Origin of the sequence: Cryobacterium lactosi (assembly GCF_004403945.1) — a bacterium.
GTDB lineage: Bacteria > Actinomycetota > Actinomycetes > Actinomycetales > Microbacteriaceae > Cryobacterium > Cryobacterium lactosi.
The window spans coordinates 115,344-171,628 of sequence record NZ_SOHM01000015.1; the positions used below are offsets into that span (position 1 = coordinate 115,344).

The window sequence follows — 56,285 nt, forward strand, 5'->3', positions numbered from 1 at the left end:
GCGCCGCTGAACGCGACTTCGGCGTCTACCTGCACGTGCCGTTCTGCAAGGTCCGCTGCGGGTACTGCGACTTCAACACCTACACCGCCACCGAACTCCGCGGTGTGAAGCAGAGCGACTACGCCAGCCAGGCGGTTCTCGAGGTCGAGTCTGCCGCGCGCATCCTCGCCGAGTCCGGCGTTCCGGCGCGCCCGGCCGCCACGGTCTTCTTCGGCGGCGGCACCCCCACTCTGCTGCCCGCCGACCACCTGGTGCGCATGCTGCACTCGGTGCGCGACACCTTCGGCATCGTGCCAGGAGCCGAGATCACCACAGAGGCCAACCCCGACTCCGTGGATGCGGCGTACCTGCGCCAGCTGGCCGAGGCCGGTTTCACCCGGGTGTCCTTCGGCATGCAGTCCGCGGTTCCCCGCGTCCTGGCCACTCTCGAGCGCACCCATGATCCCGAGCGCGTGCCGCTCGTGGTGCAGTGGGCACGGGAGGCAGGCCTGGACGTGAGCCTCGACCTCATCTACGGCACACCGGGGGAGACCATCGAGGACTGGCAGGCCAGCCTCGAGCAGGCCATCGGGCAGAAGCCCGACCACATCAGCGCCTACTCGCTCATCGTCGAGGACGGCACCAAACTCGCTCGGCAGATCCGCCGCGGCGAGCTCGTACAGCCCGACGAAGACCTGCAGGCCGACTTCTACGAGCTGGCCGACAGACGGCTGGAAGAGGCAGGCTACAGCTGGTACGAGGTGAGCAACTGGTCCACGGACGAGGCGCACCGCTCCCGCCACAATCTCTCCTACTGGCGCAGCACCGACTGGTGGGGCGTCGGCCCCGGGGCGCACAGCCACGTCGGCGGTGTCCGCTGGTGGAACGTCAAGCATCCGGCCGCGTACGCCGACCGGATCCTGGCCGGCCATTCGCCGGCCGCCGGACGCGAGACCCTGGACGACGCCACCCGCGAAACCGAACGAGTGCTGCTGCTGACCAGGATCCGGGAAGGTATCCCGGTCGCGACGCTCTCAGCACTCGGCCGCCGCGAGGTCGCCGGCCTGATCAACGATCGGTTGATCGACGGCCGGGCCGCCATCGGCGGGAACATCGAGCTCACCCTGACGGGCCGTCTGCTCGCCGATGCCGTGGTGCGCCGGCTCCTCACGGACTGAACCTCCGCGAACTGTGAGCTAAGCCCCGAAACGCGCGCGTTTTTGGGGCTTAACTCACAGTTCGCGTGGTCGTCGCGCTAGTTGAGGAACTTGATGGTCAGCGGGTAGGTGTACCACTCGCCCTTGTTGGCCGCGACGGCGGCGATGATGCTGAACACGATGTTGAGGATGCCGGCGGCGGCGATGATGAGCACCCCGATGCCGATGACGGTGAGGATCCCGCCGACAAGGTAGGCGATGGCCAGCGTGATCTGGAAGTTCAGGGCAGTCGCGGAGTGCGCGCGGATGAACGGACCCCGGTCCTTGAGCACGATGTAGCCGATCAGGGCGGGCAGGAAACTGAAGATGATGCCGCCGATGTGGATCAGGGTGGCCCAGAGCTTCTCGTCGGCCGGGCTCAGCTGGCTCGGTGCCTGGTATGGGGTGGCGGGGGGAGGCGTTGCCTCTGACATTGGATCTCCTTTAGGGACTCCGGTGGAAAGGCCGGGTGCGCACGGGTGTCGCTGTCTCCAGAATAGCGCCGCTCGGCGTTCACCGAGCGGGCAAACTAGCTGATCAGGCGGAGAGAGAACGGATAGCGGTAGCCGCGGCCCTCCCGAGCGCTCAAGAAGGCGACCACCGAGAAGATCGAGCCGAGCAGCCAGAGCACCCAGCCCAGGGATGACAGCACCGACAGCAGGCCGAAGGTGAGCAGGCCCAGGATGGTCGCGGCAAGGTTGATGGCCACGTAGCCGATCAAGAGCGTGATCTGGAAGTTCAGCGCTTCCTTGCCCTCAGTGTTGGTGAACGGCCCTCGGTCCTTGAAGACCAGCCAGATGATCAGGGCCGGAGGAAAGAAGAGGATGCCGCCCAGGTGGGCCAGAGAGGCCCACTGCCGGTCCTGCTCCGGGGTGAGCGGCGCCCCGGCTGCCGGCGGCTGTGCTGGTCCCTGTCCCGTGGGATAGCTCATGACAATGCCCTTCGGTGAACGGTGCGTGGTGGTCGTTGGTTCAACGCTACTGCCCGAAATCGTCCGGGAGCAATGGGTATCGCCGCCACCCGCGATATGATTAGCAGTCAAACAATGAGAGTGCCAGCGCAGAACAGGCACACCGGGTACGAGGGAGGCGAATGATCATGGTGTCAGATCGCAGCCTTGAGGTGCTTCGGGTCATCGTCCAGGACTACGTCGCGTCCCGCGAACCCGTCGGGTCGAAGTCGATCGTCGACAGGCACGCCTTCGGTGTGTCGGCCGCCACCATCCGCAACGACATGGCGCTCCTCGAAGAAGAGGAATTGATCGTCGCCCCGCACACCTCGTCCGGGCGAATCCCCACCGACAAGGGCTACAGGTTGTTCGTGGATCACCTCGCCGACCTCCGCCCGCTCACCGGCGCCCAACGGCAGGCCATCGAGGTGTTCCTCGGCCAGTCAGCCGATCTCGACGAGGTCCTCGCCCGTAGTGTGCGACTGCTGTCCCAGCTCACCCACCAGGTCGCCCTCGTGCAGTACCCGTCGCTGTCCCGCGCCACCGTGCGCCACATCGAACTGGTGCCGCTGAGCGACACCCGAGTGCTGTCGGTCCTGATCACCGACTCCGGGCGGGTCGAACAGCGCGTCGTCGAGCTGCCCAGGCTGCTGGACGAAGCCGCCCTGGCCGAACTCCGCTCCCGGCTCAACGCCGTTGTGGGCGGCCTGAGCATGAGCGAGGCCGCCGCCGCCCTGACCGGGCCCACCGGTCTGGGCGGGCCGGAGGTGCAGGACCTGATCGACCTGATCACCTCCACCCTGCGCGACCAGGTCGGCGCCAACCGGCAGGACCGTCTGGTCATGGCGGGAGCCGCGAACCTGGTGCGCACCGAGGACGACTTCACCGGCAGCATCTATCCGGTGCTCGAGGCTATCGAGGAGCAGGTGGTGCTGCTGCGCCTGTTCGGCGAGATGGCCACGGACCAGCACGGCGTGTCAGTGAGCATCGGCCGCGAGAACGCACCATTCGGGCTCGGCGAGACGTCGGTCCTGACCAGCGGATACACCTCCCGCGGTGACGCGGCCCGGCTGGGCGTCCTTGGCCCGACACGGATGGACTACTCCAACAACATGGCGGCCGTGCGCGCCGTCGCGAGGTACCTCTCGCGCCTGCTCGGCGAGAACTGACCCCACCTAACCTTCCTGCACGACTTCCCACCCCAAGACCGCACAACCGCAAGGAGAGCCAGCTTTGGCTGACCATTACGAAGCACTCGGCGTCGCCCGCGATGCCAGCACAGACGACATCAAGAAGGCCTACCGCAAGCTCGCCCGCCAGCTGCACCCCGACGTCAACCCCGGCGCCGAGGCGTCCGAACGGTTCAAGACCGTCACGCACGCCTACGACGTGCTGAGTGACCCCAAGCAGCGCCAGAACTACGACCGCGGAGGCGACGGGCGCTCCGGCCAGGGCGGCGGCGGCTTCGACGCCGGCAACTTCGGCGATATCTTCGAGACCTTCTTCGGCGGGGGCGGTGGCGGCAGCCGCGGGCCCCGGTCCCGGCGCGAGCGCGGCCAGGATGCCCTCATCCGGGTCGAACTCGACCTCGACGAGGTCATCTTCGGCACCCACCGCGACATCGAGGTGGACACGGCGATCGTCTGTGCCACCTGTTCGGGCACCTGCTGCCAGCCAGGCACCTCGCCGGTCACCTGCGACATCTGCCACGGCACCGGCAGCATCCAGCGTGCCGTGCGCTCGCTGCTCGGCAACGTCATGACCTCCAGCCCCTGCGGCTCGTGCCGCGGCTACGGCACCATCATCGCCACCCCCTGCGTGACCTGCCAGGGCCAGGGCCGAGTGCGCGCCCGCCGCACCGTGCCGGTGGACATCCCCGCCGGCGTCGACACCGGCCTGCGCCTGCAGATGCCCGGCAGCGGCGAAGCCGGCCCGGCCGGTGGCCCGAACGGTGACCTGTACCTCGAGATGAAGGTGCGCCACCACGACGTCTTCAGCCGCGACGGCGACGACCTTCTCTGCACCCTCGAGGTGCCGATGACCGACGCCATCCTCGGTGCGACCGCCACAGTGAAGGCTCTCGACGGTGACATCGAGGTGGAGCTGCGCCCCGGAGTGCAGGCCGGCGAGATCCTCACGGTCAAGGACCGCGGTGTCACCAGACTGCGCGGCAACGGCCGCGGCGACCTGCGGGTCGGCGTGCAGGTGCTCACCCCCACCAAGCTCGACCACAAGGAGCGGGAACTGATCGAGGCCTTCGCCGCCAGACACAAGGTTCCGGCCCCCGCCCTCAGCCAGTTCCAGCAGGGCCTGTTCGCGAAACTCCGCGACAGGTTCCTCGGCTAGGAACGCAGTCCAGATGGCGCATTTCTTCCTGTCCGACACCCTCGGCACGTCCGCCGACGGCGGCCGCGCCGCCGACCCCGTACCCGGGGCCACGGTGAGTCTCACCGGGGCCGAGGCCAAGCACGCCGTCACGGTCAGCCGGGTGCGGCCCGGCGAGACACTGCTGCTGGGCGACGGCGCCGGCCTGATACTGGGCGTCACAGTCCTGACGGCGGCGCCGGCGGAACTCACGGCCAGGGTGGACACGGTCTCCCGGACGCCGGCGGCCACACCACGGATCCTGCTCGTGCAGGCACTGGCCAAGGGCGACCGCGACGAACTCGCCGTACAGGCCGCGACCGAGCTCGGCATCGACGGGGTCATCCCGTGGGCCGCCGCCCGGTCGGTCGCCCGCTGGGAAGGTGTCAAGATCGCCAAGGGGCAGGCGCGGTGGTCCGCCATCGTGCGCGAAGCCAGCAAGCAGTCCATCAGGGGATGGTTGCCCCAGGTGCTGCCGCTGACCAGCACCAAGCAGCTGGCCGTGCTGGCCACGACCAGCCGGATGCTCCTGCTCGAGCCGACAGCCGAACTCAGGCTGACCGCCGTCGCCGTACCCACCGACGACAGGGACATCGTGCTCGTCGTGGGGCCGGAGGGCGGCATCGCCCCCAGCGAACTGGACATCCTCGAACAGGCCGGCGCCAGCCGGGTGCGCCTGGGTGACACCGTGCTGCGCACGTCGACGGCCGGCCCGGCCGCGGTCGCCATCCTGAACGCAACCCTCGGCCGCTGGTAGGAGCGCTTAAGATAGGACTATGGCTTCCTCCGGTGCAGAACCCACGATCTTCAGCCGTATAGTGGCGCGCGAAATTCCGGCGACCATTGTCGCGGAGACCGATCACATCATCGCGTTCAACGACATCGCCCCGCAGGCGCCCGTGCACGTCGTGGTGACCACCAAATCCCAGCAGTACCGCAACGTCGGCGAACTGGCGGCGGGGGACCCGGCGCTGCTTGCCGAGCTGATCGCCGTGGCCGGCCGGGTGGCCGACGAGCACTGCGGCAGCGAGTTCCGGCTGATCTTCAACACCGGAGCCTCCGCGGGCCAGACCGTCTTCCACGTGCACGCGCACGTCCTCGGCGGCGTCCTTGAGGAGGGCACGCTTGCTGCCCTCTGACGCCGAGACGTCCGGCAGCGATGCCGTGGGCGTGGTGCGGAAACTCCTCGTCGACGGCGTCGCCATGGTGCGCCTGCTCGGGCCTCAGGACCGGTTCCTCGGCACGATCGAGAAGGAATACCCCAGCGTCTCCGTGCACGTGCGCGGCAACGAGGTCACCCTCACCGGACCGGCCGCCTCGGTTGACGCGGTGGTCCGGCTGATCGAGGAGCTCGAGGCACTGCTCCGTACCGGCGCCGACCTCGGTGACACCGAGGTGAGCACCTCGGCGAAGATGCTCGGGGCCGACTCGAGCTCCAGCCCCTCGACCGTGCTCGGGCAGGCCATCCTGACCTCCCGTGGCCTCACCGTGCGGCCCAAGACCCTCGGCCAGAGTGACTACGTCAACGCGATCGACGAGAACGCCATCGTTTTCGGCATCGGACCGGCCGGAACCGGCAAGACCTACCTCGCCATGGCCAAGGCCGTGCAGGCCCTGCAGCGTAAGGAAGTCGACCGGATCATCCTCACCCGGCCGGCCGTCGAAGCGGGGGAGCGGCTGGGCTTCCTGCCCGGCAGCCTGACCGACAAGATCGACCCGTACCTGAGGCCGCTGTACGACGCGCTGTTCGAGATGATGGATCCCGAGCTGGTGCCCAAGCTCCTCGCGGCCGGCACCATCGAGGTCGCCCCGCTCGCCTACATGCGCGGCCGCACCCTGAACTCCGCGTTCATCGTGCTGGACGAGGCGCAGAACACCACGCCGGAGCAGATGAAGATGTTCCTCACCCGCCTCGGCTTCGGCTCCCAGATGGTGGTCACCGGCGACATCACCCAGGTGGACCTGCCCGCGGGCGCCAGCGGTCTCCGGCTGGTCACCACGGTTCTCGACGGCATCGACGACATCGCCTTCGTGCGGTTGACCAGCGCCGACGTCGTTCGCCACAGCCTCGTCGGCCGCATCGTCGACGCCTACACCGAATACGACGCGCAGAAGCAGGCCAAACGCTACGAAAGCGAACAGGCCCGCGACTTCGCCTCCCGCGCTCCGCACCAGGGGAATCCGCGCGATCGCACCCCGAAACGGAGATCCAGTTGAGCATCGAAATCAACAACGAGTCGGCCATCCCGGTCGACGAAGCCGCCATCCAGCGCCTCGCCGCCTTCGCCCTCGACACCATGCACGTGCACGCCGACGCCGAGCTGGCCATCGTCCTTGTCGACGAGGGCGCCATGGAAGCGCTGCACGTGCAGTGGATGGACGAACCCGGTCCCACCGACGTCCTGAGTTTCCCCATGGACGAGCTGCGCCCGGGAACCGAAGACGCCCAGACCCCGGCCGGGCTGCTCGGCGACATCGTGCTGTGCCCGCAGGTGGCGCAGGGCCAGGCCGAGACCGCCGGCCACAGCACCCTCGACGAACTTCTCCTGCTCACCGCGCACGGCGTTCTGCACCTGCTCGGCTTCGACCACGCCGAGCCCGACGAGGAGAAGGAGATGTTCGCCATCCAGCGCGACATCCTGATCGGCTTCGCCATGCAGGAACGACGCCGGCCCCGATGATCGTCGGGTGGTTCCTGACCGCCGCCATCCTGCTCGTCGCCTTCGGCGGGCTGATGGCCGCCGTCGACGCGGCGATAGTGTCCCAATCCCGGGCGGACATCGCCGAGCTCGCGGTCACCGCACGATCCAAACGGTCGTTGCGGGCGATCGCCGCCGATACGGGCGCGCACCTGAACGCCGTCAACTTCGTGCGCATCATCGCGGAAACCACGGCCGCGGTGCTGGTGACCCTGGTCTTCGCCACGACCATCGAACAGCTCTGGCTGGCCCTGCTGCTCTCGGCCCTGCTGATGACAGCGGTGTCCTTCGTTCTCGTCGGGGCCAGCCCGCGCAGCGTCGGCCGGGCGCATCCGAAGACCCTGCTGACCCTCACGGCGGTTCTGGTGCATTTCCTCCGTGTGCTGCTCGGCCCCGTCGCCAATGCGCTCGTGGCGCTCGGCAACCGGGTGACCCCCGGGCGCACCCGGCTGGCCACGTTCACCTCTGAGGATCAGCTGCTGAGCATGGTCGACGAGGCCACCGAACTCGACGTGATCGAGGAGGACGACCGCGAGTTGATCCACTCCATCTTCGAGTTCAGTGAGACCGTCGTGCGCGAGGTGATGATCCCGCGTACCGACATGGTCACCATCGACGCCGACGCCACCGTGGGTGCGGCGATGGGACTGTTCCTGAGCAAGGGGTTCTCCAGGGTCCCCGTCGTCGACGGTGAAGTCGACGACGTGACCGGGATCCTGTACCTGCGAGACGTCGCGAGGCTGGTCTACGAACGCCCCCGCAACCTGGAGGCGCTGCGTGTGGGCGAACTCGCCAAGCCCGCCCAGTTCGTGCCCGAATCCAAGAAGGCCGACGCGTTGCTACGCCAGATGCAACTCGAATCCAACCACCTCGCCATCCTTGTGGACGAGTACGGCGGTATCGCCGGACTGGTCACGCTCGAGGACCTCATCGAGGAACTCGTCGGCGATATCTCCGACGAGTACGACCGCGACGTCGTCGAGATCGAGGATCTCGGGTCGGGCCGCTTCCGGGTCAGTGCCCGGCTGCCCGTCGACGAGCTCGGCGAACTCTTCGACCTCGACCTCGACGATGACGAGGTCGACTCGGTCGGCGGCCTGCTGGCCAAGGCGCTCGGCAGGTTGCCGGTCGCCGGGTCCGAGGCCAGGACCAGCGGGCTGATCCTCACCGCGGAACGCACAGAGGGTCGACGAAAACGAATCAGCACAGTGCTGGTTGAACCAGACAAGGCGTTGAGAGACGCACAGTCCGCATTCCTGGGAATGCCGGACACCGAAGGAGCACACGGCAATGACAAAAGAACCTGATTTCCGCGCGGGGTTCGTCTCCTTCGTCGGACGCCCCAACGTGGGCAAGTCCACCCTGACCAACGCTCTGGTGGGGGAGAAGGTCGCGATCACCTCGTCGAAGCCGCAGACCACCCGCCGCGCGATCCGCGGCATAGTGCATCAGAAGAACGGCCAGCTGATCCTGGTCGACACCCCTGGCATCCACCGCCCCCGCACGCTGCTCGGCGAGCGGTTGAACAGCCTGGTGCAGTCCACCCTCAGCGGCGTCGACGTGGTGGGCCTCTGCATCCCGGCCAACGAACCGATCGGCCCCGGCGACAAGTTCATCAACGAGCAGCTGGACAACTTCCCGCGCGCCAAGAAGGTGGCCATCGTCACCAAGATCGACATGTCGTCCAAGACCAGTGTCGCCAACCAGCTCCTCGCGGTGTCGCAGTTGCGCGACTGGGAGGCCATCGTGCCGATCTCGGCGACCAGCCGCATCCAGCTCGACGTGCTCAGCAGCGAACTGCTCCGGCTGCTTCCGCTCAGCGACGCACCGCTGTATCCGGCGGATGCCGTGACAGACGAAAGCCTGGAGTCGCGCATCTCCGAGTACATCCGGGAGGCGGCCCTCGAGGGCGTCACCGACGAGTTGCCTCACTCGATCGCCGTGACGATCGACGACATCATCGAGCGCGACGACCAGGAGCTCGTGGAGATCTACGCCAACCTCTTCGTGGAACGCGACAGCCAGAAGGGCATCATCATCGGCAAGTCGGGCAGCCGGCTGAAAGACGTCGGGATGCGCGCCCGCAAGCAGATCGAGCCCCTCGTCGGCAAGCGGGTGTTCCTCTCGCTGCGGGTGAAGGTCGCCAAGGAATGGCAGCGTGACCCGAAGCAGCTGGGCCGCCTGGGCTTCTAGAGCCGGGCTCCCAGGTGCTGCCGGGGGCTCAGCCGGTTCATGCCGTGCTGGGTCCCTCTCTGTCGGTTCCGCCTGCCGCCGGCAGCGCCGAGCGCGCTGATCCCGTGGAGTCCTCAGCGGCGGAGGAGTCCGGCTTGCTGACCCTCAGCAATACGCGGTCCTTCGCACCGGACTTGCCGAGTCGTTCGATGAACAGGAAGATCCGGTACTCGAGCCGGTACTTCGCGGCGAAGACCGCGGTCAACAGGGCTCGGCTCCGGTCGTCGTCCTCGATGACGGCATTCGCCTCCAGCGGCAGCGCGCCGGCCGCCACAGTTCCCGTGCGGGAGCAGGGCGCCAGCTGCACCCGGGACGTGTGACGCAGGCGCTTCACCTTGCCGCTCTGCTTCGGGGTCGTCACGATCAGGTCGTCACCATCCCTGGCGATCCAGACCGGGGTCGAAACCGGTTCTCCCGATCGGCGGAATGTGGTGAGGGACACGAAACGCTCGTCGCCGAGGCCGGTCAGTGTGGTGGGGGAGGACATTTCCACACTGTATCTGCTCCACAATGGAACGGTCGGCAGACGTTGCCGGCACGATGGAGGGTCCCCATGTCACAGGTGCGCAATGTCTGAGCCGGTTATCGCCATCGTGGGCGCCGGAGCCGTGGGAGGGCTCCTCGGCGTCCTCCTGAACCGTAGCGGGACCGATGTCGTGGCCGTCGCTCGTCCGGCAACGGCCCGGCGGATCAACGCCGACGGCCTCACCCTGCACAGCCCCCATTTCGGCGACCAGGTCGGCCGGCTCCCGGCGGTGACCGAGATCCCCGTCGGCGCCCGCGTGATCGTGGCCACCAAGGCCTACGCCCTCCCCGGACTCACCGACGCCCTCCGGCGAGCGCAACCCGCCGAGGTCGTGTCCCTGCTCAACGGCATCGAGCACATGGACGTCCTGCGACAGGCCGCCCCCGATGCCCGTGTGGCGGGCGCCACGATCGCCGTCGAGAGCACCCGAGTCGGCCCCACGGTCATCGACCACCGCAGCCCGTTCCTGCGGCTCACCGTTCCGGCCGCGGCGGAGAGCACCGGGATCGTCACGGCCTGGACCAGCGCCGGACTCGAGGTCACCGTGGGCGGAACCGAGGCGGAGGTGCTGTGGAGCAAACTGCGATTCCTGGCGCCGATGGCACTGCTCACGTCTTACTGGCGCCTGCCCATCGGCGCCGCCCGGGAACACGACCCAGCCCTGACCACTGCCGTGCTGGCCGAGGTCGCCCAGATCGCCACCCGAGATGGTGTGCCCTCCGACCCCGTCCAACTCGCCCGTGCCATCCACGCGCTGCCGGACGGCATGCGATCCTCACTACAGAACGACCTGGAGACCGGGGCGGCAACTGAACTCGACGCCATCGGTGGCGCTCTGCTGCGCCGGGCCCGCCACCATGGTGTTCCCGCGCCGCGGGTGCAGGAACTCGTCGGCGATCTCGGCTCCCGCGGGGCACCCTGACGCCGGGGCTACGGGCAGAGCGGCCACGTACATCGCTCGGATGATCCTGGGCGCACGCCAGGATGAACTGACGCGCAGACGACAACGGGGCACAGCCCGAGCCGTACGCTGGGAGCATGTCGGATCTGGGGCTCAGCACGCGCACGGCGCGCTACCGGTGGGCGCTGGAGCCCTCCCTTGGACTCATCATCCTTCTGGTCTGGGGCGCACCGAGCCTGTCCACCGGCGCGCTCAGCGAGTTTGTGAGCGTCCTGCTCTTCGCGGGCGCCGTCGCCCTCTCGCGCCTGGCCCCTGCCGTCGCGCTCATCGTGGGTGCCCTCGCCACGGTCGCCAGCATCGGCGGTACCAGCAACATGCCGGCCTGGCTGGCACTGCTGTTGATCAGCGGATGCATCGTCACCTGGGGCGCCTGCCTCTATGGCCAGCCGTCCCTGCGCTTCGTCGCCCTGGCGGTCGGCCTGCTCGTGGGTGCCATGCTCACCGGGCTGCTCGCCGGGGAATTCGTGGCCTCCGGCGATCGCGGCACTGACGGTGCGCTGCGCTTCATCCTCGAAGTAGGGCTCCGTCTCACCGGGGGCTTCCTGGCCACGGTGCTCCTGGCCGGCGGATGGGTTCTCGCTCTCGTGGCGAGGAAACGTGCCGAACGCCGCTCCGACGACGTTCTGCCCGGAAGTCCTGGTGAGCGACGGTCGGCTCCGTACGCGGAGACCTGGTTGATGCAGCCGGTGCCGGCTGCGTGGCTCACCGGACCCGAGCTGTCCCTTGGACGCCGGGGTTTCCGCCGGATCTCGCGGCGCACCCTGCTCGTCGACGCCGGGCTGGCTGGCACGTTCCTCCTCGTCGGTCTGCTGATCGACCCGCCCAGCAGCCTGCTGGCTGTGGTCGTGCTCGTCGGATTCACCGCCGCGTTGGCGGTGCGACGGCTCTCGCCCGCGCTCGCACTCGGCCTCGCTTGGGCCACGGCGCTTGTGCAGATGGCCTGGGGTCTGCCCGTCCTGATGAGCGACGCCGCCATCCTCGCTGTGCTCTACGTCACCGCGGCATACGCCGAGCGGGCCGTGCGTTGGGCGGGCCTCATATCCGTCGGCGTCGGAGCCCTGCTCGCCGCCGGCTACCTCACCCTGCAACCGGGGCTGAGCTCCCTCAGCGACGCGAACGCGCAGGCCACTCTCGGCAGAGTGATCTGGTCGACCGTGGCCACGCTGGTCGCCAGCCTGGCGGTGCTTGGCCTGTCTTGGACGCTCGGGCTGCTGATGCGCACCTGGCAGACCGCCAGGGAGAGCCGGGTCACCCAGCAGCGCGCCGTCGAGGAGCAACGCGTGGCCCAGCGCAGCGTCGTGGTCGAACAGGAACGCAACCGCATCGCCAGGGACATGCACGACGTGGTCGCCCATTCCCTGGCCGTGGTGATCGCCCAGGCCGACGGCGCCCGATATGCGCGTGCGCAGAACCCGGAGGCAGTGGATGAGGCCCTCAGCACCATCTCGACCACGGCCAGGGAGGCCCTGGGCGACGTCCGGATCCTGCTCACCCGGCTGCGCCAGGACGACGCGGCCGGACCGCAGCCCGTGCTGGCCGACCTCGACCGCCTGGTGACGCAGATGCAGAGCACCGGGCTGGACATCGAGTGGACGACGACCGGAACCCCCACCACTCTCGGGTCCGGTGCACAACTGGCGGTGTACCGGATCGTGCAGGAGGCCCTCACCAACGCCCTCCGGCACGGAAATGCGGAACGTTCGGTATATTTGACGCTCGCCTGGACGGAGGGATGGGTCGCGGTGACGATTGACAATGCGGTGGGCGTGGATTCCTCCACCGACCACTCGGGCGAGATCGGCCACGGCCTCCCGGGGATGCGCGAGCGGGCGCTCCTGGCCGGCGGTTCCCTCGCCGCGGAGCCCATCGGCGACCGGTTCATCGTGGCCGCACGCCTCCCGGCCATCACTACCAGCGCCCTGGCCACGCCGGCGGCCACTGTCCCGGCAGACCAGCCCACGGCCCCGGCCGCACCCGGAGCCGTGCAGTGAGCGAGACCGCGGTGGATGCCGCGCGCATCCGGGTGGCCCTAGTCGACGACCAGGCCCTCTTCCGGGCAGGCATCCGCATGCTGGTGTCTTCGCAGGCCGACCTCGAGTTCGTCGGCGAAGCCGGCAACGGCGCTGCCGGAGTCGCCATGGCCGCGGTGGTCACCCCGGACGTCATCCTGATGGACATCCGGATGCCCGTGATGGACGGCATCGACGCCACCACGGCGATCCTCGCGGCAGCCGACGCGGCCGGGACCACACCGCCTCGCATCGTGGTCCTCACCACCTTCGAGCTCGACGAGAGCGCCGGCCGCGCCATCCGCGGCGGCGCCAGCGGCTTCTTGCTGAAAGACGCCGACCCCGAGTTCCTGCTCGCGGCGATCCGCACCGTGCACGCCGGCAGCGCCGTCATCGCCGCGTCGGCCACCCGGGAACTCTTCGCCCACTTCGACGCTCCCGAACCCGAGCGCGAGGAGCCGGAGGCGTTCGGCACCCTCACCAGCCGGGAACGCGAGATCTTCGCCCTCGCCGCACTGGGCCTGAGCAACGCCGAGATCGCGGCGGGGGAGTTCCTCAGCGAGGCGACGGTCAAGACCCACATCAGCCGGATCCTGGGCAAGCTCTCCCTGCGCGACCGTGTGCAGCTCGTGGTCTTCGCCTTCCAGCACCGCCTGACCTCCTAGCGGCCAAACACCCCCAGAGGATGACCCGGCGCGGCCAGGGATCATCCGAGCGGCGGCCGCGCTACCTCCACAGCCCGACGCGGCCGGACCCTGCGTATTCCTAGCCTGAGAGTATGGAAAACACACCCTCAGACCTCGGCCTCGCGGCCAGAGTGACCCACCTCGGCAAGACCTACGGTTCGTCGTCCACTGCGGTGACAGCCCTCGACGACGTCTCGATCGGCATCCGCCGTGGCCAGTTCACGGCCATCATGGGCCCGAGCGGCTCGGGGAAGTCGACGCTCATGCACATCATGGCCGGCCTGGACACGGCCACGTCCGGGCGCGCCTGGCTCGGCGACACGGAGATCACCGGCCTTGCCGACGCCGCGCTCACAGTGCTCCGGCGGCGCCGGATCGGATTCATCTTCCAGGCGTTCAACCTCGTGCCCACGCTCGACGTGCGCGGCAACATTCTGCTGCCGTTCGCACTCGACGGCCGGAAGCCGAGCACCACCGAGAGCACCTGGATCGACCAGCTCATCGAGTCCCTCGGCCTGACCGACAGGCTCACCCACCGGCCGCACGAGCTCTCCGGAGGCCAACAGCAGCGTGTCGCGATCGCCCGGGCCCTCGCGACCCGCCCGGAGCTGGTCTTCGCCGACGAGCCCACGGGCAACCTGGACTCCCGCACCGGTCGGGAGGTGCTCACACTGCTCAAAGCAGCGAGCATCGGGTACGGCCAGAGCATAGCCATGGTCACCCACGATCCCGTCGCGGCTGCCTACGCGGACCGCATCCTGTTCCTGGCCGACGGCCGGGTCGTTGAGGACCGCGAGAAGTCCTCGGCCGAAGAGATCTCCGGCATCATGCTCGGCATGGAGCAGCGCGCATGAGCGCCCGTACCCGCGCGCGCCGGAATGATCACGCCGGCCGCGGTGCGAGCGTGCTCGTAGCCGCCCTGGCCTCGGCCTTCGGCGTGGTCCTGCTGGAGGTCACGAGCGTCATGACCACAGTCCTGAATGCCTGGGGTGTGACGGACATGGGATCGGTCCGGATCACACTGACGATCGTTGCCGCCCTGTTCATCGCGATCGCCGTGTACGTCTCGGCGATCGTCACCACGAACACCGTGGCGACGATCATCGCCGGACGCACCCGCACCATCGCCCTGATGCGCCTGATCGGGTCCAGCGCTCGCGCGCAACGCCGGGCCGTGGCCACCGATGGCCTCGCCGTGGGGGCTATCGGCGCCGTCGCCGGCGCAGTGGCGGGCATCCTGCTCGGCTTCGTGGGACTGCAGATCCTGGTCGCCACCGACGTGCTGCCCGACCTTGCCTATTCCCTCATTCAGCCGGTTCTCGCAGTGCCGGTGATCGTGGTCGTCGTCTCCACCTGGGCCGCCGCCTGGGCGGGCTCACGCCGCGTGCTCAGCGTCAGTCCGATGCAGGCCGTCGGCGCCGCCGAGGAACGCTCAGTGGAGGAGGTGACGCGCCGCCCCAGGCGCGCGCGCATCGCGATACTCATGATGGGTTCGGGGGTGCTCCTCTTGCTCGCGGGGGTCGCCGTGGGACAGGCGTCACCACTGGGCGTGCTGATCGGCGTGGTCGGCGGCATTCTCTCCTTCAGCGGGCTCGTTCTCGGGTCGCACCTGATCATGCCGCCTGTGCTGGCCCTGGTCGGCCGGGTCCTCGGTTCCAGCGCCCCTGCACGACTCGCAGCGGCCAACGCGCAGCGCCACCCCGAGCGCAGCGCCAGGGCCACCATCGGCCTGGTGATCGGTGTGACGCTCATCACGATGTTCGCCGTGGCCGGCTCGACCATGGAAGTCATCATGCAGCGGACCATGGAGGACCCGGAAGCCCGGGCGGGGATCAGTGAGTCTGTATCGGTCACGCTGGCGGTCATCTCGGTGTTGGTCGGGTTCAGCGCCCTCATCGCCGCGGTGGGCATGGTCAACAACCTGGCGCAGAGTGTGCTGCAACGCTCCCGTGAGATCGGACTGTTGCGCGCTCTGGGATTCACCGCCGTCCAGGTGCGCTGGATGATCTTGGCCGAGAGCCTGCAGATGGCCGCAGCCGCCGTCGCCTTCGGCCTGGTCCTCGGTGTGTTCTACGGCTGGGCCGCCGCGGAGGCCCTGTTCGGCTGGTCGGTTGAGGGCAGCGGCATCGTCGCACCCGCCGTGCCCTGGCTGCTGGTCGTGCTTTGCGTGGTCGGTACTGTGCTGCTCGCCGTCGTGGCCAGCCTTGTGCCGGCCCGCCGGGCCGTCTCCGTGGCTCCCGTGACGGCCCTGGCCGCCGTGTGATCCAGGTGACCGCACGGCAAAACGGTGTTACCCTCTTTGTGTGCTGTTCGGTGTGCTCCTCCTTAGCTGCCGCGACGAGTCCTAATCTGAGGCCTCACTCGTCGCGGAGTTCGTCGTCGGCTGACCACCACTCGCGAGGAGACATCAGACCATGAAGAACAATCAAGCCGCATCGGGCATGCCGGTGCACAAGTACCGCCCCTACCAGGACACGTTCCGGGTCGATCTGCCCGACCGCACCTGGCCGGCGAACCGCATCACCGAGGCCCCGCGGTGGTGCGCAGTGGACCTGCGCGATGGCAACCAGGCGCTCATCGACCCGATGAGCCCCGAGCGCAAGCGGATCATGTTCGACCTGCTGGTGCGGATGGGCTATAAGGAGATCGAGGTCGGCTTCCCGTCGGCGAGCCAGACCGACTTCGACTTCGTGCGGAGCCTCATCGAGGACGGCGCCATCCCGGACGACGTCACCATCCAGGTGCTGACCCAGGCGCGCGAGCACCTGATCCGCCGCACCTACGAGTCCATCGTCGGTGCGAAGCAGGCCATTGTGCACCTGTACAACTCCACCAGCGTGCTGCAGCGCGAGGTGGTGTTCCGCGAGGACAAGCAGGGAATCATCGACCTGGCCCTGTTCGGCGCCCGCACCTGCCGGGCGCTCGAGGCGACCGTGCCAGGCACCACGGTGTACTACGAGTACTCGCCTGAAAGCTTCACCGGAACCGAACTCGAATTCGCCGTTGACATCACCAACCAGGTCATCGAGATCTTCGAACCGACCCCGGAGCGCAAGGTCATCGTCAATCTGCCCGCCACGGTCGAGATGGCCACGCCCAACGTCTACGCCGACTCGATCGAGTGGATGAGCCGGCACCTGGCGCACCGCGAGAATGTGATCCTGTCCCTGCACCCGCACAACGACCGCGGCACCGCGATCGCGGCCGCTGAACTGGGCTACCTGGCCGGCGCCGACCGCATCGAGGGCTGCCTGTTCGGCAACGGCGAGCGCACCGGAAACGTCGACCTGGTCGCGCTGGGCATCAACCTGTTCACCCAGGGGATCGATCCGCAGATCGACTTCGGCAACATCGACGAGGTCAAGCGCACCGCGGAGTACTGCAACCAGCTGCCCGTTCCCGAGCGCAGCCCATGGGCCGGTGACCTGGTCTTCACGGCCTTCAGCGGCTCCCACCAGGACGCGATCAAGAAGGGCTTCGAGGCCATGGCCGCCGAAGCCACTGAGACCAGCCGGAGCGTGGACGACCTGGTCTGGGCGGTGCCGTACCTGCCGATCGACCCCAAGGACCTGGGCCGCAGCTACGAGGCCGTCATCCGGGTCAACTCGCAGTCGGGCAAGGGCGGCGTTGCGTACCTGCTCAAGACCGACCACCACCTCGACCTGCCGCGCAAGCTGCAGATCGAGTTCTCCGGCGTGGTGCAGGCCAAGACGGATGCCGACGGTGGTGAGGTCACCAGCGAACAGATCTGGGACATCTTCAACGACGAGTACCTGCCCGCCATCCACACCAACCCGGATGCGAAGTGGGGACGGTTCGAGTTGTTCTCCACCCGTACCTCCAGCGACCTGTCCGGTGCAGTCGACCTCACGGTGGACCTGCGCGACTCCGACACCGTCGCGCCCGCCACGGCGACCGGAAACGGTCCGATCGCGGCGTTCCTGGGCGTCATGGCCGACCGGGGCATCACAATCACGCTGTACGACTACGTGGAGCACGCCATGTCGGCCGGCGGGGACGCCACAGCGGCGGCCTACGTCGAACTCGACGTGAACGGCAAGCGGTTCTGGGGCGTCGGCATCGACCCCGACATCTCCACGGCGTCCCTGAAGGCCGTGGTCTCGGCGGTCAACCGCGGGATCAGGGCCGAATCCGGCGACCGGGAGATGGCCGCCGTCTAGAGGCCGGCCCCGGTAGAACTGGGCACGACAACGGCCCCGGTCAGACTTCGGTCTGACTGGGGCCGTTCGGTCAGTTGTGTCTGCCCGGTCTGCTCAGACCCGCATGGCCCGCCGCGCCTCATCCGGCGTCAGCGGCTGTGGGACCGAGACAGGCTCGCCGGCCGGCTTGCCCAGCACCGCCGTGCAGTCGTCGATCGCCTGCGACAACAGGTCGTAGAGTCGCTCATCGGTGTCGGGAATGCACGCCTCGGCGATGCCCTGCACCGTGATGCGGATGATCGACTCCGCGGTGCGGTCGGTGAACCGGGTCCGCGACCACGATCCGACGGAGCCCATGAACTCCCGAGCCCAACGTTCGGTCTGCGGTGCCTTGTCGAACGCCGCCCGCACCTGGTCGGACACATCGATCGGGGTCCCTTCTGACGCCCGCGCGAGGTGGCGCTGACAGTTGAGGATGCCCACGGCCAGGGCCCGCTGGTGATCGGCGCTGACCACCGGCAGACCGGCCGTCGCGGCACGGAGGGCCACGACGAGGCGAACGCGCTGGTCGTCGCCGCGCAGCCCGATCACTGAGGGGATCAACACCATCAGCCGGCTTCTGGCGTCATCGGACGTGCAGTCGTTGACCATACGTGCCAGCGAGGCCAAAACCGGGTGGGTGCAGGCCGGATGGTCGCTCCACGCCTCACCGGAGAGGTGCGACGCGAACTCCATGAAGCACGCTCCGCTACGTGGGGACTTGTGTTTGCCCCGGGAAAGGACAGGCAACAGATCGGGCGCAGTGCCCTCGAATCGTTTCATGGAGTACCTCCCTGCGACGTGGTTGTGCCTCAATACTGACCCCAGATTCGGGGAAAGGCGAGGCCAAAACCGCCCGGGATGACAAATCCTCAGAAAACAGTGAGGGTCGCGTCAGCGGTCGCCGGTGAGGGTGGGTTCCGGGGTGGGGTCCGGGGTGGGACCCGGGGTGGGTTCAGGGGCCGTTCGGACCCGCCGCAGCGGCCAGACCCGCAGCGGCGGGATGGGACCGCGCCGACGCCAGTGCGGCCAGCTGCCGATGGCCCGCTGCTGCGGCAGGCTCCAGCCGAACCGGGCCGCGAGGACCCTGATGAGAGTCGTCGCGACCACGCAGATCATCGCCGCCACGGTGATCTGCACCTCGAACGTCACCAGGATCACCAGGAGTCCACACCCAGCCAGCGCGGCGGCGGCGTACAGGGACCCAACGTGCATCACGGCTATCGGCACGTTGAGCATCATGTCCCGCAGCACCGAGCCGCCCACGGCCGAGACCACCCCGACGAACAGCGCCGGGATCTCCGGCAGGCCGGCCGCGAGGGCCTTGGTGGTACCGATAACGCCGAACAGCCCGATCGTCACGGCATCCAGAGTGATGATCAGGGCGCCAAGCCGGTTGAACAGGCTCTGCAGCAGCATCCCCAGAAGCGCGAACACCGCGGCGACGGGCAGATACCAGTTGCTCAGCAACGCGGCAGGAATCCCGCCGAGCAGGATGTCGCGGAGCAGACCCCCACCCAGCCCCACCGTGATGCCGATGATCGAGATGCCGAGGAGGTCCATCCGGCGGTCGGTGAACCGGCCGGCGAACATCGCTCCCTGGATCGCGCCGATGGCGACGGCGACGAGGTCGATCCAGAGCGGAATGGCGAAGAGCGGAGTAGGCACCGTCAATATCTACCACGGGTACAACTCCTCCGGCGCGGGCGTCGGCATCCCGTCGCCGGGGTGGGAGAATTGACCGTGCCCGTTTATCGTGATGAAGCCGTCGTGCTGCGCACCCACAAGCTGGGTGAAGCCGACCGGATCATCACGCTGCTCACCCGCCAGCACGGCAAGGTCCGCGCTGTGGCGAAGGGTGTGCGCCGCACGGCGTCGAAATTCGGCGCCAGGCTGGAACCGTTCATGGTCGTCGACGTGCAGCTCTACATCGGCCGCAGCCTCGACATCGTCAACCAGGCCGAGTCGATCGGCTCCTACGGGGCCGTGATCACCGCCGACTACGGCAGTTACACGGCCGCCAGCGCCATGGTCGAAACCGCGGACAAACTCACCGAATCCGAAGGGTCCCTGCAGCAGTACCTGTTGCTGGTCGGGGCCTTGCGCTCACTGTCCAGACACGAGCACGGCTCAGGCGCCACCCTCAATTCCTACCTGCTGCGGTCCCTCTCCATGGCCGGCTGGGCGCCCAGCTTCGCGGACTGTGCCCGTTGTGGCGCGCCGGGGCCGCACTCGGCGTTCGTGGCCCAGGTCGGCGGCATCGTCTGCGACAACTGCGCCGCCCCGGGCTCACCTCGCCTCGACCCCGACACCATCGCCCTGCTCAGCGCCCTGCTCACCGGGGACTGGGCGTACACGGCCGGGGCCTCAGACACCACCCACGCCCAGGCCACCGGGGTCGTCGCCGCGTACACGCAGTGGCACCTCGGACGTGGCCTTCGATCCTTGGAGCACGTGCGCCCATGACGCCGAACCCCTTCCGTTCCGCCGCGAGCAACTCAGGCACTCCGTTCACCCACAAGGACGCCGTGCCTTTCAAACCCGTGGACTGGACCGGGCTCTACCCGCCGGCGCTGCCCGCCAAGGCGGTGCCCGAGCACGTCGCGGTGGTGATGGACGGCAACGGCCGCTGGGCCAATGCCAGGGGCCTCTCCAGGGTCGAGGGCCACAAGGCCGGCGAGGCCGCGTTGCTCGACGTGGTCGCCGGGGCCATTCAGATCGGCGTCAAGCACATCAGCGTGTACGCGTTCTCCACCGAGAACTGGAAGCGCTCGCCCGACGAGGTGCGGTTCCTGATGGGCTTCAACCGGGACGTGCTGCACCGTCGCCGCGATCAGCTCAACGACTGGGGTGTGCGGGTGCGCTGGGCGGGCCGGAAGCCCCGGCTCTGGGCCTCCGTCATCAATGAGCTGCAGTTCGCCGAGAAGCTCACCGCGGACAACACCGTGCTCACCCTGACCATGTGCGTCAACTACGGCGGCCGCACCGAGATCGCGGATGCCGTGCGCGCACTGGCCGAGGACGTCGCCGCGGGCCGGCTGAAGCCCTCCGGCATCACCGAGAAGTCCATCCAACGGCACCTGTACACCTCCGCGCTGCCTGACGTCGACCTGTTCGTGCGCAGCTCGGGGGAGCAGCGCACCAGCAACTTCCTGCTCTGGCAGAGCGCCTACGCCGAGATGGTGTTCCTGGACACCCTCTGGCCCGACTTCTCCCGGGTGGACCTGTGGCACGCGATCGAGCTCTACGCCGCCAGGAACCGCCGTTACGGCGGCGCAGTGGACGCCCCAACCGCCTGAGCGGGAATAACTGGAGGGCCCGCTCGGGTTAGCCTTCTCGTGAGCGAAACCATCAAAGTAGACATCTGGTCCGACGTGCAGTGCCCCTGGTGCTATATCGGCAAACGCAAGTTCGAGGCGGGCGTCGCCGCCTTCGGCGACGAGGTCGAGGTGGAGTACCACTCCTTCGAACTCGCCCCCGACACCCCCGTCGATTTCGCGGGCAGCCCGGTCGAGTACCTCAGCGAGCGAAAGGGCATCCCCGTGCCGCAGGTGCTCGAGATGCTCGAACGGGTCACCGGCATCGCCGAGAGCGTTGGCCTGCACTACGACTACGACTCCGTGCACCAGACCAACACCATCAAGGCGCACGAACTGCTGCACTACGCCAAGGCACACGGCCTGCAGCTGGAGATGAAGGAGAGCCTGCTGAAGGCTTACTTCGTCGACGGCGGCCACGTCGGCCGCGTCGACGACCTCGCCGACCTGGCCGCAACTGTGGGCCTGGACCGCGCCGACGTGCTGCGCTCCCTGACCGAGAACGAGTACCTCGCCGCGGTCAAGGCCGACGTCGCCCAGGCCGCGGAATACGGCATCCAGGGGGTGCCCTTCTTCGTGATCGACGGGAAGTACGGCATCTCAGGCGCACAGGACCCTGATACCTTTGCGCAGGCCCTCCGCCAGGTTCAGGGCGAAAAAGCAGCAGCGACCAGCACGTCCATGAGTACAGAGGAGCCCCACGCATGAGCGAGAACACCACTTCCACTGTCGCCTCACCGCCCACCGCGCCCCGCCCGATCATCCAGCTGCTCGAGCAGGACGACGCTGCCGGCGGATGCTGCGGCGGCGGTTCCTGCGGCATCTGACCGCCCCTGGGTGCACGCGAGGCCCGGTCGGCGGTTTTCCACCGACGGCCGGGCGTGGCGAACGAACACAGCCGGGTCTGGGAGAATTGGACAAGATGAAGACTTCGACTCCCACGCAGAATCTGATGTCCCCGCTTCGAATCGGCGACATCGAGCTTGACGTGCCGGTTGTGCTCGCGCCCATGGCCGGCATCACCAACACGGCCTTCCGCCGGCTCTGCCGCGAATACGGCGCCGGCCTCTACGTCAGCGAGATGATCACCTCAAGGGCGCTCGTCGAGCGCACCCCGGAGTCGATGCGCCTGATCACGCACCACGAGAGCGAGAAGACCCGCTCCATCCAGCTGTACGGCGTTGACCCGAAGACGGTGTCAGAAGCAGTCACCATGCTCGTCGCGGAGGACCGCGCCGACCACATCGACCTGAACTTCGGCTGCCCGGTGCCCAAGGTCACCCGCAAGGGCGGCGGAGCGGCGCTGCCGTGGAAGATCACCCTGTTCCGCGAGATCGTCGAAGCCGCGGTCAAAGCGGCCGGCGACATCCCGCTCACCGTCAAGATGCGCAAGGGTATCGATTCCGACCACCTCACCTACCTCGAGGCCGGACGGGTCGCCGAGGGAGCCGGTGTCGCCGCGATCGCGTTGCACGCCCGTACCGCCGCTGACTACTACTCAGGCCAGGCCGACTGGTCGGCCATCGCCACCCTCAAGAACGCCATCACCAGCGTGCCGGTTCTCGGCAACGGCGACATCTGGTCTGCCGCCGATGCCCTGCGCATGGTCGAGGAGACAGGCTGCGACGGTGTTGTGGTCGGCCGCGGCTGCCTCGGCCGCCCGTGGCTGTTCGGCGACCTCGCCGCCGCGTTCCGCGGCGACGTGCTGAAGGCCGAACCTACCCTCGGTCAGGTCGCGGATGCGTTCCGCCGGCACGCCGAATTGCTCACCGAGTTCTTCGACAGCGAGGAACGTGCGTGCCGCGACGTGCGCAAACACGTGGCCTGGTACTTCAAGGGGTACCCCGTCGGCGGCGACCTGCGCGCGAGCCTCGCCTCCGTCGTGTCTCTCGAACAGCTCGACGAACTGCTCGCGACGATGGATCCTGACCAGCCCTACCCGGGCATCGGCGCCGAAGGCCAACGAGGCCGCGCCGGCAGCCCCAAGAAGACCTCGCTGCCCGAACGCTGGCTCGACTCGCGCGATATCGCCGGGGCGGAGCGCAGCAACCTCACCGAGGGCGAAGGAGACACCAGCGGTGGTTAATCAGACCGGCTACAGCCTCCACGACGAAGCACGATTCCGTCCGGAAGAGCACGACTCGAGCCGAAGCGATTTCGCCCGCGACCGGGCCAGGTTGCTGCATTCCAGCGCGTTGCGCCGCCTGGCCGCGAAGACCCAGGTGCTCAGCCCCGCCGCCGGCCTGGACTTCGCCCGCAACCGGCTCACCCACTCGCTCGAGGTCGCGCAGATCGGCCGGGAGCTGGCGCTCCGCCTGGCGCTGGACCCGGACATCGTCGATACCGCCTGCCTCGCCCACGACATCGGCCACCCGCCGTTCGGCCACAACGGCGAAAAAGCCCTCAACACCTGGGCGGCCGACATCGGCGGCTTCGAGGGCAACGCGCAGACCCTGCGCCTGCTCAGCCGTCTCGAACCCAAGGTCTTCGGTGACAACGGCGAGAGCTTCGGGCTCAACCTCACCCGCGCCAGCCTGGACGCCAGCTGCAAGTACCCCTGGGCGGCAGACTCCTCGGTCGCCGATCCGAGCGGCCGGGCCAAGTTCGGGTTCTACGAGGACGACCGTGCCGCCTTCGAATGGTTGCGGGACGGTGCGCCCACCCGGCAGCTCTGCGTTGAGGCGCAGGTGATGGACCTCTCCGACGACATCGCCTATTCGGTGCACGACTTCGAGGATGCCGTCGTCGGCGGCTATCTGGACGTGGAACTGCTGGGCAGCCGCAGCGAGCACGCCGCCCTGGTCACCTCGATGTACGAATGGACCGGCGGGCAGTTCAGCCACGACGAGCTCATCGCCGCGTACGACAGACTCGACGCCCTTGAGGTCTGGGTGCGCGGCTGGGACGCAGGCAGGCGCGACCAGGGCCGGCTGAAGAACCTGACCAGCCAGCTGATCGGCCGGTTCAGCGGTGCGGCGGTCGCGGCGACCCGGGCCGCGTACCCCGACAGACACCTGATCCGCTTCTCGGCGCACGTCGTCGTTCCGCGCGAGGTGCAGGCCGAGATCGGTGTGCTCAAGGGCATCGTCGCCGCGTTCGTGATGTCCACCCATGTGCGCCAGCCGCTCTACGTCGAGCAGCGCGAAACCCTCACGTACCTCGCCGACACCCTGCTGGACACCGGCGACGAGCACCTGGATCCCGGCTTTCGGGAAGACTGGGCCGCGGCCACTGACGACGCCGCGCGGAAACGCGTGATCGTCGACCAGGTAGCCAGCCTCACCGACCAGAGCGCGATCGCCCTGCACCGCCGCCTGCACCTCACCCGCGAGCCGTCCCGGGCGACGTTGCTGCCCGCGGCGGCGCATCCGGCCGCGCAGTGACGCAGTGACTGTGTACGGAGTGAGCGTGTACCGGGTGAATGTGCCCAGAGTGATTGTTTCTGCAGGAACGAGGGTTCACGCATGGCTGGATTGATCCGGCAGGGCGATATCGAAGAGGTCAAGGCCCGCACGAACATCGCCGACATCATCAGCGATTACGTGACCCTCAAGTCGGCGGGTGTCGGCTCGATGAAGGGACTGTGCCCGTTCCACGACGAGCGCAGCCCGAGCTTCCACGTGCGACCGCAGGTTGGTTTCTACCACTGCTTCGGGTGCGGAGAGAGCGGTGACGTCTACTCCTTCCTGCAGAAGATGGACCACGTCAGCTTCAGCGAGGCCGTCGAACGGCTGGCCGGTCGCGCCGGCATGGAATTGCACTATGAGGGCGGTGACGGTGGCGCCCCCGACCACACCAACCGGGCCAGGCTGTACGCCGCCAATCAGGCCGCCGCGGACTTCTTCGTGGACAAGCTGGGCAGTCCAGGAGCCCAGGTGGGGCGCACCTTCCTCGGCGAACGGGGCTTCGACGCCCAGGCGGCCGCCCGCTTCGGTGTCGGATTCGCGCCGAAGAGCTGGGACGAACTGACCAATCACCTGCGCGGCAAGGGCTTCTCCACCGAGGAGCTCACCCTCGCCGGCCTCGTCTCGAGCCGGGAGGGGTCCAGCGGCGTCTACGACAGGTTCCGCGGCCGGCTGGTCTGGCCCATCCGCGACATCACCGGGCAGACCATCGGCTTCGGCGCGCGTAAGCTGCTCGACGACGACAAGGGGCCCAAGTACCTGAACACCCCCGAAACCCCGATCTACCACAAGGCCCAGGTGCTCTACGGGCTCGACCTCGCCAAACGGGACATCTCGCGCGGCCACCAGGTCGTGGTCGTCGAGGGATACACCGACGTGATGGCCTGCCACCTCGCCGGGGTGACCACGGCCGTCGCCACCTGCGGCACGTCCTTCGGTGTCGACCACATCAAAGTGCTGCGCCGTGTGCTCGGCGACGACAGCGGCGTCGGTGAGGTCGTTTTCACCTTCGACCCCGACGCGGCCGGCCAAAAAGCCGCGGTGCGAGCCTTCGCCGAGGAACAACGCTTCAGCGCCCAGACCTTCGTGGCCGTCGCCCCAGAGGGGCTGGACCCCTGCGACCTGCGCCTGCACCGCGGCGACGACGCGGTGCGCCGACTGGTCGAGTCCAAGAAGCCCATGTTCGAGTTCATGATCCGTCAGCTGCTGTCCCAGTACAACCTCGACACCGTGGAAGGACGGGTCTCCGCACTGCGTGCGGCTGCGCCGGTGGTCAGCGACATCCGCGACCCGTCGCTCCGGCCCGGCTACACGCACGAGCTGTCCAGGATGCTCGGCATGGACCTCGGCGAAGTGTCCCGAGCCGTCAACCATGCCCAGGCGAGGTCCCGCACAGCGCCCGCCGAGGAACCCCGCCGGGCGGGGGAGCCGGCACCCGCCCCGCGCGAACGCCTCTTCGCCCTCGCCGACCTGCCCGCGGACCCGGTCACCCGGATCGAACGCGACGCGCTGATGGCGATGCTGCAGCACCCGACCCTGGTGGGTCTGGACCTCGTGCAACGCGCCGTGTCCACCGGGATGACCAACTCCACCCTCGCCGTGGTCAGGGACGCCCTGGCGACGGCCCTCTCGCACGCTGCCGCGCCGGACTGGCTCGAACGGGTCGTCGCGGAGACTCCGGCGCCCCTGGCGAACCTGGTCACCGAACTGGCGATGGCGCCGCTGCCGGAGCGCACCGAACGCGAGGTGACCCGGTACGTCCGTGACATCACCATCGTGCTGATCGAGAAGGACCTGCTGCGCCAGAAAGCCGAACTGCTCGGCCGTCTGCAACGGGCGGATGCGAGCAACCGCGAGGTCTACGTCGCCATCCAGCGCGAACTCGTGCGGGTCGAAGCCGAACGGCGTAACCTCCGCGTCGAGTGACCGGCTTCGAATGTCGAGTGACCGGCTTCGAATATTGCGGGTCTATTAAGATGCATCGCGTAATGGCCGTTTGACGCGCATAGTGTGCTAATTCTTGGTTTACAGCAACGCATATCTGCGATCGACTCCAGATACGCGGATCCGCCAAGACCCACACACCCTTGAGGAAGAGGCATTCGACTATGGCTTTTGAACCCACCAGGCGTCGCCGCGCCGTCGGCGTCACCGCCGGTCTCGCCGCCGCGGCACTCGTTCTCGCCGGCTGCTCAGGCACCCCGGCCGAGGATGCCGGCAGCGCCCCGCTCACGATCGGCACCACCGACAAGGTCACCACGCTCGACCCCGCCGGCTCGTACGACAACGGATCCTTCGCCGTACAGAACCAGGTCTTCCCGTTCCTCATGAACACCCCGTACGGCAGCCCCGACGTGGAGCCTGACATCGCGGAGTCCGCCGAGTTCACCGCGCCGACGCAGTACACGGTCACCCTCAAGCCCGACCTGGTTTGGGCCAACGGCAACGACCTGACCTCCTCAGACGTCAAGTTCTCCTTCGACCGCCAGCTGGCCATCGCCGCCGACAACGGTCCCTCCTCGCTGCTCTACAACCTGGAGAGCGTCGACACCCCCGACGACACCACTGTCGTGTTCAACCTGATCGCCCCAGACGACCAGATCTTCCCGCAGATCCTGTCCAGCCCCGCCGGTCCGATCGTCGACGAGGAATCCTTCTCGGCAACCGAACTCACCAGCGACGACGACATCGTCGAGGCAAACGCCTTCGCCGGTCAGTACGTGATCACGAGCTACGACTTCAACAACCTCATCGGCTACAAGGCCAACCCGGACTACGCAGGCCTGCTCGGACCGGCGAAGACCGACGTCGTGAACGTGAAGTACTTCGCCGATTCCTCCAACCTCAAGCTCGAGGTTCAGGAGGGCGGCATCGATGTGGCCTTCCGCAGCCTGTCGGCAACAGACATCGAAGACCTCCGCGGCAACGACAACGTCCAGGTCGTCGACGGACCCGGCGGCGAGATCCGCTACATCACCTTCAACTTCGACACCCAGCCGTTCGGCGCAACGACCGCAGACGCCGACCCGGCCAAGTCCCTCGCCGTGCGCCAGGCCGTTGCCGACCTCGTCGACCGCGAAGAGCTCGCCGACCAGGTGTACAAGGGCACCTACACCCCGCTGTACTCCTACGTCCCGGCCGGTCTGACCGGTGCGACCGAGTCCCTCAAGGGCCTCTACGGCGACGGCAACGGCGCTCCGGATGTCGACAAGGCCACGGCGACCCTCACCGCAGCCGGCATCACCGAACCCGTCGAGCTGAACCTGCAGTACAGCAACGACCACTACGGTCCCTCCTCAGGTGACGAGTACGCGTTGATCAAGGACCAGCTCGAGTCAAGCGGACTCTTCACGGTGAACCTGCAGACCACCGAGTGGGTGCAGTACTCCAAGGACCGCTCCAGCGACGTGTACCCCGCCTACCAGCTCGGCTGGTTCCCGGACTACTCCGACGCCGACAACTACCTGACCCCGTTCTTCCTCACGGAGAACTTCCTCAAGAACCACTACGAGGACCAGGAAGTCAACGACCTGATCCTCCAGCAGGCCGTGACCGTCGATCCCGACGCCCGCACCGCGCTGATCGAGGAGATCCAGGACAAGGTCGCAGCCCAGCTGTCGACCGTGCCCCTGCTGCAGGGCGCCCAGGTCGCCGTGACCGGTACAACGGTCACCGGTGCCAGCGACACGCTCGACGCGTCGTTCAAGTTCCGGTACGCGGCCCTCGCCAAGGGCTAGGCTCACAGGTTTCACCTAGCTAGATGACGGGAGCGTTCAGGCGAGACTCGCTGAGCGCTCCCGTCTTTCGTTTTGCACGAGTGAGGTAGGAATGACGACTGTAGCGACCACACCAGCGGCACCGGCGGCCGGGAGGCCACCCGCCACGACGGCACCGAAGAAAAAGCAGGCCGGCGGCGGAATCGTCCGCTACATCGTGATCCGCTTCCTGCTGATCTTCCCCACCATCTTCATCCTGGTCTCCATGGTGTTCTGGTTGATGCGCACGACGGGTGACCCGATCACGGCAGCCCTCGGCGGCCGGCTGAGCGCCGACCAGCTCGCCGAACGGGTGGCCGCGGCCGGATACGACCGGCCCATCCTGGTGCAGTACGTCGAGTACCTCGGCCAGATCTTCACCGGCAACTTCGGCACCACCATCAGCACCAACCGGCCGGTGTCCGAGGTGCTCATCACCTACGGCGCCGCCACGGCCGAACTGGCCTTCTACTCCCTGCTGGTGGCGTTCATCGTCGGGATCCCGCTGGGCATGGTCGCCGCCTATTGGCGGGACAAGTCGCCGGACGCATCGCTGCGCATCTTCGCCATCCTCTGCTATGCCACCCCGGTGTTCTTCTCCGGCCTGCTGTTCAAGCTCATCTTCGCCGTCTGGCTGAAGGTCCTGCCCGTCGCCGGCCGGGCATCGACGAGCTCGGAGCTGCAGATGCAGCTCCTGCCGGGCAAGACCGGTTTCTACACGATCGACGCCATCCAGACCGGCAATCCGGCGGTCCTGGCCGACGTGCTCACCCACGCCGTGCTCCCGGCCGTGGCCCTGGGGCTGCTGACCGCCGGCGTCTTCCTGCGCCTGGTCCGCACCAACGTGATCGGCACTCTGGGAACCGACTACGTCGACGCGGCCAGGTCCCGTGGCGTCAGCGAGTTCCGGCTCGTGCGAAAGCACGCCTACCGGCCGGCGCTGATCCCGATCATCACGGTGATCGGTCTGCAGATCGCCCTGCTCCTCGGCGGCGCGGTCCTGACCGAGACCACCTTCGAGTGGAAGGGCCTGGGCTTCATGCTCTCCCAATTCCTCCAGGCCCGTGACTTCGTGGCCGTGCAGGGCATCGTGGCCCTGCTGGCGGTCATCGTCGCCCTGTCCAACTTCATCGTGGATATCATCGCCGCGCTGATCGACCCGAGAGTGCGGTACTGACATGTCCCGGATCGATTCCCGCGGGCCCAGCCGCCTCGCCCGCCTGCCCATCGTCCACCAGCTGCACCAGAGCGTCGGCCTGCAACGCGGCATGCTCGTGGCCGGGCTGGTCATCACCACCCTGTTCGTGCTCACCGCCATCCTGGCGCCCCTGGTCGCACCGTACGGCTACAGCCAGCTGCGCGGCCCCGACGGTGTCTTCGGCGCCCAGCAGCCGCCGAGCGGCACGCACCTGTTCGGTACCACCGTCGGCGGCTACGACGTGCTCTCCCGCGTGCTCTGGGGCGCCCAGACGGCGCTTTTCGTGATCGTGGTCGCCGTGCTGCTGTCGATCTTCGCCGGCGTGTTCCTCGGCCTGGTGTCCGGATACTTCGGCGGCTGGCTCGACAGGGTCCTGGTGGTCGTCTGCGACGCCGTCTACGCGTTCCCGTCGCTGCTGCTGGCCATCGTGATGTCCATCGTGATCTCCGGCGGCAAGTCCGACCTCGTCGGCGGCGTCATGGCGGCGGCCATCTCGATCACCGTGGTGTTCATCCCACAATACTTCCGGGTCATCCGTGCCGAGACGGTGCGGATCAAGTCCGAGGCCTTCGTCGAATCCGCGCGGGTCCTCGGCGCCGGCAACATCCGGATCATGCTCAGACACGTTCTGCGCAACGCCACCCGCACGCTGCCGCTGATCTTCACCCTCAACGCCTCGGAGGCCATCCTCACCCTGGCCGGCCTCGGCTTCCTCGGCTTCGGCATCGAACCGACCGCCGCTTCCGAGTGGGGCTTCGACCTCAACAAGGCGATCTCCGATGTGTCCAGCGGAATCTGGTGGACCTCGCTGTACCCCGGCCTGGCGATCGTGCTGGTCGTGATGGGCATCACCCTGGTCGGGGAGAGCCTGAACGACCTGGCCGACCCCCGCTTGCGCGGCCGCCGCGCGATCGGTGCCTCCGCCGGTCTGGTCGCCGAGACCTCCGTGGTGCCCGGCGGCACCCTGACCGCCGGCCCCGGCGGTCTGGACGGCCTCGAGAGGGCCCCCATCAACCCGAACGACGGCGAGGCCACCTCATGAGCGATTCCCGCACCGCACGCTCCGAGCAGACCGTGCTCAGGATCAACGACCTCGGCGTGTCATTCTCGACCGATGCCGGCGCCGTGCGTGCCGTCGACGGGGTGAGCCTCAGCGTGCGCCGCGGCGAGGTTCTCGCCATCGTCGGCGAGAGCGGAAGCGGCAAGACCGTCACGGCCAAGACCATCCTCGGCCTGCTGCCGGAGACGGCGATGTCAGAGGGGGCGGTGATCCTGACCAGTCGGGACGGGTCCAGCGAGAACAACGTCATAGCGCTCAGCCGACAACGCCTGCGGCAGGTGCGCGGCACCGACGTGTCGATGGTGTTCCAGGAGCCGTCCACGGCTCTGAACCCTGTCTACACCGTGGGCTGGCAGATCATGGAGGGCATCAGGGCGCACGGCGCCGTGAGCCGGGCCGACGCCAAGAAGAAGGCCATCGAGGTCCTCGGCCGGGTCGGCATTCCCGACCCGGAGGTCCGGGTGAACTACTATCCGCACCAATTCTCCGGCGGCCAGAAGCAGCGGGTGGTGATCGCGATGGCCCTGGTGCTCGAACCCGGTCTCATCGTCGCTGACGAGCCCACAACGGCTCTTGACGTCACGGTGCAGGCGGAGATCCTCGACCTGCTCCGCCGCTGCCGGGACGAATTCGGCACCGCGATCGTCCTGATCACCCACAACATGGGTGTCGTGGCCGACCTCGCCGACAGGGTCGCGGTGATGTACCAGGGCAAGGTCGTCGAGGAAGCCGACGCGCAGACGCTGTTCACCTCGCCCCAGGATCCCTACACCCAGAGGTTGCTCGCCGCTGTGCCCTACGTCGGCCAGGGCGTCATCCGCGCCGCCGAGCGCGCTGAGGCCCGCGCCCCCGAGTGGGCAGCCCAAACCCCCGTCGTCGTCGCGGACAACCTGCGAATCCAGTACCCCGGCCGGCTCGGCCGCCCGGGCTTCGTGGCCGTGGACGGCGTGAGCTTCTCGATCCGTCCCGGTGAGGTGCTCGGGCTGGTGGGGGAGAGCGGCTCGGGCAAGACCACCATCGGCCGGGCCATCGCCGGACTCACCCGGGTCACCGACGGCTCGTTGAGCGTGCTCGGCCACGAGATGAACGGGTTCAAGGAACGCCGGTTCAAACACCTGCGCAGCGACATCGGCTTCGTCTTCCAGGACCCGGCGTCCAGCTTCAACCCGCTGCTCACCATCGCGGACTGCGTCGCGGAGCCCCTCGTGGTGCACGGGCGCGCCTCCAGCCCCCGCGCCGCGCGAGCGCGCGTCGACGAACTGCTTGAGGCCGTCCAACTGCCGCGGGCCTTCGGCGACAGATTCCCGCACGAGCTCAGCGGCGGCCAACGGCAGCGAGCCAGCCTGGCCAGGGCCCTTGCACTGGAGCCGGCGCTCTTGATCGCTGACGAACCCACCTCAGCCCTCGACGTGTCTGTGCAGGCGAGGGTGCTGGAACTCTTCGCGGAACTGCAAGCCGAATTCGGCTTCGCCGCCCTGTTCATCAGCCATGACCTCGCCGTCGTCGACATCCTCGCCGACCGGATCGCCGTGCTCTATCACGGCCACCTGGTGGAGGAAGGAACCGGCGCTGAAGTGCTCGGCGCCCCGCGCGATCCGTACACCCAACGCCTCCTCGCGTCCCTGCCTGTGCCCGATCCGGCCGCACAGGCCAAGCGCAGGGAAGAACTCCGGCGGTTACGTGCGGTCGGTTGACCGAAGAGGACTCTGAGGGCTGCGTGCGGCAGTATTGAGAGCATGAGACGCGTCGAAGCAGATCCGTATCCGATCGTTGCCAGCGACCTGACCGTCGAATACGCGGCCCATGGCGCCAGTTCCGCCTTCGTGGCGCTGCGCGGATTGACGCTGACCCTGCGCAGGGGAGAGGTCCTCGGGCTGTTGGGCGAGAGCGGGTCGGGAAAAAGCACGATCGCCCGGGTGCTGTCCGGTGCAGACTCCGGACCCGGCCACGGCGAGGTACACGCGCAGATCACGGGTGGCGAGGCAACCGTGCTGGGCTACCGGCTGCGGCGCATCGGTCGCCGCAAGCTGGCCAGGCTCACGTTCGGGGTCGGGATGCTCGCGCAAGATGCCGCGAGCACGCTCCCCGCCAGTCTCACCGTGGCCGACATCGTTGCCGAACCCGTTCTCGAACGCGACAGGCACTACGACACGGCCAAACTCGAGACCCTCGTCGCGACCATGATCGACGCCGTCCGCCTGCCGCTGTCGGTGCTCGGCAGCTACCCGTACGAACTGAGCAGCGGTCAACGCCAGCGCGTCGCGCTGGCCAAGGCGCTGGTCTTCGGGCCGTCGCTGCTCATCGCCGACGAACCCACCGCGGGCGTGGATGCCCTGGTGCGCGACGACGTCATCGACCTCATCGGCGAACTCCAACGTGAACGCGCATTCTCCGCGGTGCTGATCAGCAACGATCTCAGCGTGCTCCGGCGGGTCGCCGACCGCATCGGGGTCATGCACCAGGGAGTCCTGGTGGGTCTGGGCACGATCGACGAGGTATTCGACAACCCGTGGCATCCGTATGTGGTCGAACTCGCCTCTGCGCTCACCCTGGGCACCCAGACGACGCAGGCGCCGGGCGGCGTCACCCTCCCGGAGTCATCCGGCGCGCAGACGAACCTGAACGACGACCGGAGTGCAGAGTCATGACCGGCCAGCACCGGGCTGTGGTCCAGGATGAACCGGTGCGGACCGGCGCCTGGCGACCGGAGCCCGGCGCCGTGGCCATCCTGCCCACCGAGAACGCCCTCTTCGCCGAGGCCGTCCGAGCGGGCGGGGGAGCCGTCGCACCGCTGTCAGCGGAGACCCGGGGGCTGATCTGGCTCTCCTACACCCGGGCGGCCGAGCTCGAGAACATCCTGGCGGAGAACCCCCAACTCGGCTGGGTCCAGTTGCCCTGGGCCGGCGTCGACGCCTTCGCGTCGATTCTGGCGCGGCATCGGCGGGACGACCTGCTCGTGACCAGCGCCAAAGGGGCCTACGCCCAACCCGTGGCCGAACACGCTCTGGCCCTGATCCTCGCGTCGCTGCGGGTGCTGCCGCAACGAGCCAGGGCGCGGTCCTGGAATGCGGAGCCGGCAGGGGTGTCGCTCTACGGCCGCACGGTGCTGGTGATCGGGGCCGGCGGCATCGCCCGCGAACTGATCCGGCTGCTCGAACCGTTCGGCACCGACATCGTCGTGGTGCGCCGCAGCTCGGAGCCGGTGCCGGGCGCCGCCCGGACGGTGCCCGTGGCTCAGTTGGACGCCGAACTGGGACAGGCCGACGTGGTGGTAGTCGCCGCCGCCCTGACCGGGGAGACCCGGCACCTGATCGGTGCCGCCCAGATCGCCCTGATGGCTCCGACGGCCCACCTGGTCAACATTGCCAGGGGCCCGCTGATCGACACCGACGCGCTCGTGAACGCCTTGGCCGCCGGCACGATCGCGGGAGCGGCGATCGACGTCACCGACCCTGAGCCGCTGCCGGACGGGCATCCCCTGTGGAGCGAGCCTCGGTGCTTGATCACCCCGCATATGGCCGACACGCCCGAGATGACCGCGCCGCTACTCGCCGAGCGAATTCGGCTCAATGTGGCGGCTTTACTGGGAAGCAGGCCCTTCGTCGGGGTCGTCGACCCCGTTGCGGGGTACTGAGGCTGCCCCCGGATTTGGTGCACGGCGAACTTTTGGTAAAGTAGCTACGCTGTTCAAGCGAAAGAAATTCTCGCTGAGCACGCTTTCCTCGATAGCTCAATTGGCAGAGCAGCGCACTGTTAATGCGCAGGTTCTTGGTTCGAGTCCAAGTCGGGGAGCGAAAAGGCCACTAGGGGCTCCACCCCCGGTGGCCTTTTTTGTGCCCGGGACCGGTCTCCGGCTCGGGGCGCCGGGCCGGGCCGCTAGTCTGATCCCGAATGATGCGAAAGGTGGCGGTTGTGGTTCCCTGGCAGGTTCTCAGCGTCGTACTGGCCGTGCTGTCCGCGGCACTGCTCCTCCTCTGGTTGCTGGCCCTCGCGCGGCAGCGCCGACAGCGCTTCGACAGGTCTGCCGCCGAACGCGTGCGCATCGACCTCGAACTCTCCCTCGCCGAGCAGCACGGCCGCCTCGCGATCATCCGCGAGCTGCAGGACGTTGCCGTGTTGTCGCTGGCCCGCCTGATCACCAGGGCGGAGGGGGCCCGGTACACGGCCCAGAGCGACCCGTCCACAGCCGTCCGGGCGGCGACGGCACTGGTCGAGGACGGGCGGGTCACACTGGCCGACCTGCGCCGGGTACTGACCATCGCCAGGGAGGGCGAGTCGATCGCCACCATGGCGCCGGGCCTCCAGTCGGCCCGCAATCTCTTCGGTGTGATGCGCGATGCCGGCCTGGCCGTCAGTTTCTCCGAATCCGGTGACCGCTTCCCACTCAAGCCCGGGGCCGAACTTGCCATCTATCGCATCCTGCAGAGCGCGCTCGCGAATGCGCTCAAGCACGGCGGCGCCGGTACCGAGGCACGGGTATCGTTCACCTGGACCCAGGACGGCCTGCAGCTGCTGATCGACGACGACGGCATCAGGGCTGCGGCCAAGAGGGACAGCGCCTCTGCCACGGATTTCGCCGCCAGGACCGCCTACACGATCGACGACGACCTCCGGGCTCTGAGCGAGAGCATCTCAGGCGCCGGGATCACTCAGATGCGCGAACGCGCCCAGCTCTTCGGCGGTATCTTCAACGCGGGAACGGTGCCGGGCGTCGGGTTCTCGGTCTCGGCCGTTTTCCCCTCACTGCGCTTCCACAACGGGGTGCACGGCGTCGATCTGTCCCGCTGAACCTGCGATCAGCCCTCGAGGTCGTCCACGCCGGGCAGCCAGCTCAGGCCGGATACACCCCAGCCGCGCTTGCGGCTCACCTTGGCGGCGATCTTGGCGTAGAAGTGCTCCAGCCGGTCCACGTACAGGGTGCCGTCCAGGTGATCGAACTCGTGCTGGAAGATGCGCGCCAGCCAGCCGTCCGCCCGGATCTCGAAGGGCCTCTGGTCGAGGTCGACGGCGCGCAGCACGGCAGAGCCGGCGCGCAACAGTGGGAACCGTTCGCCGGGGAACGACAGGCACCCCTCGACGTCCTCGTCCTCGTCGGCCTCGCCGGCGGGAACCGGCGTGATCCACAGCTCGGGATTGATGGCGACGCCCCTGGTCTCGATCTCGTCGTCATCGAGGTAACTGAACGTGAAGAGCCGCAGCCCGACGCCCACCTGGGGTCCGGCGAGACCCACGCCGGGAGCGGCGTCCATGGTCTCGAACATGTCCTGCACCAGCGTGCGCAAATCGTCGTCGAAGTCGACGACGGGCGCTGCGGGGGAGTGCAGGACGGGATCTCCTGAAATTACAATCGGTCGAACGGCCATTCAGCAAGGATATCGGCATGGATCTCGATAGTCTCGTTGAGTGACTCCCGACCTGACAGACCTGGCTGGCGAGATCGCGATCGATCCACGTCAGGCAATCGGCATTCCACTCGCCTTGATCGGCGCTGTATTCCTCTCCCTGGGCGCCCAGTTCCAGCATCGCGGCGTGACCAAAGTGGAGGCGCACACCCGGGAGGTCACCGGCGGGCTCAACACCCGGCAGCTGATTCTGTTGCTCTCCAGGCCGTCGTGGGTCTTCGGTACCCTGATGCTCGGTCTGGCCATCGCCTTCCAGCTGACCAGCCTCGCGTTCGCGCCCCTCATCGTCGTGCAGCCGCTGGGCGCCGTGGCGCTGGTGATCACGGCCATCCTGAATGCCAGGGTGAGCCACGTGAAGCTCAACCGGGCCTCGGTCATCGCGATTGCCATGTGCGTCGGCGGCGTGGGCCTGTTCGTCACTGTCGCCGCATTCACGGCCGTCGACAAGCCGGTCACGGATGCGAACCTCATCACCATCCTGGTCGTCCTCGCGGTGGTCCTGGCGGCATTCGCCGTCGCATTCGCCCTGCTCCGCACCCGGTTCAAGGCCATCTTCTACATCATCGGCGCCGGCGTTCTGTACGGATTCGTGGCCACCCTTGCCAAGGTGATCATCAGCCGAATCCAGAACGGTGATTTTGAGTGGCTAACCCTTGTCTGCGTGGCCGGACTGCTGCTGGCCGCCGGTGCTGGTGCCTACTTCGTGCAGAACGCCTACTCGTCCGGTCCGCCGGACCTGGTCATCGCGGGGTTGACCGTGATCGATCCGATGATCGCCGTCGGTATCGGAGTCATCGTGTTGGGGGAGGCGTCCCAGGCGCCGGCCTGGGCCGCCGCGCTTTTTGCCGTCGCCGGCGCCGTCGCCGTGTGGGGTGTCTTCAGGCTGGCAAAGCACCACCCGCAAACCCAGACTTGACCGGTGGTTCTCGTCAACGCGCCGCGCCTGGGGGCTGCCATGGGCCATCCGGTTTAGAATAGGGTCCTATCAGACCTCGACGGCTCAGTTTCGTTGACACCCAGACTTCCCGCCGGACGCTGATCCCCGGCCCACCTACGTAGGGACTATCCCACTTGAGCGCTTCATCTGACGTACCGGCCAACACGTCCGACCCGGCCATGCCGGCAGAGACACGACCCATCCGGGTCCTCATCGCCGCTGATACGTTCGCGCCCGATGTGAACGGTGCGGCCCGGTTCGCCGAGCGGCTCGCCGCCGGCCTGGTCAGTCGCGGCCACGTGGTGCAGATCATGGCGCCGGCTCCGACACGCAAGCACGGCACCTGGACCGAGGTGCACGAGGGCGAATCCATGACCGTGCACCGCCTGCACAGCTGGCGCTGGCGACCGCACGACTGGCTGCGTTTCGCGTTGCCATGGATCGTGCGGGCCAAGAGCCGTGCCATTCTCGACTCCTTCCAGCCCGACGTCGTACACTTCCAGTCCCACATCGTGGTCGGCCGTGGGGTGTCCATCGAGGCAGAGAAGCGCGGTATCCGCATCATCGGAACCAACCACTTCATGCCTGAGAACATGCTGCAGTTCTCGCTGGTCCCCAAGGGATTCCAGGACCAACTCGTCCGGGCGCTCTGGAAAGACGCCGAGCACACCTTCAAACGCGCGGAGGCCGTCACCACCCCGACCCGCCGGGCGGCTGAATTCCTGGAGAAGTACACCGGCCTGTCCGGAGTGCAGGCCATCTCCTGCGGCATCGACGCTGACAACTATTCGCCCAGCTTCGCTCCGCGGACCGAGAACCGGATACTCTTCGTCGGACGGGTCACCGGCGAGAAGCAGATCGACGTCCTGGTGCAGGCCGTCGCGCTGCTCGACGCGAGCCTCGAGGTCCAGGTGGAGATCGTCGGCGGCGGCGACCAACGACGCAACCTCGAGCACCTCGTGGAGTCGCTCGGCTTGAGCCGCCAGTTCACCTTCACCGGGTACGTCACCGACGAGGAACTCCGCGAGGCGTACTCGCGGGCCACAGTGTTCGCGATGCCGTCCATCGCGGAGCTGCAGAGCATCGCGACCATGGAGGCGATGGCCTCCGGACTTCCGGTCGTCGCCGCCAACGCGATGGCGTTGCCGCACCTGGTGCACGACGGACAGAACGGCTATCTGTTCGAACCGGGCAGCGCCCAGGACCTGGCCGACAAGCTCAGCCTGGTGTTCTCCCTGTCGCCGGAAGAGCTGGATGCCCTCAAGCATGAGTCGTTGAAGCTCATCGAGGCCCACGACATCAAGCGCACCCTGAATACTTTCGAACGCCTCTACCGTGGCGAATCGACGGTGGACCCGAACGTTGCCGCTCTGGGCAATGCGTCCGCGGCACACCCAGAGGTGCTGGACGCGGCGCCGTCCCGCGACTGAACGGTCGACACTGCGTCGGTCGGTACAGTGTCGGGCCGATACTATGGTCAGGCACGGGGTGGTAGCTCAGCTGGTTAGAGCACGCGGCTCATAACCGCACGGTCACGGGTTCAAGTCCCGTCCACCCTACGAGAGTCGTTCCCCTTCGTTCCCCAGTCTCCTTCTCGAAAGCAGCCGACATGCCCGGACGGTTCAGCCCCAACCCTCGCACCTCTCGCACCCTCGTCGCGGGAGCGCTGACGGTCCTCGCTTTCGGCCTGACCGGGTGCAGCTCGTTCATGCCGTTGATCGGCGCCCAGCCGGTGCAGCAGAACGTCACCGTGACCACGCCGACCCCCACGGCGACACCCGAGCTCGTCTTCGATTCCGTGTTCACCGACATGGGCTCGATCCACCCGACGCTCATGATCGGCGCCGACCTCGAGCTGCAGCTGGACATGTGGACGGAGCAGAAGACCCACGAGTGGTACACCGACAGCGACAAGCTGTTCTCGTTCGTGATCAGCGTCTTCGACAAGGCAGTCCCGGCCGAGGCTCCGTTCGCCTCCAAGCGGCAAGTCTTCATGTCCAACATTTCGGTCACAGCCACGACGTCGACCACCAGCGGAGCCACCGTGTCGCCCTTTGTGCTCGACACCGACCCGACCCTGGTGACCCTCGACCCCGAGGCCCTTCGGTCCGACAACGGTCTGCTGATCACCTCACCCAAGGGTGGGTTCCAGCTGGAATCCAACCAGATCGGCCAGGTCAGCGCCGACACCTACGGCGTCATCCTGGACTTCGCGATGACCATCTCCAGCGAATCCGTTGCGGGCACCGGCGGATACACCACCCAGGTCGTGCACGTTCCGGTGCCCGTCGCCATCTTCCCGCGCGCGTAGGGCAGCAGGGCCACCGCGCCGACGCGCGTCGGTGTCAGACGTAGGCGGGACACTGAACTGTGTACATTCTGGTGACCGGGTCCACCTCGGGGCGGTTCAGAGTCCAGGAACTGGACTCCGCCGGTGCAGCCACCGGGCTGGACCGGCGACTGACGACTCCTGAGTTCCTCGCCCTGGTCCGCGAGCGTGACCACGACGTCGTCCGCTGGGTCTGGGCGGACACCGCGCGGATCTACCCGGTCGTACTGCGGGGGAACGCCAGGGTGGCGCGCTGCCATGACCTGCGGCTCTGCCACGTCATCCTGCGGAATTCCGCACTGACAGGGGGCAGTGTCCTGGCGAACGCGCCAGCGAGCCGGTGGGATGCGCCGACCGCGGCCGCAGCGGAGCCGGCCGCCGCCGGTGCCACCCTATTCGAGATGGACCTCGGTGCGGCTGAGTACGACGGGGTCGGGCACGACGGGGCCGGGGCGCTCCCGGATGACGCCCTGGCGGAGTTCCAGGCTCAGCTGATGGCCATCCGCACCTGTTCCGATCCGGGCCGGCTGCGCCTGCTTCTGGCCGCGGAATCCGTCGGCGCGCTGATCGCCGCCGAGATGCAGTTCGCCGGGCTGCCCTGGCGCAGCGCGATCCACGACAGTCTGCTCACCGCCGAGCTCGGTCCGCGGGTCGCGGCGGGAAGCCGGCCGGCACGACTGGAGGAACTGGCGGCCCGCATCCGCGCCGACCTGGGCGACCCGAGCGTCAACCCCGATTCGCCGCCGGAGCTGCTCAAGGCGCTCAACCGCGCCGGGCTCGGCGTGGCGAGCACGCGCGCGTGGGAGCTGGAGAAACTCGACCATCCTGTCATCGAGCCCCTGTTGCGGTACAAGAAGCTCTCCAGACTCCTGGCCGCCAACGGGTGGTACTGGATGGAGAGCTGGATCATCAACGACCGGTTCCACCCCGAATACCTGCCAGGCGGTGTGGTCACCGGGCGATGGGCGACCCGCGGCGGCGGCGCGCTGCAACTGCCCAAACAGATTCGCGGCGCCGTCGTCGCCGACCCGGGCTGGAGCTTCGTGGTGGCGGACGCCGCCCAATTGGAGCCGCGGATCCTGGCGGCGCTGTCGGCCGACACCGCGATGGCCGCGGCGGGCCGTGGAACCGATCTCTACGCGGGCATCGTGGCCAGCGGAGTGGTGGAGACCAGGGCGCACGCCAAGGTCGCCATGCTCGGTGCCATGTACGGCGCCACCTCCGGGGAGAGCGGGCGGCTGCTCCCGCGCCTGGCACGCGCGTACCCGCGGGCTCTTGCCCTCACGGAGACGGCGGCCAGGGCGGGGGAGCGCGGCGACGTGGTCAGTACCCGGCTGGGCCGGTCCTCGCCGCGCCCGGGGTCAGGCTGGCAGGACGACCAGGCGCGCGCGTCTGAGGCCGGGGCCACTACGGCCGATGAACGTCGGGCCAGGAGCCAGGCCAGGGACTGGGGCCGGTTCACCCGCAACTTCATCGTGCAGGGAAGCGCCGCCGAATGGGCCCTGTGTTGGATGGCCGAGATCCGGAAAGGACTGACCGCGCTGTCGGCACCGGCCGAGGACACCGGGGCCGCTGTGCAGGGACGGACGACTCGCGGGGAGTTCGAGGTCGCCCCGCATCTGGTTTTCTTCCTGCACGACGAGGTCATCGTGCACACTCCGGCCGCGCTGGCCGACGACGTCGCACGCATAGTCACCGAGGCTGCCGGGGCAGCAGGACGACTGCTGTTCGGGGACTTCCCGGTTGATTTTCCGCTCACCTGCGTGGTGGTGGACAGCTACGCGGACGCGAAATAGGTCAGGCCGGTGTGGCGGGCCTGCGGCCCCGCTTGGGTCGCAGCTGGCTGAGCCCGCGATGCAGTTGAACCGGCGTGCCTCCCGCTGCCGTGGCGGACACGGAGTCTGCCGCCGTGTCGGCCACGGTGTCCAACCAGGCCAGCGCGGCCCTGGCCTGCAGGTCCTGGGCAGATCGGCCCAACCGTTCCTGGCCGGTTTCCACGATTGAACGGCGCGGGTCTTCGCCACGGTCCAGGCGCACCAGCCAGGCAGTTCGGTAGCCGTCCAGCACCGGCGCGAGATCGACGTGTGGAAGAGAGGAGGCGATCAGCACCCGGTCCAGCATGTCGTTCCACTCGGCGCCGGAACCACTGACGGTGTCCTGCAGCCAGGCCAGTGCCTCCGTGCGGCCGGGAGCGGTGAGCCTGTAGAGCGGCAACCCGTCGGGGGTGCTGCCCGCGTCCTCGACGGCGCCCTGGTCCGTCAGGCGCTCCAGGGTGCTGTAGATCTGACCCACGTTGACCGAGCGCCTGCCGGCGGTCCTGGTCGCCAGCTCACCGTGCAATTGGAATCCGTAGGCGGGGCCCATCGTGAGGATCGCCAGCAGCGAGTTCCGAACCGACACCGTGCCTCCAACCTGGGCCCGTGTGCGGTCGCTGTCGACCTCTAAAGCCATACCGAATATACATTAGGAAAGGAGGGTCTGTTGCGATTCTCCAGCGGGGTGGGGCATAATTCAGCTAACACCGCACCGCCGAATTCTGTTCAGCGTGTCCTGGTTGGCCCTCGTTCGAGATCGTTGGGGAAGACGCACCTCGAACACCAATCTGGGAAACGGAGAACACCATGACGGCACCCCGTACTCGTCAGTCACCGGCTGCACGGGGCGTTTTGTATGTGCACTCGTCGCCTGGCGCGCTGTGCCCGCACGTCGAGTGGGCCGCGAGTCGCGCGCTGGACGTGGCGGTCAGCTTCGACTGGTCTGAGCAACCTGCCCTGGCCGGTTCCCAACGGGCGGAGTTCTTCTGGGAAGGCGCTGCGGGATCGGGAGCGACGATCGCCTCGGCCCTGCTGGGCTGGGATCAACTGCGATTCGAAGTGACCGAGGACCCGGGGCCCGGTCGGGACGGCGGCCGGTGGCTGCACACGCCGGCGCTGGGCATCCACTTCGCCCAGACCGACACGGTGGGAAACGTCGTCCTGCCTGAGGACAGGCTGCGCGCGGCCATTCTTGCCGCCGGCACCGACACCGTGCACCTCCATCGGGAGCTGAGGCGGGCGTTGGGCCAGGCGTGGGATGACGAACTTGAGCCGTACCGGCATGCCAGCGACTTCTCCAGCGTCGTCTGGCTGCACAACGTCGGCTGAGCAGCCGCGTCACTGCCTGCGGCGACCTTGCTGCGGGCGGGGCTCAGGAGTCCCGCCCGCACCGACCGGAGCCGGTGTGTCAGACCGAGCGGAACGCGACGACGGCGTTGTGGCCGCCGAAGCCGAACGAGTTGCTGATCGCCAGGAGGTCACCACTGCCCAGCGCACGCGGTGAGGTGACCACGTCGAGCGGGATGGCGGGATCCTGTTCGGTCAGGTTGATGGTCGGCGGCAGGACCCGCTCGGCCAGGGCCTTGACCGTGAACAACGCTTCGATCGCGCCGGCGCCGCCGAGCAGGTGCCCGGTGGATGCCTTGGTCGCCGAGACCGGGATGCCATCGAGGAGGTCACCGAACACGCGGCGGAGCGCGTTGTACTCGGCGATGTCACCGACCGGGGTGCTCGTGGCGTGCGCGTTGATGTGCATCACGTCAGACAGGTCAGCACCGGCGTTCCGGATCGTCGCGATCATGGCGCGGGCGGCTGCGGACCCCTCGGGATCCGGCGCCGTGATGTGATACGCGTCGCTCGTGATGGAGCCGCCGAGCAGTTCGGCGTAGATGTGCGCTCCGCGGGCGAGAGCGTGTTCTTCGGTTTCGATGACCAGCGCGGCGGCACCTTCGCCCAGGACGAAGCCATCCCTGCTGATGTCGTAGGGGCGAGACGCGGTGGCGGGGGAGTCGTTCCGCTTGGAGAGTGCTTGCATGGCGGCAAACGACGCGATCGGCAGCGGGTGGATGGCCGCCTCCGAGCCGCCGGCGATGACGACGTCGGCCAGGCCGGCCTGCAGGCGGTTGTAGGCGTTCACGAGCGACTCGGTGCTCGAGGCGCACGCTGAGACCACCGTGGTGATACCGGCACGGGCGTGCAGGTCCATGCCGATTGCTGCTCCAGGACCGTTCGGCATCAGCATGGGCACGGTCATGGGCAGAACCCGGCGGGGTCCACGCTCGCGCAGGGTGTCCCAGGCGTCGAGCAGGGTCCAAACGCCGCCGATACCAGTGGCCCAGTCCACGGCGAGTCGTTCGGGGTCAACGGCGGGCATGCCGGCGTCAGCCCAGGCTTCACGGCCCGCAATCAGCGCGAACTGGCTGGAGGGGTCGAGGCGCTTGGTCTCCTGGCGGGCGAGAACGTCCACGGGGCGGACCCTGGCCTGGGCGGCGAAGGTGATGGGGAGCGACGTGCGCTCGACCCATTCGTAGTCGAGGGTTGATGCGCCGGACTCACCGGCGAGGAGCGCGTTCCAGGTGTCAGTGGCGTTCCCGCCCAGGGGCGAGGTGGCACCGAGGCCGGTGACAACGATTTTTTTGGTCATAACAACGACTCTCCGTCAGAACGTGGGCAAGCGGGAACGTGCGCGAAGCGAGGTGGGAACCCCGAGTGGAGCGTCCCTGGAGAACGGGCCGGCCGGCAGACGCCAACCGGCCCGTTCGGGCGTGGACCTAGTCCTGCGCCTTGACGATGAACTCGACGGCGTCGCCGACGGTCTTGAGGTTCTTGACCTCTTCGTCGGGGATCTTGACGTCGAACTTTTCTTCGGCGTTCACGACGATGGTCATCATCGAGATGGAATCGATGTCCAGGTCGTCGGTGAACGACTTGTCCAGCTCAACCGTGTCGGTTGCGATGCCCGTCTCGTCGTTGATGAGCTCGGCCAGGCCGGCAAGAACTTCTTCGGTGGACAATGCCATGTTGTTTTCTCCTTGGGGGTGTCTCGTTTGACCGAGACTCAGTTTAGATGGACAGAGGGGAGCTACGGCAGCACAACCACCTGCGCGCCGTAAACCAGGCCGGCTCCGAAGCCGATCTGGAGGGCAAGACCTCCGCTGAGCTCGGGGTGTTCCTCGAGCAGGCGGTGGGTGGCAAGGGGGATCGACGCGGCCGAGGTGTTCCCGGTCGTGGCGATGTCGCGGGCGATGACGACGGACTCCGGAAGCTTGAGTTGCTTGGCGAACTCGTCGACGATTCGCATGTTCGCCTGGTGGGGGATGAACGCGGCGAGTTGGTCGGCGGTGATCCCGGCGGCTGCGAGGGTCTGCTTGGCGATCTTCGCCATGTCCCAGACGGCCCAGCGGAAGACGGTCTGGCCTTCCTGGCGCAGTGTCGGCCATTCCTTCTCACCCCGGCGGTATTCCTGGAGGGTGCCGTTCATGCCGACGGCGTCCGCGCGCCCATCCGAGCCCCACACCGAGGCGGAGATGCCGGGGTAGTCGCTCGGGCCGATGACAACGGCGCCGGCGCCGTCGCCGAGCAGGAACGAGATGCTCCGGTCAGCGGGGTCGACCATGTCGGAGAGCTTTTCCGCACCGATGACCAACGCATAGTGGGCGGCGCCGGAGCGGATGAGGGCATCCGCCTGGGCGACGCCGTAGGCGTAACCGGCGCAGGCGGCGTTGAGGTCGAAGGCAGCGGCGGGCACCGCACCGATGCGTTCGGCGACGACGGCGGCCATCGACGGAGTCTGGCGGCCATTGCTGATGGTGGCGATGATGATGGCGTCGATGAGCTCAGGCGCGATACCGGAGCGTTCTATGGCTTCCAGGGCCGCGGTCGTGGCGAGGTCAACGGCCTGAACGTCCTGGCTGGCCCTGGTGCGTGTGATGATCCCGGTGCGCTGCTGGATCCACTCGTCGGACGAGTCGATGGGACCGATCAGGTCTTCATTGGGGACGATGAGGTCACCGCGGGCAGCGCCGACGGCGAGGATGCGGGTGTATTGGGCGCCCTGCGACTGCAGGAGTTGTGGCTGGGTCATTCGTCTCTTCCGGTGGCGACTCTGGCTGATTCAGGCCTGGTGGTCGATCAGTGCGTACGCAGCGGGCAGGTCATCGGGGGTCTTGATGGCCACGCTCGGGATGCCCCGCAGGGCGCGCTTGGCCAGTCCGACGAGTGCGCCGGCCGGTGCGACCTCGATGATTCCGGTCACGCCAGCGTCGGCAAACGACTGCATGCACAGGTCCCACCGTACCGGCGAGGACACCTGGCCGACGAGCAGGTCGACAAAACGCGACCCGTCCGCGACGGTGCTGCCGTCGTTATTCGTCCACAGCGGCAGGGAAGGATCCTGGGGGCGGAGGCCTGTGGCAACCTCGGTGAGGTGCGCGACGGCGGGGCGCATGTACCGGGTGTGGAAGGCTCCGGCGACCTGCAAGGGGACGACACGGCTCTTGGCCGGCGGGTCGGCGGCGAGGGCCGTGAGGGCCTCAAGGGCGCCGGCGACCACGATCTGCCCGCCACCGTTGAAATTGGCCGGTTCAAGGCCGAGCTCTTCGAGACGGGCCAGGAGTTCGGCTTCATCGCCGCCCAGGACGGCGCTCATGCCGGTGGGCGTGAGTGCTGCGGCTGCCTTCATGGCGCGCCCGCGCTCTCCGACGAACGTGAGCGCCTCGGCAGTGCTGAGCACACCGGCACCGGCTGCGGCGGTGATCTCGCCGACGGAGTGCCCGGCGATGCCTCCGATGGCGGCGCGGCGCCCGTCGGAGAAGAGGGCGTTCAGGGCAAGGAGCCCGGCTGCGACGATGAGGGGTTGGGCGAGGGCGGTGTCGCGAATCGTCTCGGCGTCCGCTGTGGTGCCGGCCGTGACAAGGTCGGTGACGGACTGCTCCGACATGGCCCGCAACTCGTCGGCAAAGGCCGGGTTCTGCAACCACGGTTCGAGGAATCCGGGCGTTTGTGAGCCCTGACCGGGACAGACGACAACAATCATTTCCTCAGTCTCCCAACTCGAGGCACCCGGGGCGTGTGGGCAATCTACCGAGTATCCGCAGAACGTTTGTCAGATACCGCAAACCGGGGGCTTGCGGCGCTCAGCGGCGTCGGGTAGAGCCGTCATGGTCGCTGATCGAACCGATGATGAGGGCGGATTGCAGGATCAGCGCCTCCCTGGCGCCCGTGGCGTCGTAACCGATCACGTCCGACACGCGTTTGAGGCGGTAGCGCACGGTGTTGGGGTGCACGAACAGTTCCCGCGCGGTCGCCTCGAGCGACCGGCCGTTGTCCAGATAGCACCACAGCGTGGTGAGGAGTTCCGTGGAATGTGCTTGCAACGGGCGGTAGATCCGGTGGATGAGGGTGGCGCGAGCGAGCGGATCGCCGGCCAGGGCCCGTTCGGGGAGCAGGTCATCGGCCTGCACCGGCCGGGGCGCGTTTCGCCAGGACCGCGCGACCGCGAAGCCGGCCAGGGCGGCCTTGGCGCTCTTTGAGGCGTCGACGAGGTTGGGTACTTCGTGGCCGAGCACAAGATGGCCGGGACCGAAGCTGGGCTCGAGCTGCATCGCGATCTCCATGAAGCTGAGCGAGGAGGGCGAGTGGCTGGTCTCGTCGGTCTCCGGGGTGGCCGGGTGGGCGCGGCCGATGACCAGCACCAGCCGGTTGCCCTGTACTCCGATGAGCACGTCAGCTGTCATGTGTCGTGCGGCCCGGCGCAGCTGGTCGACGTCGAGCATCTTCGGCGTCGTGCCGACGAGCACGCAGACCTCGCCGTGGCCGTGCCAGCCGAGGGCCGCGATCCTGCTGGGCAGTTCGTCGTCGTACTCACCGCTGAGGATCGAGTCGACCACAAGGGCCTCGAGCCTGGCGTCCCAGAGGCCTCTGGCCTCGGCGGCGCGGGCGTAGACATCGGCGGCCCCGAAGGCGATTTCGCGGGAGTACAGCAGGATCGCTTCGCGGAGCGTCTCCGAACCGTCTTTGACGCGCTCCTCGACGACCTCGACCGTGACCCTGATCAGCTGCAGGGTCTGTTGCAGGCTCACCGAGCGGAGCAGCTCTCGGGGCGCTGCGCCGAAGACGTCCGCGGCGATCCACGGTGTCGACCGGGGGTCGTCGTACCAGGAGATGAAGGAGGTGATGCCGGCCTGGGCCACCAGGCCGACGGCGGACCGCCGCCCTGGTGGCATATCGCCATACCAGGGCAGCGTGTCCTCGAGCCGTTTCAGAGTCGCCGTGGACAACTCACCTGAAATCGTGCGCAACCAGGTGAGGGTCTGTTCCTTTGTCTTCGGCGCCGGTGCCACGTTCCGGGTTAGCTCTCGCCACCGGCCGAGCCGGTGTTACCGGCCGAGACGTCGTGCAGGCGGTACTTGTCGATGGCCTGCTGGATGAGGCTGCGGTCCACCTCGCCGCTGTTGGCGAGCTGCTGCAGGGTGCGCACCACCATCGACGGGCCGTCGATCTTGAAGAACCGGCGGGCAGCGGGGCGGGTGTCGGAGAAACCGAAGTCATCGGCGCCCAGGGTCGCGAAGTCGCCAGGGATGAACTGGCGAATCTGATCCGGTACGGCGTGCATGAAGTCGGAGACTGCCACGAACGGACCGGCAGTGTCGGCGAGCTTGTCCGTCACGTAGGCCGTGCGTGGTTCCTCGTTCGGGTAGAGGAAGTTGTGTTCCTCGGCCGCGAGGCCGTCCCGGCGGAGTTCGGCCCAGGAGGTGACCGACCAGACATCGGCGGACACACCCCAGTCCTCGGCGAGCAGGGCCTGCGCTTCGAGCGCCCACGGCACCGCGACGCCGGAGGCCAGCAGCTGGGCCTTCGGACCGGCGACGTCGGACACCGACACGCGGTGGATGCCGCGGATGATGCCGTCGACGTCGACATCGGCCGGCTCGACGGGCTGGACCTGCGGCTCGTTGTAGACGGTGATGTAGTACATGACGTTCGGGTCGGTGTGGGTGCCGCCGTACATCCGCTCGAGGCCGGAGCGGACGATGTGCCCGATCTCGTAGCCGAAGGCGGGGTCGTACGACACGACGGCCGGGTTGGTCGACGCGAGCAGCGGTGAGTGACCGTCGGCGTGCTGCAGGCCTTCACCCGTGAGGGTGGTCCGGCCGGCGGTCGCGCCGATCATGAAGCCGCGGGCCATCTGGTCTCCGGCGGCCCACATGGCGTCGCCGGTGCGCTGGAAGCCGAACATCGAGTAGAACACGTACACCGGGATGAGCGGTTCGCCCTGGGTGGCGTAGGAGGTTCCGACGTTCGTGAACGCGGCGAGGGCGCCGGCCTCGTTGATGCCGACGTGGAGGATCTGGCCCTGCGGGCTCTCCTTGTAGGCGAGCAGCTGGGCGTGGTCCACCGAGGTGTAGTGCTGGCCGTTGGGGTTGTAGATCTTCGCGTTCGGGAAGAACGCGTCGATGCCGAAGGTGCGGGCTTCATCGGGGATGATCGGCACAATGCGGTGGCCGAAGTCCTTCGAGCGCAGCAGCTCCTTGAGCAGGCGGACGAACGCCATGGTCGTGGCGATCTCCTGGGTGCCTGAACCCTTCTTGGTGACGGCGTAGGTGGAGTCGTCCGGCAGGTTGATCTGGGTGAACTTGCTCCGGCGCTCGGGCAGGTAGCCACCGAGAGCGCGGCGCCGCTCGTGCATGTACTGGATCGCCTCGTCGTTCTCACCGGGGGTGTAGTACGGCGGCTGGTACGGGTTCGCCTCGAGCTGCGCATCCGTGATCGGCACGTGCATGCTGTCGCGGAACGTCTTGAGGTTGTCCAGCGTCATCTTCTTCATCTGGTGGGTCGCGTTACGGCCCTCGAAGCTCGGGCCCAGGCCATAGCCCTTGACCGTCTTCGCCAGGATGACCGTCGGCTGACCCTTGTGCTCCGACGCAGCCTTGAACGCCGCGTAGACCTTGCGGTAGTCGTGCCCTCCGCGCTTGAGGTTCCAGACCTGGTCGTCGGTGTAGCCCTCCACGAGCTGAAGCGCGCGCGGGTCGCGGCCGAAGAAGTTCTCGCGCACGTAGGCGCCGCTCTCGGCCTTGTAGGTCTGGTAGTCACCGTCCGTGGTGACGTTCATCAGGTTCAGCAGGGCGCCGTCGGTGTCGCGGGAGAGCAGGTCGTCCCACTCGCGGCCCCAGACCACCTTGATGACGTTCCAGCCGGCACCGCGGAAGAAGCTCTCGAGCTCCTGGATGATCTTGCCGTTACCGCGGACCGGGCCGTCGAGGCGCTGCAGGTTGCAGTTGACGATGAAGTTGAGGTTGTCGAGTCCCTCGTTCGCGGCGACCTGGAGCTGGCCACGGCTTTCGACCTCGTCCATCTCGCCGTCGCCGAGGAACGCCCAGACCTGCTGGTCGCTGGCGTCCTTGATACCGCGGTTGGTCAGGTACCGGTTCAGCTGCGCCTGGTAGATCGCGTTGATCGGGCCCAGGCCCATCGATACCGTCGGGAACTGCCAGAACTCCGGCATCAGGCGCGGGTGCGGGTACGACGAGATGCCGTCGGGGGCGTGGGACTTCTCCTGGCGGAAGCCGTCCAGCTGGTTGGCGCTCAGGCGGCCCTCGAGGAAGGCGCGGGCGTAGGTGCCGGGGGAGGCGTGGCCCTGGATGAAGATCTGGTCGCCGCCACCCTGGTGGTCCTGGCCGCGGAAGAAGTGGTTGAAGCCGGTCTCGTACAGAGCGGCGGACGAGGCGTACGTCGAGATGTGGCCGCCGACGGCGATGCCGGGGCGCTGGGCGCGGTGCACGAGCACGGCGGCATTCCAGCGGATCCAGGCGCGGTAACGGCGCTCGATGTCTTCATCACCGGGGAAGTCCGGCTCGTTGGACGAGGCGATGGTGTTGATGTAGTCCGTGGTGGGCACCATCGGAACGTTCAGGTGCAATTCCTTGGACCGCTTGAGCAGGCTGAGCATGATCTCGCGGGCCCGGCCCGGGCCGTTGGCCGCGACCAGCGCGTCGAGAGATTGTGACCATTCGCTGGTCTCATCCGGATCGGCGTCTGAGTTGTCCGTTGAATATGGGTCTTGGTCGTTGACAGTCACACTCGACCTCTTTCTGTAGGGCAGATCGTGTGGGGGAAGGATCATGCCTGGTTAGGCGTGCCGGACAGAGCTAGGTCGGGTCACGACCGAAAGGCACCACGTCAGCCTAGTGATTCTTGCTGGGAAGCGCGCACGGCAACGAGGGCACGGCCGCGGCGACCCTTCGTGTTGGTGATGCCTCCGCAGGCGGCTAGGCTTTCCCCCCGTATTCAGCCATCGTCCCCCGATGGCCGGAAAGGACACCCCATGGCTCTGGAGAATGACACCCAGGCACCCGATTTCGAACTCGTCAGCCAATACGGCGAGCGAATCCAGCTCAGCCGCTATCGGGGTGAGAAGTCCGTGGCACTGGTGTTCTTCCCCTTGGCCTTCTCCGGAATCTGCAGCGGCGAACTCTGCGAGTTGCGCGACAATCTCGCCCTCTTCGCCGACAACAGTGTCGAGTTGATCGGCATCTCGGTGGATTCCCGGCACACCCTGCGGGCCTGGGGCGATCAGGAGGGCTACGGGTTCAGCCTGCTCGCGGACTTCTGGCCGCACGGTGCCGTGGCGAAGGAATACGGCGTCTTCCTCGACGACAAGGGCTTCGCCAACCGGGCGACCTTCCTGATCGATCCGGACGGCATCATCCGGGCGAGTTTCATCACGGCACCGGGGGAGGCCCGCTCACTCGCGGCGTACCGGGCCGCCCTGGACGAGCTGCAGCCGGCCTGATTTTCCAGGCGGCGCCAAAGTCGCTAAGCTCGTTCCATCCCGTTCCGGCCTCGCCGGGTTGGGGCCTTTAGCTCAGTTGGTAGAGCGCCACGTTTACACCGTGGATGTCATCGGTTCGAGCCCGGTAGGGCCCACTCTCCTCCGGCGGCCTCCACGCCCGTCAGTAACGAGGTCACCATGGCAGTAGCGCGCACGGAGCGCGTTCTCCCCGTGATGACACATGTCTGAGAATCCGGCATTCGGTGCCGCCGTCGAAGACCTGACCGGCGCCGTCGACGGACGCACCAGCCTGTGCCTGCCGTTCCTGCGAGTGCTTCCGGTGACAGGTGCCGCCGTGTCCACCCTCGGTGCCCCGTTCGGCTCCGAAACCGTCTGCGCAAGCGACGCGCAGGCGGCCAGACTCGACGAACTGCAGTTCGACCTGGGTGAGGGACCGTGTTGGGACGCGCTGTCCAGCCGTCAACCGGCCCTGCACGCGGACCTTCAGATGGATTCCGCCAGGTGGCCCCTGTTCGCGGAGGCGGTCTCGGGCTCGGGCGTGGGAGCGATCTACGCATTCCCCCTGGCGCTCGGGTCGCTGAGCATCGGCGCGATCGACCTCTACGCACACTCACCGCGGTCACTGACGGCGGCCCAGGTCCAGGATGCCGCGGTGCTCGCCGCCATCTGTTCGCGCCAGGTGCTACGACGGGCGCTTGCGGACCATCCGCTCGCCCCGGCGGCGACGGACGATGGTGGGTTCTCCCGTCGCGAAGTGCACCAGGCCACCGGGATGGTGCTGGCCCAGCTCGGTGTCAACGCGGCGGATGCACTCCTGATCATCAACGGTTATGCCTTCGCCAGAGGACGCACGGTCCGTCACGTCGCAGCCGACATCGTCGCCCGTCGAATCGACTTCGCCGAGGAATGGTCCAATCCGTCCGAGTCATTATGATGGTGTAATGGCGACACAGACACGCGAGGGCCGACTCGTCGAGGCTTTCGTGACTCTCGCCGACACGCTTGTGGTCGGCTATGACCTTGTGGATCTGTTGCATACCCTCGTGTCACATTGCGTCCCCCTTTTCGACGCCTCAGCCGCCGGAATCATCCTGACCGACGACCAGGAATTCGAAGTGATCGCCTCGACCAACGAGCGCAGCCGCCTCGTCGAGATCCTTCAACTGCGCAGCGGCTCCGGACCATGCGTCGAGAGCGTGATCACCGGACGCGCCGTCACCGTCCCCGACATCGACGCGTCAGGGCCCAAGTGGCCACGTTTTCGCGCCGGAGCGCTCGAGCAGGGATTCGGTTCGATGTTCTCAGTGCCGATGCGCCTGCGTGCGACCACGATCGGCTCCCTGAACTTGTTCTGGGACCGAACCGGCGGGCTTCCCGTCGAGGACGCGGCCACAGTGCAGGCCCTGGCGGATGTGGCCACCATCGGAATCCTCCAGGAGCGCGCGCTGAGGGAGAGCGATGTGGCAAGAGAGCAGCTGCAGTTCGCGCTGAGCAGCCGAGTCGTCATCGAACAGGCCAAGGGCGTCGTGGCCTACACGCGGGGCGCGAACATGGACGAAGCCTTCACCCTGATGCGCCAGCATGCCAGGTCCAACGGCTTGCCCCTGGCCGAGGTGGCTGCACGAATCGTCAGCGGGGACCTCGCGCTTTAGCCGCAGCGGACGTAGTATCTCCCTATAGCCCCGGACCCCGGCTGCAACACGCGACCATTTCCGTGATCAGCAGGGGACTCAAAATGAAACGCATTTATCACCCCGGCGGCTCGATCGTCACCGGCAGTGCACTCGCCGATGCTGTGATGCTGTACGCCGAAGCGCTGAGCAATCGCCGGGAAACGGATGTTGTCGACATTCCGGTGATCGTCGCGGACGGTAGCCGCGGGCGGGCGCAATTCCTGATCGGATCGTCCAGTCAGCTGGTCAGCGTGACCAGCGCGGACGGCGAATCAGAGCTCACCGAGACCGCAACGACTCAGGCGCTGCGGGACAAGGTGCGCACGAACGCCCTGCCCCCGTCGCTGGTGTGGGCTGGCGCCCCGATGGGATCTCCGCAGTTCGACGAGTTCGACTACTGATCAGGCCGTACGACTACTGATCAGGCGCTGGCCGCCGATGAAAGTGTCGCCGCGTCGCTCGTGTTGCCGATCCCGCGCGCGATGAGCACAGGGACATTGATGTTCATCAGCACATCATGGGTGACCGAGCCGATCAGGGTGTTCTCGCCGTGCCGTGCTGACACACCCAGGATCAACAGGGCGGCGTCAAAACTGGCGTCGAGGAGAGCCTCGGCGGGGTCCCGGTGAGCGATCCGGCGTCGCACGGTGATCCGCGAAGCCGTCGCAGCGGCCACGGCGGCGGCGTCCTGCATCAGGCGTGCGGCCTGCGGGCTGCGGTCATCCGCGGATTCGTTCCGCGCTGACTCTGAGCGGGACGAGTCGGAGCGGGGAGACCCTGGAGGCGCGTGCACCAGGAGCAGATCCTGGTCCAACCGGTCGGCCTCCTGCGCGCCCATTCGCACCGCGGGGATCGACCCGTCTGTGCCGTCAACGCCGACGACCACGTCGTGGCGGGAGTCGAGGGTCGTATCGGGCACGATGGCCACGGAACAACGCGCCGCAGAAGCGATCTGCACACTCCGGGAGCCGAGCACTCGGCCGCGGAGGAAACCCGTCTTGTGGGTGCCGACGATCAGGAGGTCCTCAGGGCTGGGCAGTTTGGCCAACGCCCATGCCGTGCCGCCGTGTACGATCCTCGTGGTGAGGGTCACCCCGGTGTGCAACTCGGCGACACGGGCGGACTCCTCGATGAGGAGCTCGCGTGCCTGGCGCTCCGCATCGGCGGCGGCGTCGCGTCCGACCAAGCCCCACTCGTCGTCCACGGTGTTGACCAGCACCACGGCGGCATTGCGTTCGGCGGCCCGGCGGACCCCCCAGCGCAGCGCGGCGCGGCTCGGCCCTGAGCCGTCGACGCCGATGTAATAGGTGGCGCTCATGAGGATGCCCCCGATCCGCTCTGTTCGGCGGCACGGCGGCTGCGCGGAACGACGATCACCGGGCACGGCATATTCAGGAGCACATCGTGACTCACCGAACCGAGGATGAGGCCGGCAACGGCGCCGCGCCCGTGCGTGCCTACAACAAGAAGAGCTGCCGTCGCGGCGGCCTCGACCAGAGCAGGCGCAGCAGGTCCCTGCAGCAGAGACGTGGATGCGACCACCGACGGGTGGTCGGACCTGACGCGCTGGAAGGCGCGCAAGACGATGTCCTCATGGGCCTCCACCAGGGCATCGAAGGGCACGGCGGCGCCGAAGTCAACGCCGAGGGTGGCCGGAATCGACCAGGCGTGCACAAGCTCGAGCGGGACACCGCGGCGGGCGGCCTCCGCTACCGCGAACTCGAGGGGGGCGTCCATGGTACCGTCGTCCTCGATACCCACGACGACCTTCTCGCCGCGGGAAACCCAGTCGGCCGGAATGACGGCGACCGCGCAAAGCGCGTGGGCAGCCAGCCGAAGGGGAAGCGTGCCGTGCACGGCCCCGACCAGGGCGCTGGTCTTGTTCGTGCCGATGACGAGCAGGTCGGCCTCGGCAGAGGCCCGGACCAATTCGTCGACCGGAGCCCCCCGCCGCACAACACTGGTCGCCTTGACCTCGGGAAAGTTCTGCGCCACATAGCGGCTGGCCTCGGCCAGGGCACGTTCGTACACGGGCTGGAAGTCGTCCTCGGGACCGCCGACCGGCGACCAGCCGAGTTCAACCACGGTGGTCAGCTCCAGGTGGAGGGGCACCTGCTCTGCCCGGGCCAACGCCCAGTTCAGGGCGGCCCGGCTCGCCGGACCCCCGTCAACGGCTACGATCACTCTCTCAACCATGAGTTGATCTCCAGTTCTTCCCGGGGTGCTTCGGGAGATGCCACGCATCCAGAATGGGCCGTACCCTTAAACTGCGAAAGGGCCGAAGGTCCCAGTCAGGTACACTTTGGGCTAGCTCCGACCGAAAGGGGACGCATTCCGTGACCGTTCCTGAGACCAGGCTTTCCTTTCCGGACGGGCCGCGGTCCGCTCTCGATCAGGCGTTGTCCGAACTCGTCCTGAATGCCCAGAAGGTGCTGGCCACGCAGGGCCGGCTGCGCAGCCTGCTGCAGGCCAGTCAGGCCGTTGTCGAGGAACTCGACCTCGCCGCCGTGTTGCGCCGCATCGTCGACGTCGCCGTCGACCTGGTCGGAGCGCAGTATGGCGCGTTGGGCGTCATCGCCCCGAACGGCAATCTGGAGCAATTCATCCACGTCGGCATCCACGACGAACTGGCCGTCCAGATCGGGCACCTGCCCGCCGGTCATGGCCTGCTCGGTGCTCTCATCGACGATCCGCATGCCATCCGCCTGACCCACCTGGGCGAGGACGCCCGGTCTTCCGGGTTCCCGGCGCACCATCCCCCGATGGACAGCTTCCTCGGCGTGCCCGTGCGAGTGCGCGGGGAGGTCTACGGCAACCTCTATCTCTCCAACCAGCTGTCCGGGGCGTTCAGCGAAGAGGATGAGGAACTGCTGACGGCCCTGGCCGCCACGGCGGGAATCGCTATCGACAACGCCCGGCTGTTCGACGAAACCCGCCGCAGGCAGCGCTGGTCGGCGGCGTCGGCCGAGATCAGCGCCGCGCTCCTCTCCGACCGGGCTGACGCCTCCCTCGAACTGCTTGCCGACCGATTTGCATCGCTCGCCGACGCCGACCTCGTGTGCGTGGTCCTTGCCGCGGGCGAGAGCACCCTCATCGTGGATACCGCGAGGGGAAAACTCGCCAAGCAGGTGAAGGGCCTGGTGATCCCGTCGGCCGGGACCACCGTGGGCCGCGCGTTCGAGAGCGGCCAGCCCATCCTCACCGCCGACGGCGGCGCCAGCCTCGACCAGCCGGACGCCCAGCTGGTTCTCGGCCCGACGATGGTGATCCCGTTGCTGGCCTCCGGTCGCACCCACGGGGTCATGACAGTGTCCCGCTCCGCCGGCCGCCCGCGATTCACGACCTCCGACCTGGAGATGGCGGCGGACTTCGCCGGCCAGGCCAGCGTCGCGCTCGAGCTCGCCCGCGGACGCTCAGCCGGACAGAAGCTCGCCCTGCTCGAAGACCGCAGCCGGATCGCGCGTGACCTGCACGACAACGTCATCCAGCGCGTCTTCGCGGCCGGCATCGGGCTGCAGGCCATCAGCGGGTCGGTCGACGACCCCGAGGTCCGGGAACGGATCATCGAGGAGGTTGTGGCGCTGGACGTCGCGATCGTCGAGATCCGTACCGCCATCTTCGCCCTGACCGCCCAGACCAGCCGCGACCGCGGCTCGATCCGGCACCGCGTCATCGACCTGCTCAGTGAACTCGCCTCCCTGTTCGAGCAGACTCCACGGCTCGTCTTCACCGGCCCGATCGACCTGCTGACCCCGCCGGAGATGTCAGACGACATCGCCGCGGTCATCCGCGAGGGCCTGATGAAC

At 67.8% G+C, this 56,285-nt stretch carries 54 protein-coding genes and 3 tRNA genes (2 of these 57 cut by a window edge); 42 read left to right on the forward strand and 15 right to left on the reverse strand.

Annotated features, from left to right (window positions below; translation table 11 throughout):
• Positions 1-1,157, forward strand: the 3' portion of a protein-coding gene (hemW, locus tag E3T61_RS08350) for a radical SAM family heme chaperone HemW (RefSeq protein ID WP_134640391.1). Its footprint begins 70 nt before the window's first position; only the last 1,157 of its 1,227 coding nucleotides appear in the window; the start codon falls outside the window, past its left edge; its stop codon occupies positions 1,155-1,157.
• A gap of 77 nt (positions 1,158-1,234) precedes the next feature.
• On the opposite strand, the gene E3T61_RS08355 is transcribed toward hemW, so the two are convergent.
• On the reverse strand, positions 1,235-1,609 hold the full coding sequence (locus tag E3T61_RS08355) for a DUF4870 domain-containing protein (protein WP_134640392.1): 375 nt from the start codon (positions 1,607-1,609) through the stop codon (positions 1,235-1,237).
• A gap of 95 nt (positions 1,610-1,704) precedes the next feature.
• Positions 1,705-2,106, reverse strand: a complete 402-nt coding sequence (locus tag E3T61_RS08360; RefSeq protein WP_134640393.1) for a DUF4870 domain-containing protein — start codon at positions 2,104-2,106, stop codon at positions 1,705-1,707.
• A 167-nt stretch (positions 2,107-2,273) separates the two neighbouring features.
• On the opposite strand from E3T61_RS08360, the gene hrcA reads away from it, so the two are divergent.
• The 8 genes from hrcA to era all read left to right on the forward strand — a co-directional run bounded on the left by hrcA (position 2,274) and on the right by era (position 9,380).
• Positions 2,274-3,293 carry a heat-inducible transcriptional repressor HrcA gene (gene hrcA / locus E3T61_RS08365; protein ID WP_134640394.1) on the forward strand — a complete coding sequence of 340 codons (1,020 nt, stop codon included), beginning with the start codon at positions 2,274-2,276 and terminating at the stop codon, positions 3,291-3,293.
• Positions 3,294-3,357: 64 nt separating this feature from the next.
• Positions 3,358-4,470, forward strand: coding sequence for a molecular chaperone DnaJ (dnaJ, locus tag E3T61_RS08370; protein WP_134640395.1), 1,113 nt, complete (start codon positions 3,358-3,360; stop codon positions 4,468-4,470).
• A gap of 13 nt (positions 4,471-4,483) precedes the next feature.
• Positions 4,484-5,245, forward strand: coding sequence for a 16S rRNA (uracil(1498)-N(3))-methyltransferase (locus E3T61_RS08375; protein WP_134640396.1), 762 nt, complete (start codon positions 4,484-4,486; stop codon positions 5,243-5,245).
• Positions 5,246-5,264: 19 nt separating this feature from the next.
• Positions 5,265-5,627: an HIT domain-containing protein gene (locus tag E3T61_RS08380; RefSeq protein WP_134640397.1), complete on the forward strand. Its 363-nt coding sequence runs from the start codon at positions 5,265-5,267 to the stop codon at positions 5,625-5,627.
• 64 nt (positions 5,628-5,691) lie between these two features.
• On the forward strand, positions 5,692-6,705 hold the full coding sequence (locus tag E3T61_RS08385) for a PhoH family protein (protein ID WP_134640470.1): 1,014 nt from the start codon (positions 5,692-5,694) through the stop codon (positions 6,703-6,705).
• The gene (gene ybeY / locus E3T61_RS08390; RefSeq protein ID WP_134640398.1) at positions 6,702-7,169 is read left to right on the forward strand and encodes an rRNA maturation RNase YbeY; all 468 of its coding nucleotides are present in this window, start codon (positions 6,702-6,704) and stop codon (positions 7,167-7,169) included. Before E3T61_RS08385 ends, ybeY begins: the two co-directional genes overlap by 4 nt.
• Positions 7,166-8,494, forward strand: coding sequence for a hemolysin family protein (locus E3T61_RS08395; RefSeq protein WP_134640399.1), 1,329 nt, complete (start codon positions 7,166-7,168; stop codon positions 8,492-8,494). Before ybeY ends, E3T61_RS08395 begins: the two co-directional genes overlap by 4 nt.
• Positions 8,478-9,380, forward strand: coding sequence for a GTPase Era (era, locus tag E3T61_RS08400; RefSeq protein WP_134640400.1), 903 nt, complete (start codon positions 8,478-8,480; stop codon positions 9,378-9,380). The genes E3T61_RS08395 and era overlap by 17 nt, the downstream gene beginning before the upstream one ends.
• A 37-nt stretch (positions 9,381-9,417) precedes the next feature.
• Here the strand turns inward: era and E3T61_RS08405 are convergent, their stop codons facing one another.
• Positions 9,418-9,906, reverse strand: a complete 489-nt coding sequence (locus E3T61_RS08405; RefSeq protein WP_134640401.1) for a PPOX class F420-dependent oxidoreductase — start codon at positions 9,904-9,906, stop codon at positions 9,418-9,420.
• Between the two features lie 82 nt (positions 9,907-9,988).
• Here E3T61_RS08405 and E3T61_RS08410 point away from each other — a divergent pair, with 82 nt between their 5' ends.
• From E3T61_RS08410 to leuA, 6 genes are all read left to right on the forward strand, one after another.
• The gene (locus E3T61_RS08410; protein ID WP_134640402.1) at positions 9,989-10,867 is read left to right on the forward strand and encodes a ketopantoate reductase family protein; all 879 of its coding nucleotides are present in this window, start codon (positions 9,989-9,991) and stop codon (positions 10,865-10,867) included.
• A gap of 116 nt (positions 10,868-10,983) precedes the next feature.
• On the forward strand, positions 10,984-12,897 hold the full coding sequence (locus E3T61_RS08415) for a sensor histidine kinase (protein ID WP_198418660.1): 1,914 nt from the start codon (positions 10,984-10,986) through the stop codon (positions 12,895-12,897).
• Between the two features lie 77 nt (positions 12,898-12,974).
• Positions 12,975-13,580, forward strand: coding sequence for a LuxR C-terminal-related transcriptional regulator (locus E3T61_RS08420; RefSeq protein WP_241992470.1), 606 nt, complete (start codon positions 12,975-12,977; stop codon positions 13,578-13,580).
• Positions 13,581-13,693: 113 nt separating this feature from the next.
• Complete coding sequence (locus E3T61_RS08425) at positions 13,694-14,455, forward strand: ABC transporter ATP-binding protein (protein ID WP_134640404.1); 762 nt, start codon at positions 13,694-13,696, stop codon at positions 14,453-14,455.
• A complete protein-coding gene (locus tag E3T61_RS08430; protein ID WP_134640405.1) occupies positions 14,452-15,864 on the forward strand; it encodes an ABC transporter permease in 1,413 nt (470 codons plus the stop codon). Before E3T61_RS08425 ends, E3T61_RS08430 begins: the two co-directional genes overlap by 4 nt.
• Positions 15,865-16,015: 151 nt before the next feature.
• Complete coding sequence (leuA, locus tag E3T61_RS08435) at positions 16,016-17,782, forward strand: 2-isopropylmalate synthase (protein ID WP_134640406.1); 1,767 nt, start codon at positions 16,016-16,018, stop codon at positions 17,780-17,782.
• Positions 17,783-17,875: 93 nt separating this feature from the next.
• Here leuA and E3T61_RS08440 read toward each other — a convergent pair whose 3' ends face one another.
• Together E3T61_RS08440 and E3T61_RS08445 are read right to left on the reverse strand one after the other, a co-directional pair.
• Positions 17,876-18,496, reverse strand: coding sequence for a hypothetical protein (locus E3T61_RS08440; RefSeq protein ID WP_174776996.1), 621 nt, complete (start codon positions 18,494-18,496; stop codon positions 17,876-17,878).
• A 198-nt stretch (positions 18,497-18,694) separates the two neighbouring features.
• Complete coding sequence (locus E3T61_RS08445) at positions 18,695-19,468, reverse strand: trimeric intracellular cation channel family protein (protein ID WP_241992460.1); 774 nt, start codon at positions 19,466-19,468, stop codon at positions 18,695-18,697.
• A 75-nt stretch (positions 19,469-19,543) separates the two neighbouring features.
• On the opposite strand from E3T61_RS08445, the gene recO reads away from it, so the two are divergent.
• The 15 genes from recO (at position 19,544) to E3T61_RS08515 (ending at position 35,322) form a co-directional block, all read left to right on the forward strand.
• Positions 19,544-20,266 (forward strand): DNA repair protein RecO, encoded by a 723-nt coding sequence (recO, locus tag E3T61_RS08450; protein WP_134640407.1) that lies wholly within the window; start codon positions 19,544-19,546, stop codon positions 20,264-20,266.
• Positions 20,263-21,099 carry an isoprenyl transferase gene (locus E3T61_RS08455; protein WP_134640408.1) on the forward strand — a complete coding sequence of 279 codons (837 nt, stop codon included), beginning with the start codon at positions 20,263-20,265 and terminating at the stop codon, positions 21,097-21,099. The genes recO and E3T61_RS08455 overlap by 4 nt, the downstream gene beginning before the upstream one ends.
• Before the next feature lie 39 nt (positions 21,100-21,138).
• On the forward strand, positions 21,139-21,825 hold the full coding sequence (locus E3T61_RS08460; RefSeq protein ID WP_134640409.1) for a DsbA family oxidoreductase: 687 nt from the start codon (positions 21,139-21,141) through the stop codon (positions 21,823-21,825).
• Positions 21,822-21,944, forward strand: coding sequence for a hypothetical protein (locus tag E3T61_RS22475; RefSeq protein WP_255455665.1), 123 nt, complete (start codon positions 21,822-21,824; stop codon positions 21,942-21,944). Before E3T61_RS08460 ends, E3T61_RS22475 begins: the two co-directional genes overlap by 4 nt.
• Before the next feature lie 95 nt (positions 21,945-22,039).
• Positions 22,040-23,203 carry a tRNA dihydrouridine synthase DusB gene (gene dusB / locus E3T61_RS22315; protein WP_241992461.1) on the forward strand — a complete coding sequence of 388 codons (1,164 nt, stop codon included), beginning with the start codon at positions 22,040-22,042 and terminating at the stop codon, positions 23,201-23,203.
• Positions 23,196-24,500 carry a deoxyguanosinetriphosphate triphosphohydrolase gene (locus E3T61_RS08470; protein ID WP_241992462.1) on the forward strand — a complete coding sequence of 435 codons (1,305 nt, stop codon included), beginning with the start codon at positions 23,196-23,198 and terminating at the stop codon, positions 24,498-24,500. The genes dusB and E3T61_RS08470 overlap by 8 nt, the downstream gene beginning before the upstream one ends.
• Before the next feature lie 81 nt (positions 24,501-24,581).
• On the forward strand, positions 24,582-26,447 hold the full coding sequence (dnaG, locus tag E3T61_RS08475) for a DNA primase (RefSeq protein WP_134640412.1): 1,866 nt from the start codon (positions 24,582-24,584) through the stop codon (positions 26,445-26,447).
• Positions 26,448-26,629: 182 nt separating this feature from the next.
• On the forward strand, positions 26,630-28,258 hold the full coding sequence (locus E3T61_RS08480) for an ABC transporter substrate-binding protein (RefSeq protein ID WP_134640413.1): 1,629 nt from the start codon (positions 26,630-26,632) through the stop codon (positions 28,256-28,258).
• A gap of 91 nt (positions 28,259-28,349) precedes the next feature.
• Positions 28,350-29,453 carry an ABC transporter permease gene (locus E3T61_RS08485; protein ID WP_134640414.1) on the forward strand — a complete coding sequence of 368 codons (1,104 nt, stop codon included), beginning with the start codon at positions 28,350-28,352 and terminating at the stop codon, positions 29,451-29,453.
• Between the two features lies 1 nt (position 29,454).
• Positions 29,455-30,516 (forward strand): ABC transporter permease, encoded by a 1,062-nt coding sequence (locus E3T61_RS08490; RefSeq protein WP_134640415.1) that lies wholly within the window; start codon positions 29,455-29,457, stop codon positions 30,514-30,516.
• Entirely contained in the window at positions 30,513-32,228 is a 1,716-nt protein-coding gene (locus E3T61_RS08495) for an ABC transporter ATP-binding protein (RefSeq protein WP_134640416.1), read from the forward strand. Before E3T61_RS08490 ends, E3T61_RS08495 begins: the two co-directional genes overlap by 4 nt.
• A gap of 42 nt (positions 32,229-32,270) precedes the next feature.
• Entirely contained in the window at positions 32,271-33,182 is a 912-nt protein-coding gene (locus E3T61_RS08500) for an ATP-binding cassette domain-containing protein (protein ID WP_134640417.1), read from the forward strand.
• Positions 33,179-34,168 (forward strand): D-isomer specific 2-hydroxyacid dehydrogenase family protein, encoded by a 990-nt coding sequence (locus tag E3T61_RS08505; protein ID WP_134640418.1) that lies wholly within the window; start codon positions 33,179-33,181, stop codon positions 34,166-34,168. The genes E3T61_RS08500 and E3T61_RS08505 overlap by 4 nt, the downstream gene beginning before the upstream one ends.
• 85 nt (positions 34,169-34,253) lie before the next feature.
• Positions 34,254-34,326 (forward strand) — tRNA-Asn (locus tag E3T61_RS08510).
• A gap of 120 nt (positions 34,327-34,446) precedes the next feature.
• Positions 34,447-35,322, forward strand: coding sequence for a sensor histidine kinase (locus tag E3T61_RS08515; RefSeq protein ID WP_241992463.1), 876 nt, complete (start codon positions 34,447-34,449; stop codon positions 35,320-35,322).
• An 8-nt stretch (positions 35,323-35,330) separates the two neighbouring features.
• On the opposite strand, the gene def is transcribed toward E3T61_RS08515, so the two are convergent.
• Positions 35,331-35,897 (reverse strand): peptide deformylase, encoded by a 567-nt coding sequence (gene def, locus E3T61_RS08520; protein WP_134640419.1) that lies wholly within the window; start codon positions 35,895-35,897, stop codon positions 35,331-35,333.
• A gap of 40 nt (positions 35,898-35,937) precedes the next feature.
• On the opposite strand from def, the gene E3T61_RS08525 reads away from it, so the two are divergent.
• The 5 genes from E3T61_RS08525 to E3T61_RS08545 all read left to right on the forward strand — a co-directional run bounded on the left by E3T61_RS08525 (position 35,938) and on the right by E3T61_RS08545 (position 40,998).
• Positions 35,938-36,852, forward strand: coding sequence for a DMT family transporter (locus tag E3T61_RS08525; RefSeq protein WP_134640420.1), 915 nt, complete (start codon positions 35,938-35,940; stop codon positions 36,850-36,852).
• 200 nt (positions 36,853-37,052) lie between these two features.
• Positions 37,053-38,303 (forward strand): glycosyltransferase, encoded by a 1,251-nt coding sequence (locus E3T61_RS08530; RefSeq protein ID WP_134640474.1) that lies wholly within the window; start codon positions 37,053-37,055, stop codon positions 38,301-38,303.
• A gap of 55 nt (positions 38,304-38,358) precedes the next feature.
• A tRNA-Ile gene (locus E3T61_RS08535) sits at positions 38,359-38,432 on the forward strand.
• Between the two features lie 50 nt (positions 38,433-38,482).
• Positions 38,483-39,184, forward strand: a complete 702-nt coding sequence (locus tag E3T61_RS08540) for a hypothetical protein (protein ID WP_134640421.1) — start codon at positions 38,483-38,485, stop codon at positions 39,182-39,184.
• Between the two features lie 59 nt (positions 39,185-39,243).
• Positions 39,244-40,998 (forward strand): bifunctional 3'-5' exonuclease/DNA polymerase, encoded by a 1,755-nt coding sequence (locus tag E3T61_RS08545; RefSeq protein ID WP_134640422.1) that lies wholly within the window; start codon positions 39,244-39,246, stop codon positions 40,996-40,998.
• A gap of 1 nt (position 40,999) precedes the next feature.
• Here the strand turns inward: E3T61_RS08545 and E3T61_RS08550 are convergent, their stop codons facing one another.
• Positions 41,000-41,602, reverse strand: a complete 603-nt coding sequence (locus E3T61_RS08550) for a PadR family transcriptional regulator (protein ID WP_134640423.1) — start codon at positions 41,600-41,602, stop codon at positions 41,000-41,002.
• Between the two features lie 221 nt (positions 41,603-41,823).
• Here E3T61_RS08550 and E3T61_RS08555 point away from each other — a divergent pair, with 221 nt between their 5' ends.
• Positions 41,824-42,345 (forward strand): DUF3145 domain-containing protein, encoded by a 522-nt coding sequence (locus E3T61_RS08555; protein WP_134640424.1) that lies wholly within the window; start codon positions 41,824-41,826, stop codon positions 42,343-42,345.
• 79 nt (positions 42,346-42,424) lie between these two features.
• On the opposite strand, the gene E3T61_RS08560 is transcribed toward E3T61_RS08555, so the two are convergent.
• The 6 genes from E3T61_RS08560 to aceE form a co-directional block, all read right to left on the reverse strand.
• Complete coding sequence (locus E3T61_RS08560; protein ID WP_134640425.1) at positions 42,425-43,660, reverse strand: beta-ketoacyl-[acyl-carrier-protein] synthase family protein; 1,236 nt, start codon at positions 43,658-43,660, stop codon at positions 42,425-42,427.
• A gap of 127 nt (positions 43,661-43,787) precedes the next feature.
• Positions 43,788-44,036 (reverse strand): acyl carrier protein, encoded by a 249-nt coding sequence (locus E3T61_RS08565; protein ID WP_022883990.1) that lies wholly within the window; start codon positions 44,034-44,036, stop codon positions 43,788-43,790.
• 62 nt (positions 44,037-44,098) lie between these two features.
• On the reverse strand, positions 44,099-45,100 hold the full coding sequence (locus E3T61_RS08570) for a beta-ketoacyl-ACP synthase III (protein ID WP_134640426.1): 1,002 nt from the start codon (positions 45,098-45,100) through the stop codon (positions 44,099-44,101).
• 30 nt (positions 45,101-45,130) lie between these two features.
• Positions 45,131-46,051 (reverse strand): ACP S-malonyltransferase, encoded by a 921-nt coding sequence (locus E3T61_RS08575; protein WP_134640427.1) that lies wholly within the window; start codon positions 46,049-46,051, stop codon positions 45,131-45,133.
• A gap of 100 nt (positions 46,052-46,151) precedes the next feature.
• A complete protein-coding gene (locus tag E3T61_RS08580; protein WP_420898475.1) occupies positions 46,152-47,294 on the reverse strand; it encodes a PucR family transcriptional regulator in 1,143 nt (380 codons plus the stop codon).
• A 71-nt stretch (positions 47,295-47,365) separates the two neighbouring features.
• The gene (gene aceE / locus E3T61_RS08585; protein ID WP_134640429.1) at positions 47,366-50,092 is read right to left on the reverse strand and encodes a pyruvate dehydrogenase (acetyl-transferring), homodimeric type; all 2,727 of its coding nucleotides are present in this window, start codon (positions 50,090-50,092) and stop codon (positions 47,366-47,368) included.
• Positions 50,093-50,338: 246 nt separating this feature from the next.
• On the opposite strand from aceE, the gene E3T61_RS08590 reads away from it, so the two are divergent.
• From E3T61_RS08590 to E3T61_RS08610, 5 genes are all read left to right on the forward strand, one after another.
• The gene (locus tag E3T61_RS08590; protein ID WP_134640430.1) at positions 50,339-50,806 is read left to right on the forward strand and encodes a peroxiredoxin; all 468 of its coding nucleotides are present in this window, start codon (positions 50,339-50,341) and stop codon (positions 50,804-50,806) included.
• Between the two features lie 61 nt (positions 50,807-50,867).
• A tRNA-Val gene (locus E3T61_RS08595) sits at positions 50,868-50,940 on the forward strand.
• A gap of 86 nt (positions 50,941-51,026) precedes the next feature.
• Positions 51,027-51,740: a GAF and ANTAR domain-containing protein gene (locus E3T61_RS08600; protein ID WP_134640431.1), complete on the forward strand. Its 714-nt coding sequence runs from the start codon at positions 51,027-51,029 to the stop codon at positions 51,738-51,740.
• 7 nt (positions 51,741-51,747) lie between these two features.
• The gene (locus E3T61_RS08605) at positions 51,748-52,458 is read left to right on the forward strand and encodes a GAF and ANTAR domain-containing protein (protein ID WP_134640432.1); all 711 of its coding nucleotides are present in this window, start codon (positions 51,748-51,750) and stop codon (positions 52,456-52,458) included.
• Between the two features lie 83 nt (positions 52,459-52,541).
• A complete protein-coding gene (locus E3T61_RS08610) occupies positions 52,542-52,880 on the forward strand; it encodes a hypothetical protein (RefSeq protein ID WP_134640433.1) in 339 nt (112 codons plus the stop codon).
• Positions 52,881-52,900: 20 nt separating this feature from the next.
• On the opposite strand, the gene E3T61_RS08615 is transcribed toward E3T61_RS08610, so the two are convergent.
• Both E3T61_RS08615 and E3T61_RS08620 read right to left on the reverse strand, forming a co-directional pair.
• Entirely contained in the window at positions 52,901-53,797 is an 897-nt protein-coding gene (locus tag E3T61_RS08615; protein WP_134640434.1) for a universal stress protein, read from the reverse strand.
• The gene (locus E3T61_RS08620) at positions 53,794-54,663 is read right to left on the reverse strand and encodes a universal stress protein (protein WP_166793187.1); all 870 of its coding nucleotides are present in this window, start codon (positions 54,661-54,663) and stop codon (positions 53,794-53,796) included. Before E3T61_RS08620 ends, E3T61_RS08615 begins: the two co-directional genes overlap by 4 nt.
• Before the next feature lie 215 nt (positions 54,664-54,878).
• On the opposite strand from E3T61_RS08620, the gene E3T61_RS08625 reads away from it, so the two are divergent.
• Positions 54,879-56,285: the 5' portion of a sensor histidine kinase gene (locus E3T61_RS08625; protein WP_241992465.1), read on the forward strand. Its footprint extends 249 nt past the window's final position; 1,407 of the gene's 1,656 nt are visible here — the first part of the coding sequence; its start codon is at positions 54,879-54,881; its stop codon lies off the right edge, out of view.

Excerpts from the sequence above, each read along its gene's own strand:
- E3T61_RS08410 (WP_134640402.1), top strand. The coding sequence starts at position 9,989 with ATGTCTGAGCCGGTTATCGCCATCGTGGGCGCCGGAGCCGTGGGAGGG.
- E3T61_RS08600 (WP_134640431.1), top strand. The coding sequence starts at position 51,027 with ATGTCTGAGAATCCGGCATTCGGTGCCGCCGTCGAAGACCTGACCGGC.
- E3T61_RS08360 (WP_134640393.1), bottom strand. The coding sequence starts at position 2,106 with ATGAGCTATCCCACGGGACAGGGACCAGCACAGCCGCCGGCAGCCGGG.
- E3T61_RS08395 (WP_134640399.1), top strand. The coding sequence starts at position 7,166 with ATGATCGTCGGGTGGTTCCTGACCGCCGCCATCCTGCTCGTCGCCTTC.
- E3T61_RS08605 (WP_134640432.1), top strand. The coding sequence starts at position 51,748 with ATGGCGACACAGACACGCGAGGGCCGACTCGTCGAGGCTTTCGTGACT.
- E3T61_RS08570 (WP_134640426.1), bottom strand. The coding sequence starts at position 45,100 with ATGACCCAGCCACAACTCCTGCAGTCGCAGGGCGCCCAATACACCCGC.
- E3T61_RS08560 (WP_134640425.1), bottom strand. The coding sequence starts at position 43,660 with ATGACCAAAAAAATCGTTGTCACCGGCCTCGGTGCCACCTCGCCCCTG.
- E3T61_RS08430 (WP_134640405.1), top strand. The coding sequence starts at position 14,452 with ATGAGCGCCCGTACCCGCGCGCGCCGGAATGATCACGCCGGCCGCGGT.
- E3T61_RS08480 (WP_134640413.1), top strand. The coding sequence starts at position 26,630 with ATGGCTTTTGAACCCACCAGGCGTCGCCGCGCCGTCGGCGTCACCGCC.
- dnaG (WP_134640412.1), top strand. The coding sequence starts at position 24,582 with ATGGCTGGATTGATCCGGCAGGGCGATATCGAAGAGGTCAAGGCCCGC.
- E3T61_RS08575 (WP_134640427.1), bottom strand. The coding sequence starts at position 46,051 with ATGATTGTTGTCGTCTGTCCCGGTCAGGGCTCACAAACGCCCGGATTC.
- E3T61_RS08385 (WP_134640470.1), top strand. The coding sequence starts at position 5,692 with ATGGTGCGCCTGCTCGGGCCTCAGGACCGGTTCCTCGGCACGATCGAG.
- E3T61_RS08405 (WP_134640401.1), bottom strand. The coding sequence starts at position 9,906 with ATGTCCTCCCCCACCACACTGACCGGCCTCGGCGACGAGCGTTTCGTG.
- E3T61_RS08375 (WP_134640396.1), top strand. The coding sequence starts at position 4,484 with ATGGCGCATTTCTTCCTGTCCGACACCCTCGGCACGTCCGCCGACGGC.
- E3T61_RS08420 (WP_241992470.1), top strand. The coding sequence starts at position 12,975 with ATGCTGGTGTCTTCGCAGGCCGACCTCGAGTTCGTCGGCGAAGCCGGC.
- def (WP_134640419.1), bottom strand. The coding sequence starts at position 35,897 with ATGGCCGTTCGACCGATTGTAATTTCAGGAGATCCCGTCCTGCACTCC.
- E3T61_RS08615 (WP_134640434.1), bottom strand. The coding sequence starts at position 53,797 with ATGAGCGCCACCTATTACATCGGCGTCGACGGCTCAGGGCCGAGCCGC.
- E3T61_RS08555 (WP_134640424.1), top strand. The coding sequence starts at position 41,824 with ATGACGGCACCCCGTACTCGTCAGTCACCGGCTGCACGGGGCGTTTTG.
- E3T61_RS08380 (WP_134640397.1), top strand. The coding sequence starts at position 5,265 with ATGGCTTCCTCCGGTGCAGAACCCACGATCTTCAGCCGTATAGTGGCG.
- E3T61_RS22475 (WP_255455665.1), top strand. The coding sequence starts at position 21,822 with ATGAGCGAGAACACCACTTCCACTGTCGCCTCACCGCCCACCGCGCCC.
- E3T61_RS08540 (WP_134640421.1), top strand. The coding sequence starts at position 38,483 with ATGCCCGGACGGTTCAGCCCCAACCCTCGCACCTCTCGCACCCTCGTC.
- E3T61_RS08530 (WP_134640474.1), top strand. The coding sequence starts at position 37,053 with ATGCCGGCAGAGACACGACCCATCCGGGTCCTCATCGCCGCTGATACG.
- E3T61_RS08590 (WP_134640430.1), top strand. The coding sequence starts at position 50,339 with ATGGCTCTGGAGAATGACACCCAGGCACCCGATTTCGAACTCGTCAGC.
- E3T61_RS08485 (WP_134640414.1), top strand. The coding sequence starts at position 28,350 with ATGACGACTGTAGCGACCACACCAGCGGCACCGGCGGCCGGGAGGCCA.
- E3T61_RS08490 (WP_134640415.1), top strand. The coding sequence starts at position 29,455 with ATGTCCCGGATCGATTCCCGCGGGCCCAGCCGCCTCGCCCGCCTGCCC.
- dusB (WP_241992461.1), top strand. The coding sequence starts at position 22,040 with ATGAAGACTTCGACTCCCACGCAGAATCTGATGTCCCCGCTTCGAATC.
- E3T61_RS08610 (WP_134640433.1), top strand. The coding sequence starts at position 52,542 with ATGAAACGCATTTATCACCCCGGCGGCTCGATCGTCACCGGCAGTGCA.
- E3T61_RS08565 (WP_022883990.1), bottom strand. The coding sequence starts at position 44,036 with ATGGCATTGTCCACCGAAGAAGTTCTTGCCGGCCTGGCCGAGCTCATC.
- E3T61_RS08455 (WP_134640408.1), top strand. The coding sequence starts at position 20,263 with ATGACGCCGAACCCCTTCCGTTCCGCCGCGAGCAACTCAGGCACTCCG.
- era (WP_134640400.1), top strand. The coding sequence starts at position 8,478 with ATGACAAAAGAACCTGATTTCCGCGCGGGGTTCGTCTCCTTCGTCGGA.
- E3T61_RS08505 (WP_134640418.1), top strand. The coding sequence starts at position 33,179 with ATGACCGGCCAGCACCGGGCTGTGGTCCAGGATGAACCGGTGCGGACC.
- E3T61_RS08495 (WP_134640416.1), top strand. The coding sequence starts at position 30,513 with ATGAGCGATTCCCGCACCGCACGCTCCGAGCAGACCGTGCTCAGGATC.
- E3T61_RS08500 (WP_134640417.1), top strand. The coding sequence starts at position 32,271 with ATGAGACGCGTCGAAGCAGATCCGTATCCGATCGTTGCCAGCGACCTG.
- E3T61_RS08425 (WP_134640404.1), top strand. The coding sequence starts at position 13,694 with ATGGAAAACACACCCTCAGACCTCGGCCTCGCGGCCAGAGTGACCCAC.
- hrcA (WP_134640394.1), top strand. The coding sequence starts at position 2,274 with ATGGTGTCAGATCGCAGCCTTGAGGTGCTTCGGGTCATCGTCCAGGAC.
- E3T61_RS08440 (WP_174776996.1), bottom strand. The coding sequence starts at position 18,496 with ATGGAGTTCGCGTCGCACCTCTCCGGTGAGGCGTGGAGCGACCATCCG.
- E3T61_RS08355 (WP_134640392.1), bottom strand. The coding sequence starts at position 1,609 with ATGTCAGAGGCAACGCCTCCCCCCGCCACCCCATACCAGGCACCGAGC.
- leuA (WP_134640406.1), top strand. The coding sequence starts at position 16,016 with ATGAAGAACAATCAAGCCGCATCGGGCATGCCGGTGCACAAGTACCGC.
- E3T61_RS08415 (WP_198418660.1), top strand. The coding sequence starts at position 10,984 with ATGTCGGATCTGGGGCTCAGCACGCGCACGGCGCGCTACCGGTGGGCG.